Annotated in this window: 49 protein-coding genes; 32 read left to right on the forward strand and 17 right to left on the reverse strand. The window is 58.6% G+C overall.

Annotated features, from left to right (window positions below; translation table 11 throughout):
* Both AADA04_RS09655 and AADA04_RS09660 read right to left on the reverse strand, forming a co-directional pair.
* Window positions 1-588, reverse strand: a 588-nt coding sequence (locus AADA04_RS09655) for a hypothetical protein (protein WP_340693051.1), incomplete at its 3' end; no start/stop codon positions are given.
* Between the two features lie 74 nt (window positions 589-662).
* Complete coding sequence (locus AADA04_RS09660) at window positions 663-857, reverse strand: hypothetical protein (RefSeq protein WP_340693052.1); 195 nt, start codon at window positions 855-857, stop codon at window positions 663-665.
* Between the two features lie 357 nt (window positions 858-1,214).
* On the opposite strand from AADA04_RS09660, the gene AADA04_RS09665 reads away from it, so the two are divergent.
* Complete coding sequence (locus AADA04_RS09665) at window positions 1,215-1,658, forward strand: hypothetical protein (RefSeq protein ID WP_340693053.1); 444 nt, start codon at window positions 1,215-1,217, stop codon at window positions 1,656-1,658.
* Between the two features lie 322 nt (window positions 1,659-1,980).
* Here the strand turns inward: AADA04_RS09665 and AADA04_RS09670 are convergent, their stop codons facing one another.
* The 3 genes from AADA04_RS09670 to AADA04_RS09680 all read right to left on the reverse strand — a co-directional run bounded on the left by AADA04_RS09670 (window position 1,981) and on the right by AADA04_RS09680 (window position 7,142).
* On the reverse strand, window positions 1,981-2,463 hold the full coding sequence (locus AADA04_RS09670) for a MarR family transcriptional regulator (RefSeq protein WP_340693054.1): 483 nt from the start codon (window positions 2,461-2,463) through the stop codon (window positions 1,981-1,983).
* A gap of 11 nt (window positions 2,464-2,474) precedes the next feature.
* A complete protein-coding gene (locus AADA04_RS09675; protein ID WP_340693055.1) occupies window positions 2,475-4,466 on the reverse strand; it encodes a sulfotransferase in 1,992 nt (663 codons plus the stop codon).
* An 84-nt stretch (window positions 4,467-4,550) separates the two neighbouring features.
* The gene (locus tag AADA04_RS09680; protein ID WP_340693056.1) at window positions 4,551-7,142 is read right to left on the reverse strand and encodes a TonB-dependent receptor; all 2,592 of its coding nucleotides are present in this window, start codon (window positions 7,140-7,142) and stop codon (window positions 4,551-4,553) included.
* Between the two features lie 265 nt (window positions 7,143-7,407).
* On the opposite strand from AADA04_RS09680, the gene AADA04_RS09685 reads away from it, so the two are divergent.
* Complete coding sequence (locus AADA04_RS09685; protein ID WP_340693057.1) at window positions 7,408-9,039, forward strand: BCCT family transporter; 1,632 nt, start codon at window positions 7,408-7,410, stop codon at window positions 9,037-9,039.
* 12 nt (window positions 9,040-9,051) lie between these two features.
* On the opposite strand, the gene AADA04_RS09690 is transcribed toward AADA04_RS09685, so the two are convergent.
* From AADA04_RS09690 to AADA04_RS09700, 3 genes are read right to left on the reverse strand one after another with little or no spacing between them, the layout of a single operon-like run.
* Window positions 9,052-9,675, reverse strand: a complete 624-nt coding sequence (locus tag AADA04_RS09690; protein ID WP_340693058.1) for a hypothetical protein — start codon at window positions 9,673-9,675, stop codon at window positions 9,052-9,054.
* A gap of 4 nt (window positions 9,676-9,679) precedes the next feature.
* On the reverse strand, window positions 9,680-10,171 hold the full coding sequence (locus AADA04_RS09695) for a hypothetical protein (RefSeq protein WP_340693059.1): 492 nt from the start codon (window positions 10,169-10,171) through the stop codon (window positions 9,680-9,682).
* A gap of 4 nt (window positions 10,172-10,175) precedes the next feature.
* Complete coding sequence (locus tag AADA04_RS09700; protein ID WP_340693060.1) at window positions 10,176-10,700, reverse strand: flagellar basal body-associated FliL family protein; 525 nt, start codon at window positions 10,698-10,700, stop codon at window positions 10,176-10,178.
* Window positions 10,701-10,828: 128 nt separating this feature from the next.
* Here AADA04_RS09700 and fliF point away from each other — a divergent pair, with 128 nt between their 5' ends.
* Genes fliF through AADA04_RS09725 form a run of 5 tightly spaced genes read left to right on the forward strand, consistent with a single transcriptional unit; the run spans window position 10,829 to window position 15,162 of the window.
* Window positions 10,829-12,346, forward strand: a complete 1,518-nt coding sequence (fliF, locus tag AADA04_RS09705) for a flagellar basal-body MS-ring/collar protein FliF (protein WP_340693061.1) — start codon at window positions 10,829-10,831, stop codon at window positions 12,344-12,346.
* The gene (locus AADA04_RS09710; RefSeq protein ID WP_340693062.1) at window positions 12,339-12,947 is read left to right on the forward strand and encodes a hypothetical protein; all 609 of its coding nucleotides are present in this window, start codon (window positions 12,339-12,341) and stop codon (window positions 12,945-12,947) included. Before fliF ends, AADA04_RS09710 begins: the two co-directional genes overlap by 8 nt.
* Window positions 12,948-12,951: 4 nt before the next feature.
* On the forward strand, window positions 12,952-13,275 hold the full coding sequence (locus tag AADA04_RS09715; RefSeq protein ID WP_340693063.1) for a FliM/FliN family flagellar motor C-terminal domain-containing protein: 324 nt from the start codon (window positions 12,952-12,954) through the stop codon (window positions 13,273-13,275).
* Entirely contained in the window at window positions 13,262-14,041 is a 780-nt protein-coding gene (locus AADA04_RS09720) for a flagellar type III secretion system pore protein FliP (protein WP_340693064.1), read from the forward strand. The genes AADA04_RS09715 and AADA04_RS09720 overlap by 14 nt, the downstream gene beginning before the upstream one ends.
* A complete protein-coding gene (locus AADA04_RS09725) occupies window positions 14,038-15,162 on the forward strand; it encodes a FliG C-terminal domain-containing protein (protein ID WP_340693065.1) in 1,125 nt (374 codons plus the stop codon). Before AADA04_RS09720 ends, AADA04_RS09725 begins: the two co-directional genes overlap by 4 nt.
* A gap of 40 nt (window positions 15,163-15,202) precedes the next feature.
* Here the strand turns inward: AADA04_RS09725 and AADA04_RS09730 are convergent, their stop codons facing one another.
* The 5 genes from AADA04_RS09730 to AADA04_RS09750 form a co-directional block, all read right to left on the reverse strand.
* Complete coding sequence (locus AADA04_RS09730) at window positions 15,203-16,312, reverse strand: flagellar basal body P-ring protein FlgI (RefSeq protein ID WP_340693066.1); 1,110 nt, start codon at window positions 16,310-16,312, stop codon at window positions 15,203-15,205.
* A 4-nt stretch (window positions 16,313-16,316) separates the two neighbouring features.
* Window positions 16,317-17,303 carry a flagellin gene (locus tag AADA04_RS09735; RefSeq protein WP_340693067.1) on the reverse strand — a complete coding sequence of 329 codons (987 nt, stop codon included), beginning with the start codon at window positions 17,301-17,303 and terminating at the stop codon, window positions 16,317-16,319.
* Between the two features lies 1 nt (window position 17,304).
* Window positions 17,305-18,753: a flagellar hook-associated protein FlgK gene (gene flgK / locus AADA04_RS09740; protein ID WP_340693068.1), complete on the reverse strand. Its 1,449-nt coding sequence runs from the start codon at window positions 18,751-18,753 to the stop codon at window positions 17,305-17,307.
* 28 nt (window positions 18,754-18,781) lie between these two features.
* Entirely contained in the window at window positions 18,782-20,086 is a 1,305-nt protein-coding gene (locus AADA04_RS09745; protein WP_340693069.1) for a flagellar hook-basal body complex protein, read from the reverse strand.
* Window positions 20,087-20,166: 80 nt separating this feature from the next.
* Entirely contained in the window at window positions 20,167-20,991 is an 825-nt protein-coding gene (locus AADA04_RS09750) for a flagellar motor protein MotB (RefSeq protein ID WP_340693099.1), read from the reverse strand.
* Window positions 20,992-21,322: 331 nt separating this feature from the next.
* Here AADA04_RS09750 and AADA04_RS09755 point away from each other — a divergent pair, with 331 nt between their 5' ends.
* The 8 genes from AADA04_RS09755 to AADA04_RS09790 all read left to right on the forward strand — a co-directional run bounded on the left by AADA04_RS09755 (window position 21,323) and on the right by AADA04_RS09790 (window position 27,919).
* Window positions 21,323-22,042, forward strand: coding sequence for a FliM/FliN family flagellar motor C-terminal domain-containing protein (locus AADA04_RS09755; protein WP_340693070.1), 720 nt, complete (start codon window positions 21,323-21,325; stop codon window positions 22,040-22,042).
* Window positions 22,043-22,090: 48 nt separating this feature from the next.
* Window positions 22,091-22,957 carry a flagellar motor stator protein MotA gene (gene motA, locus AADA04_RS09760; RefSeq protein WP_340693071.1) on the forward strand — a complete coding sequence of 289 codons (867 nt, stop codon included), beginning with the start codon at window positions 22,091-22,093 and terminating at the stop codon, window positions 22,955-22,957.
* 215 nt (window positions 22,958-23,172) lie between these two features.
* Window positions 23,173-24,723: a hypothetical protein gene (locus AADA04_RS09765; RefSeq protein WP_340693072.1), complete on the forward strand. Its 1,551-nt coding sequence runs from the start codon at window positions 23,173-23,175 to the stop codon at window positions 24,721-24,723.
* Complete coding sequence (locus AADA04_RS09770; protein ID WP_340693073.1) at window positions 24,723-25,436, forward strand: flagellar hook-basal body complex protein; 714 nt, start codon at window positions 24,723-24,725, stop codon at window positions 25,434-25,436. The genes AADA04_RS09765 and AADA04_RS09770 overlap by 1 nt, the downstream gene beginning before the upstream one ends.
* A 28-nt stretch (window positions 25,437-25,464) precedes the next feature.
* On the forward strand, window positions 25,465-26,250 hold the full coding sequence (gene flgG / locus AADA04_RS09775) for a flagellar basal-body rod protein FlgG (RefSeq protein ID WP_340693074.1): 786 nt from the start codon (window positions 25,465-25,467) through the stop codon (window positions 26,248-26,250).
* Between the two features lie 5 nt (window positions 26,251-26,255).
* Window positions 26,256-26,663: a flagellar basal body P-ring formation chaperone FlgA gene (gene flgA / locus AADA04_RS09780; protein WP_340693075.1), complete on the forward strand. Its 408-nt coding sequence runs from the start codon at window positions 26,256-26,258 to the stop codon at window positions 26,661-26,663.
* On the forward strand, window positions 26,660-27,361 hold the full coding sequence (locus tag AADA04_RS09785) for a flagellar basal body L-ring protein FlgH (RefSeq protein WP_340693076.1): 702 nt from the start codon (window positions 26,660-26,662) through the stop codon (window positions 27,359-27,361). Before flgA ends, AADA04_RS09785 begins: the two co-directional genes overlap by 4 nt.
* Window positions 27,362-27,370: 9 nt before the next feature.
* Window positions 27,371-27,919 (forward strand): flagellar basal body-associated FliL family protein, encoded by a 549-nt coding sequence (locus AADA04_RS09790; RefSeq protein ID WP_340693077.1) that lies wholly within the window; start codon window positions 27,371-27,373, stop codon window positions 27,917-27,919.
* A gap of 80 nt (window positions 27,920-27,999) precedes the next feature.
* Here AADA04_RS09790 and AADA04_RS09795 read toward each other — a convergent pair whose 3' ends face one another.
* Together AADA04_RS09795 and AADA04_RS09800 are read right to left on the reverse strand one after the other, a co-directional pair.
* Entirely contained in the window at window positions 28,000-28,569 is a 570-nt protein-coding gene (locus AADA04_RS09795; RefSeq protein WP_340693078.1) for a flagellar hook assembly protein FlgD, read from the reverse strand.
* Window positions 28,570-28,580: 11 nt separating this feature from the next.
* On the reverse strand, window positions 28,581-30,011 hold the full coding sequence (locus tag AADA04_RS09800; protein WP_340693079.1) for a flagellar hook-length control protein FliK: 1,431 nt from the start codon (window positions 30,009-30,011) through the stop codon (window positions 28,581-28,583).
* 128 nt (window positions 30,012-30,139) lie between these two features.
* On the opposite strand from AADA04_RS09800, the gene AADA04_RS09805 reads away from it, so the two are divergent.
* From AADA04_RS09805 to AADA04_RS09830, 6 genes are all read left to right on the forward strand, one after another.
* Window positions 30,140-30,448, forward strand: a complete 309-nt coding sequence (locus AADA04_RS09805; protein WP_340693080.1) for a hypothetical protein — start codon at window positions 30,140-30,142, stop codon at window positions 30,446-30,448.
* Window positions 30,445-30,825, forward strand: coding sequence for a hypothetical protein (locus tag AADA04_RS09810; protein ID WP_340693081.1), 381 nt, complete (start codon window positions 30,445-30,447; stop codon window positions 30,823-30,825). Before AADA04_RS09805 ends, AADA04_RS09810 begins: the two co-directional genes overlap by 4 nt.
* A 144-nt stretch (window positions 30,826-30,969) precedes the next feature.
* Window positions 30,970-32,541, forward strand: a complete 1,572-nt coding sequence (locus AADA04_RS09815) for a flagellin (protein WP_340693082.1) — start codon at window positions 30,970-30,972, stop codon at window positions 32,539-32,541.
* Window positions 32,542-32,607: 66 nt separating this feature from the next.
* Window positions 32,608-32,997, forward strand: coding sequence for a flagellar biosynthesis regulator FlaF (flaF, locus tag AADA04_RS09820; RefSeq protein ID WP_340693083.1), 390 nt, complete (start codon window positions 32,608-32,610; stop codon window positions 32,995-32,997).
* Window positions 32,997-33,431 (forward strand): flagellar biosynthesis repressor FlbT, encoded by a 435-nt coding sequence (locus AADA04_RS09825; RefSeq protein ID WP_340693084.1) that lies wholly within the window; start codon window positions 32,997-32,999, stop codon window positions 33,429-33,431. The genes flaF and AADA04_RS09825 overlap by 1 nt, the downstream gene beginning before the upstream one ends.
* A gap of 3 nt (window positions 33,432-33,434) precedes the next feature.
* Window positions 33,435-34,262, forward strand: a complete 828-nt coding sequence (locus AADA04_RS09830; protein ID WP_340693085.1) for a DUF1217 domain-containing protein — start codon at window positions 33,435-33,437, stop codon at window positions 34,260-34,262.
* Here the strand turns inward: AADA04_RS09830 and AADA04_RS09835 are convergent, their stop codons facing one another.
* On the reverse strand, window positions 34,263-35,612 hold the full coding sequence (locus AADA04_RS09835; RefSeq protein ID WP_340693086.1) for a FliI/YscN family ATPase: 1,350 nt from the start codon (window positions 35,610-35,612) through the stop codon (window positions 34,263-34,265). It lies immediately after the preceding gene.
* Between the two features lie 85 nt (window positions 35,613-35,697).
* Here AADA04_RS09835 and AADA04_RS09840 point away from each other — a divergent pair, with 85 nt between their 5' ends.
* From AADA04_RS09840 to AADA04_RS09875, 8 genes are read left to right on the forward strand one after another with little or no spacing between them, the layout of a single operon-like run.
* On the forward strand, window positions 35,698-36,051 hold the full coding sequence (locus AADA04_RS09840; protein ID WP_340693087.1) for a FlgB family protein: 354 nt from the start codon (window positions 35,698-35,700) through the stop codon (window positions 36,049-36,051).
* Between the two features lie 18 nt (window positions 36,052-36,069).
* Entirely contained in the window at window positions 36,070-36,453 is a 384-nt protein-coding gene (locus AADA04_RS09845; protein ID WP_340693088.1) for a flagellar basal body rod C-terminal domain-containing protein, read from the forward strand.
* 17 nt (window positions 36,454-36,470) lie between these two features.
* On the forward strand, window positions 36,471-36,767 hold the full coding sequence (locus AADA04_RS09850; protein ID WP_340693089.1) for a flagellar hook-basal body complex protein FliE: 297 nt from the start codon (window positions 36,471-36,473) through the stop codon (window positions 36,765-36,767).
* 15 nt (window positions 36,768-36,782) lie between these two features.
* Window positions 36,783-37,046, forward strand: coding sequence for a flagellar biosynthetic protein FliQ (locus tag AADA04_RS09855; RefSeq protein WP_340693090.1), 264 nt, complete (start codon window positions 36,783-36,785; stop codon window positions 37,044-37,046).
* Between the two features lie 8 nt (window positions 37,047-37,054).
* Window positions 37,055-39,133, forward strand: coding sequence for a flagellar biosynthesis protein FlhA (locus AADA04_RS09860; RefSeq protein WP_340693091.1), 2,079 nt, complete (start codon window positions 37,055-37,057; stop codon window positions 39,131-39,133).
* Window positions 39,133-39,888, forward strand: a complete 756-nt coding sequence (locus AADA04_RS09865; protein ID WP_340693092.1) for a flagellar biosynthetic protein FliR — start codon at window positions 39,133-39,135, stop codon at window positions 39,886-39,888. Before AADA04_RS09860 ends, AADA04_RS09865 begins: the two co-directional genes overlap by 1 nt.
* A gap of 8 nt (window positions 39,889-39,896) precedes the next feature.
* Complete coding sequence (locus tag AADA04_RS09870) at window positions 39,897-40,970, forward strand: flagellar type III secretion system protein FlhB (protein WP_340693093.1); 1,074 nt, start codon at window positions 39,897-39,899, stop codon at window positions 40,968-40,970.
* Between the two features lie 7 nt (window positions 40,971-40,977).
* Window positions 40,978-41,307 (forward strand): hypothetical protein, encoded by a 330-nt coding sequence (locus AADA04_RS09875; RefSeq protein ID WP_340693094.1) that lies wholly within the window; start codon window positions 40,978-40,980, stop codon window positions 41,305-41,307.
* A 25-nt stretch (window positions 41,308-41,332) separates the two neighbouring features.
* On the opposite strand, the gene cobB is transcribed toward AADA04_RS09875, so the two are convergent.
* On the reverse strand, window positions 41,333-42,136 hold the full coding sequence (gene cobB / locus AADA04_RS09880; RefSeq protein ID WP_340693095.1) for a Sir2 family NAD+-dependent deacetylase: 804 nt from the start codon (window positions 42,134-42,136) through the stop codon (window positions 41,333-41,335).
* Between the two features lie 6 nt (window positions 42,137-42,142).
* Here cobB and AADA04_RS09885 point away from each other — a divergent pair, with 6 nt between their 5' ends.
* The 3 genes from AADA04_RS09885 to AADA04_RS09895 are packed head-to-tail and all read left to right on the forward strand — an operon-like array spanning window position 42,143 to window position 45,740.
* Complete coding sequence (locus AADA04_RS09885; protein ID WP_340693096.1) at window positions 42,143-44,461, forward strand: S8 family peptidase; 2,319 nt, start codon at window positions 42,143-42,145, stop codon at window positions 44,459-44,461.
* 2 nt (window positions 44,462-44,463) lie between these two features.
* Entirely contained in the window at window positions 44,464-45,096 is a 633-nt protein-coding gene (locus AADA04_RS09890; RefSeq protein WP_340693097.1) for a hypothetical protein, read from the forward strand.
* Between the two features lie 2 nt (window positions 45,097-45,098).
* Window positions 45,099-45,740, forward strand: coding sequence for a hypothetical protein (locus tag AADA04_RS09895; protein WP_340693098.1), 642 nt, complete (start codon window positions 45,099-45,101; stop codon window positions 45,738-45,740).
* The last annotated feature ends 126 nt before the right edge of the window (window positions 45,741-45,866 follow it).

The following is a 45,866-nucleotide window of genomic DNA, read 5'->3' on the forward strand; positions in this document are numbered from 1 at the left end:
GGTTGAAGAGTATGATGCCAAGTCGCTTGGCGAAATCGGCGCAACCGAAGGCATGATTGTGTGCTTGCCGTTGACTGGTGCCCACTTGAACTGGCTGTGACTTTTCGCGATCCACTCGTCTGTATTCAGCCGAGAAATGGCCAAGTCGATGTCGTTGGTAAAAACAGTTCTGGGCGTTTTCATTCCTACTCTTTGTGCAGCACTGATCTGATTCATCTTTAGCGATGCGGCAGTGTGTGCAGTCCATGGACTTACAACCAACGAGCACTCGGATAATCCCTCCAGGAAACCTCTATACAAACTTGCGCAGGACATTTCCGCGAACTTCAGGTCACTTGCGTGAACGGACGACTCTCTAAAAAGTTTGGGAGGGTTAGGTCGTCGCAGCCATACGGAAGCAGATTGATCAACATCAATCCCATCAATCAAAAGTCGCTGCCGTCCATTCTCCGGAATAATTCCAATGCGCGAGTTTTCAAAAAACTCATATAGATCTAGGAAGACCGAAGACTTGCCCAAGCTTTCACATGCCCAGTGTACTGCATGTGCATGAACGTCACCAAAGTGTGAAAGAACATATACTGTCATGATTTCCTCTCCAAAAACCCGCGGACCATGACACCAAAGTGACGATCCGCGGGCGAATTGACGTCGGGAACAGGCTAGAAGTCGCATCCTTCTTGGACGTCCGCTGTCAATGTAGCTACACCACCCATATCGGTACACGGGTTGTAGGTTTGGCCGCCAAAGATGTCGTCGGCTTCATCCTCCCGCATCACCTGCGAGAAGTCCCTCATGAAAACGCGCTCAGAGGTTTTGGCCTCTTGGCCAGACGAGATTCTATCTTTCTTAGTCATCGTTGTTTCCTTTCTGGAGTTGTGAGTTGAGCTGGCCAAAACTTCCGTTGCGGCCAAGACCATAGAAATAGATCGACGACTTGATTGCAACTTAAAGCAACGTAATGCCGAAAAAGTGGCGACACATAGCAACCTAAAGTTAAGGTTGATCAATGTGTTGAGCCAATTAAGCGCCCGCCCTGAGGACCTGCTCGCCTTTGATAATCAGGATTCAGCGTTGGTGGATGCCATCGTCGCCGCTGCCGTTCTGGCATTCGGATGTGTCTACATCCACCCGTTCGAGGATCGAAACGGCCGGTTTCACAGATAACTGATCCACCAGCACTCGAACGGGCTGGGTTCAACCCGCCGGGCCTGGTGTTTCCGAATTCGAACGCCATCCTGGAGCGTATTGAGGAATACCGCCGCGTACTGGAATCCCACTCTCGCCGAATACTGCTGTTCGTGGACTGGTGCGCGACGCCCGCTGGCAATGTCGACGTGCTGAGCGACACGTCCCATCTCTCTCGATATTTCGATGCGACGCCGCATGCGGAATTCCTGATGTCATGCGTGCGCCAGACAATCGAAATAGATCTTCCGTGGGAGGTTGCATTCCTGAGAAGCCATGATCGCTTCAAGGCCGGTGTGGAAGCGTTTGTCGAAATGCCCGACAAGACGATTGATCTCCTCTACCATTTCCTCAGTCAGAACGATGGGCGGCTATCCAAACGGGCCCGGGAAGGAGAGTTCGCGCTGATGACTGCGCCGGAGGTCGAGAAGGTAGAAAAAGTGTACTCGGAAGCGTTCCTTGGAGACTAGAAAAGTTGTTGCGGAATAGCGCTTGGCAACTTCGTCCGAGAGGCACTTATCTGGTTACTCTCGTGGTAACCCACCTACAGAATAGGGGCTCTGTACTATCAAGGAATTTTAGACCTCCGTGGTAACCTTGGTAACTTTTTTTGACTTGACCCAACAAAGCATATCAAAGTGAGGCAATATCGGTGCGGTTTTTATTGGAAATTTTTAAATTCCAGCAACGCGTAGCACCCCCTGTTTCCGATTCCTAATCTGTAGGTCGCGCGTTCGAATCGCGCCGGGGTCACCACTGGTTCCAGTATATCAGGCCTCGCGCGGTCTCAGCTCAGGTCGGCTTTTCGTCGAGTTCGCCGACGTCCAGGACCGGGGCGGCGTCGAGCAGGTCGGCATCGAGCAGGGTCACGACGCGTTCCAGCGCTGATACCAGCATGGATTGATGCCAGTCGGGCAGGGTGTGGAAGCCCGTGGAGAACGTCTCGTGCAGTGGATCGGGCGCCTTGGCGAGCGCGATCTTTCCGGCCGGCAGCAAATGCAGCCAGACGCGGCGCCTGTCGGTTTCGCATCTCTGCCGGGCGACGAAGCCGCGGGCTTCAAGCCTGTCGACCAGGCTGGTGATCGTGGCGTGCTTGAGCTGGGTGGCCTCTGCGACCTGACCGGCAGAGATCTCACCGCCTTCGTCCAGGATGCGCAGGACGCTGAGCTGCGACGGCGTCAGTCCTGCCGTCTGGGCGAGGCGTTTGGACGCCAGTTCGGTCATGCGCTGGATGCGCCGCAGCGCGATCAGGGCGTCCTCGGATCGTTTACTCACGTGCGGGCACCCTATTGAGGCGCGAGGTCTGGACCCAGCGCGGCTTTCAGAGGTTCAAGGTGTGCCTCATACGGGCGCCATTGTTCAAGCCCGCTTTTATTGAGCGGCTGGCGGACCTGTTCGGAACTTGCCGTACGCACGGCCCTTTCGGTCTTGTGAAAATCAATGCAGGCCGGATCAAACGGCAATCCGCAATGGTCGAGCAGGCGCCGAACCTGGCCTTCAAGATCGTCCAGAACATCCTCGTGCTGGACCCGGAGAATGCGGCCCTCGGGCAAGACCGAATTCCAGTGGTCCATCAGGTCGACATAGCCGCGGTAATAATGGCCGATATCGTCGAGGCTGTAGGTGAATTCCTGGCCCTCGGCAAAGAGCTGCTTGAAGCCCGACCAGCAGCAATCCATCGGATTGCGGCGCGCATCGATTATTTTTGCATTCGGGAGGATCAGGTGGATCAGGCCGATATGCCTGAAATTGTTCGGCATCTTGTCGGTAAAGAAGGGTGCGCCCTGCCGGTGGGTGCGCGTATTTTCGATATAATCTTCACCGAGCGCCTTCAGGTCCTCTCCAGGCATTTCGTGCAGGACTCGCGGGTAGCGTTCCCGGTCTGTCAGCTGCTTGCGCCCGCGTAACCGGTGGGCAAGCGACAGGATGTTCGGCAATTCCAGTGTGCCATCGACATCCGGGTGCGAGGCAAGGATTTGCTCGATCAGGGTCGATCCTGCCCGCGGCAGGCCGAGAATGAAGATCGGATCGGGCGCGGCACAACCCTTGCCGGCCTGTGCCGCAAACAGGTCCGGCGTACACACCGATTTCTGGGCGTCGAACTCGGCATGCATCTGCGCGGTCGTATAGCGCACGGTCTGGTGTTTCAGCTTGTTACCGAGTGCGAAGGCTTGAAACGCGCGCTCAAAGTCGCCGCGGTCCTCGTAGGCCTTGCCGAGCGCAAAGGCGATATGGATGCGCGACATCTGATCGAGATCCTGTGCCCCGGCCTGCTTTTCCAGCACGGCAAGCTCGTCATCATTGAATCGATAGGTCTTCAGGTTCGCGAGGCCGTACCAGGCATCACCCTGTCCCGGCTCCGCCTGTGTGGCAGCCCGGTAGGAGGCAATGGCATCATCACTCCGGCCGTGTGTTTTCAAAGCGTGACCGCGCGACACCAGCGTCGCCGGGTCGTCCGGCAATTTCGTGAGGATTTCGTCGAACTGCGCCAGCGCCGTTTCGAAATCGCCTGCCTGCATGCTCTCGATGGCAAAATAGGACTGGAACAGCGGGTTGTTGGGGTCGCGCGCCACAAGATCGCGCGCCTGTGCGAGGGACTCGGTGAATTTTTGCCGCTTACGGAGGACATGGATATAATCGAGCCGCAGCTGGATATTGTCGGGCTCGAGCTCAATGGCGCTTTCCAGCAGGAAATCGGCATCCTCGTGAACGCCGAGCCGGGTGCCGATGTCCGCAAGCAGGCGCATCCCTTCGACATGTGTCGGGTGGCGCTGGAGGAACGCCCGGGCGATTTCCTCAGCGCGAAAGATGCGCCCCTCGTGCACATGGTTTGTCACCGCCAGAAGTTCGCGCGGCAGCGCCGCCAGCCGTTCGGCCTGTGTGCGCGCGATCATGGCGGCATCGCTGTCGCCCAATGTCGCCAGCAAGTCGGCCTGCGCGGTCCAGCTGGCCGAGAGGGCCGGATTGTATCGCGTGGCGATCTGATAGGCCCTGAGCGCGCCAGGCACGTCTCCTAGCTTGCGTTTGAGGTGGCCTTCTTCCTGGAACGCCCGGCCAAAGTCCGGCGCGGTTGCTTTGAGGTCTGTGAGCCACTTGGCGGCATCCGCGTGGCGGCCTTCATACCGGGCACAGACAGCGGCGATATAGAGGGCGTCCTGGTGCGCAGGCTGATCTGACAGGACCTGATTCGCGATGGCGCTGGCCGCAGGGAAATCTCCGGCCTGCATGGCTTTCTGGGCATCTATCAGGGGCGCATCGGGAGCGTTCACACGTGTCATCTGGTCGATATTTTCCCTGTCTGAACGAAATGCAGCGCCCTGATCCTATCAGGGCGCTGCAATCTCAGTAAGTCGCTGTCTGTCTTAGTACGTGAACGAGACCCGTACGCCAACTGTGCGCGGACGAACAGGCGTGACCCGCTCACGGTCGAAGACGAAATTATTCGCCAGTTCCGCATATTCGTTCGTCAGGTTGCTGCCGAACAGTTCAGCCGTCCATTTGTCGGCCGTGACACCGAGCGTAGCGCCCAATGTGATCGAACTATCGATCTCTGCCTTGTTGATCTCGATGATATCGCTCACCGAGCTGTCGGAGAAGACGATCTGAGGCATGACATGGGCTGTCAGGGACGAGCCGGCAATGCGGCGTTCAAGGTCCCATTCATAGCGGGCCCGCAAATTGCCCTGGTAGGCTGGCGCAAAGGCCAGTTCCGAGCCGAGCAGGACGTCATCGGTCGGGGTGAGAACCTCGGTCACTTCCGTATCAAGGAAGGAGAAGGCACCCGCCACGGTCAGGCCGTCAATTGACGCCGGGGCCCACGTGAATTCGCCTTCCACGCCCTTGATTTCCGCATTGGCGGCATTGTCCGAGAAGAACAGGTTCGTGATGGATGGATCGAAGATCGTCGTCTGAAGGTTGTCGATCTTCACGAAGAAGGCCGACCCGTTCAGGCGCAGGGAGTTGTCGAACAGCTCCGTTTTCCAGCCGAGTTCGTAGTTTTTCACATCATCCGTATCAAGCGCGTAAGGGACAACGAATCCGTTAGGGCCGGCTGCGCCGCCGGGACGGTTCAGGAGGCCGGGACGAAAGCCTTCCGAATAGGTCGCGAAGAACAGGAGGTCGTCAGTCGGTGTCCAGTTGCCGGTCACCTTGTAGATAAACCCGTCCGTTGCGGCCTTGTCAGGTGCGCCAAATGGATTGTTCGGAGCGAACTGGGCCGAGATATTCGTACCGGCCAGTTGCAGGTCCGAGTCCTGGTAGAGGTTGAAGAAGGACGAGTTGGCGCTGCCTTCAAGGTCCACTTCAATATCATACCAACGCGCGCCGACTGTCAGGGCGAACTGGTCGCTGATGTCGAATGTCGCTTCACCAAAGATCCCCAGCTGCTTGTCGGTGCGCTTGACATCATTACGGAAGATCAGACCGGCCGGGAACGGTCCCGGTTGGCTGAAATACCCCGGCGAGGCGTTGCCGATCTCGCCGGTGACGGCGGTGTTCGTTAGCGGATAGTTGGGCGCGAAACCGATGGATCCATCCGAGTAAGCCACCTGGGTTGAGCCAGGATAGTTGAAGTCATTCAGTTCGCGCAGTTCGAGGTCGCTGTAGAAGCCGCCAAAGGTGGCGCGGATGCGATATTCGTTCGGCGTGTTGAACCGGAGCTCATGAGTCTGGATCTCGGTTTCCGTGCTCGAATTCACGTTAAGATTCGGCGCGTAGCACGTGCCTGACGGCGCGTTCGTGCCGGATGGGTAGCTCACATTATAGTCGCAGATATAGTAAGGCAGGTACTGAGCGACGAAGAGATAGTCGGAATAGTCGACCGTCTGGTCCGTGGTGCGTTCAGTAAAGGCGCCGGTATAGACGGCCTCAAGCGCGCCGAGGCGGCCTTCCAGCGTCCAGGCCGTGTTGTGATAGCTGTCTTCGAGTTCGTCATCGGTGAACCGGACGATGTCGTAATCGGCGAGATCGGGATCGGCAAAGAAGACGCCTTCGGAATCCAGGTTCTGCTGGGAGTGGGATACGCTGAGGCGCCAATCCTGATCGAACTCATAGAGGCCACTCAAACGGAAGCCCTGATAGCTCGTATCGTTGATATCGTTCTGGGCGATCGAGGCATTGTTGGCGGCGATGATGTTGACGCCCGACAGGTCGGCACCTGCCTGGAAACCGGCGCGGTTCGGCTGAACCACCGTGCCATTGTCGCGCACAGTGCCAGCAGGGCGGAAGCGACCTGACTCGGTGATGTCGAGCGTGCCGCCGACATTGTCGATATAGCCACCCTGGTTGTCGGAATAGACAACGCCGCGCAGTGCGAAATTGTCGGTAACCGGCAGGTTGATGACAGCTTCAACGCTGTTGCTCATCTCACCGCCTTCAGTGAACGAGGTCGATGCTTTCACTTTGGCTTCAAATGCGCCGAGGCGCGGCTTGTTGGTGATCAGGCGGACCGTGCCGGCCTGCGAGCTCGCACCGAACAGCGTGCCCTGAGGACCGGACAGGACCTCCACGCGCTCAAGGTCTGCTGCATAGACGTCGAGGTTGCGGCCAGGCTGCGACACCGGCTGCTCGTCAAGGTACAGGGCAACGTTCGGCGCGAGGCCGGCCACGCCAGCCGTGGTGAGGTTCGGCGTCGTCGAGGCGAGGCCGCGAATGTAGATCGTGCCCTGACCGGGGCCGGACCCACCGGCGGTCACGCCGGGCAGCTGGACGAGGTAGTCTGTGAAATTCTTGACGCCGAGATCATCAAGCTCGCTCTCTCCGAGAGCAACCACGGAGACGGGAATGCTCTGAGCCGTTTCCGTCCGCTTGGTGGCGGTCACGGTGACGGCCTTCAGGCGCCGGGTCTTGGCTTCCGGCGCAGCTGTGCCGTCCGGCGCCGGAGCCTGTGCCTGAGCCATCGGGGCAACAAGGCTCGCGATCGCAATAAGCGAAGCACCATACATCAAATTCTTCATAGAAATTCCCTTTTGGGTCGCGTTCCAACCGGATCGGCGTGCGCACGCGTGGTGCGACGTTCAAAGTTACGGTTGCTGGTTAGGCGCCGGGCTAGCGAATTATTACGATGATAGAAAGGTTTTTGCTGGCATTCGTGTACCGGAATACCTGAAGTGTTGCTCTGGTGCCTCTATCGCTGCCATTTTTGGCCTATTTCTGTCGAATAGACCGGTAACGCGAGAATCATAATTTTGATTAGCGACACAATTCCTGCAATAGGCGTGCATGACCAGTAATGTACCGACTGCCCCGACGACCCCCGACTCTGCTGAGCCCGCCCTGAATACCGAATACGATACCGATTATGAAATCGGGCAGGACAATATCGAAGTCCTCGGCCTGGACATCCACAACCCCGTCTTTTTCATGAGTGCGGGCCTCGTCATCTTCTTTTCCGTGGTGTCGCTGGTCTTTCCCGAGGCGACCAACCTGGCCCTTGCTGACGCGAAGACATGGACCCTTCAAAGCGCGGACTGGCTGTTCGCGATCACGCCTGTGATCGTGCTCCTGTTCTGCCTGTCACTGGCGGTCAGTCCATTGGGGCGGATCCGGCTTGGCGGGGCAGATGCGACGCCCGATTTCAAGATTCATTCCTGGATTGCGATGCTGTTTGCCGCCGGCGTCGGCATCGGTTTCATGTTCTACGGCTCTGCCGAGCCGCTGGCCTATTATACTGACTGGTTCGGAACCCCTCTGTCCGTCGCCCCCGGCACCCCTGCCGCCGAGCGGCTCGCCTTCAGCGCGACCATCTTCCATTGGGGGCTGGCGCCGTGGGCGATCTACGCGATTGTCGGCCTGGCGCTGGGCTTCTTTGCGCACAATAAAGGCCTGCCGCTGAGTATTCGCTCAGCCTTCTATCCCGTGTTGGGGGACCGCATCTTCGGGTGGCCGGGACATATCATCGACCTGTTTGCGGTTGTGTCGACGGTCTTCGGCCTGGCAACGACAATTGGTATCGGTGCGACCCAGGCGACGAGCGGGTTGGCCTACCTGTTCGGGTTCGAGCAAACGCGCCTTATCCAGATCCTGCTCATCCTGGCGATGACGGGCCTGGCGGTCCTGTCGGTGGTTCGCGGCATGGACGGCGGCGTCAAGCTGCTCAGCAACATCAATATGGGCGTTGCCTTTGCCCTGCTCATGTTCGTGGTGATCGCGGGGCCGACAGTCCTGATCTTCACAGGCATGGGGGAGAACCTTCTCAACTATGTCAGAGACACGCCCGCCCTGACCAATTGGGTCGGCCGGAAGGACATTATCTGGTTCCATGACTGGACGATTTTCTACTGGGCCTGGTGGATATCCTGGTCGCCCTTTGTCGGCATGTTCATCGCCCGCATTTCGCGGGGCCGCACGGTCCGGGAATATTTCGCAGTTGTTCTTCTGGCGCCCTTCACGATCTGCGTGGTCTGGTTTTCCGCATTTGGCGAAACGGCGATCGCGCAGCACAAATCGGGCGTCGGCGAGCTTGCCGGCGATATGACGAACGCCTCGATCACCCTGTTTGAAATGCTGCACGACATGCCGTTTCCAGAGGTGACGTCCGGTATCGCCATCCTGCTCCTGATCGTGTTCATCGTGACGTCAGCCGACTCAGGTGCACTCGTAATCGACACGATCACCAGCGGCGGAAAAGCAGACGTGCCGGTTGTCCAGCGCGTGTTCTGGGCCTGTATGCTGGGGGTCACGGCGTCTGCGCTGCTCTATGGCGGCGGAACGGACGTGCTCAGGTCCTTGCAGGCGGGCACGATTACGGCGGCGCTTCCGTTTACGGTGATCCTGCTTGTATGTTGTCTCAGTCTCTATATCGGCATGCGGGATGAGCACGAAAAGCTGAAAGAAAACGATGAGGCAGGCTGAGATGCTGCCGGTTCAGTTCGAGGCATCAGTCTGGCGAATATCTTCGTTCAATTCCGCCAGTTTCAGGCTCACTTCATAGGCCTTGCGCGTTTCCATGCTGGCCAGGATCAGGCCGGCTTGCTCGCTGCGCATGAGGCGCAGGAAACTGCCTGCGAAATCAGGGTCCATCTGGTTGAAAATCGCTGCAGCCTGGTCCGGCTTCATCGTGCCGTACATCCGGGCGAGATGTATCAGGTCTTCACCCGAAGCGGTCTGCATTTCCTTCCAGCGCGCCGCGAGTGTTTGCTGGAGCGCGTCCAGATCAGCGGCCCGGCGATCCAGTTCCTGCTGACGCGCCTGGAGCGACAATTCCTGATTCGTCAGTTCTCCGAACTGGGCTTCCATCGCTTTCTGGTCGCCCGCCAGCGCAGCCGCCGTATCTTCGGTAAAGCAGACTTGGTTGATCGGTTCGACTTTCACCGCCGCAGTCGATGCGTCGGTGGCAGGGTCAGCGCCTTCCGTCCCGGATTGTTCACCGGGGAGGGTCTCGCTCGCGATCGCAAAGCTGCTGGGCAGGAACCGGACGGCGGCGCCGATCGCGAACAGGAATCCGAGGGACAGGAGAACGTAGGATCCGCGCTTATCAAGTGTTTTCATGGCACTAGCCCACCCGATGCGGAACGGCTTTTTGCGTGACCCGAACAGGCGCCGCGGTATCTGGCACGTGACCTGCGGCCTCGGTCAAATCCCGCAGCCGTTGCATCAGCGTCGTCATTTCCATGATCCGGGTCTTCGATTGATCGAGGATGATCCGCATCATGATGCCAAGTTCTGTTTGTGTCGCGGTCACCTGGTCGACGGCATTTTGCTGCGTGGCTTCCAGCGATGTCTGCAGGGTCTCAAGTCGCTCACAGGTCTGGTTGGCGTCTTGCAGCAGGCTCGACAGCCGAACGGCCATTTCCCCGACATGCGACCGCGTCTCCTGTGTCGAGTTCGACATCGCCGCGATGGATTTCGACATGGCCATGATGGTTGCGCCAAGTCCGTCCTTCGTGTTCTGCAGCGCCTTCAGGCGCCGATTGAGCACGAAGCAATATACGCAGGCAGCGAACGACACCAGGACGATGGCAATATCTGTGGGTTCAAAATTCATCGGCTCACCTCAACAGGAATTCGGTGATCAAGACACCATCGGACACGTTGCCGCCCAGGACGAGCTGTGAACGGCGGTCCAACTGGTCCCGCATGTGGGAATAGAAACCGGGATTTTCGAAATCGCTGAGTTCAACAGAGCGAAGATAATTTGTGAAGGCATCGATCAACACAGGTTCCGCGTCGTTCACTGTCGTCACGTCTCCACTGTCAGCGATGATCGCGACTTTCATCTTGAGATAACGCGTCGCGGGGGCGCTTCCGATCGTAATGAGTATATCTCGCAATTCGACGTAAGACTGGTTGGGCTTGATGGCTGATTCAGTATGCGTAACTGATTCGTCCGCTTCGCACACCGCGACTTCGGCCGCGGGAGCAGGCGAGAGAAAATAGACCGTTGCAAACGAAGTGGCGATAGCGCCAACAGCAAGCAGCGCGAGACCCAGAATTCCGCCGCCTGCTTTCGCTGCGGCCGGCGCCGACTCTGGTGCTGCGTCATCGGCAGCTTTTGCGCCCTTGCCCTTCGCCATGTGAACCCGATTCAGACTTAAAACCCCACAACGCTGTTAATCAAATGTTGGGGTAAAGGAACCGTTAACAATTACCCGCTTAATTTTAACCATTGCAGTAATGCTGCCATAAACAGAATTGCCGGGTCATGAGTTTCATCGCTACCTTGAGAACGCTGCCATTGCAGCGGCAACTGATGTTGGCGTTTGCCATACTGGGGGTCACGCTTGCCATGACGTTCCTCGTACGGGGCGCCATGCAACAACCGATGACACTGCTCTATTCGGGTCTAGAGCCAGCCAGCACAGGCGAAATCATCGACGAACTCGAAAAGCGGGGCACCCAGTACGAAATACGGGGCGATGCCATTTTCGTCGGGCAGAAGGACCGCGATTCCGTCCGGTTCTCGCTCGCGCAAGCGGGCTTGCCGCAGCAATCCGTTCAGGGCTACGAACTGCTTGACGAGGTTAACGGCTTCTCCGTGACGTCCGAAATGTACAATGCCGCCTACTGGCGCGCCAAAGAGGGCGAACTAACGCGTACTATCCTGGCGATTCCGGGGGTTCAGTCTGTCCGCGTTCATATCGGCGCCAGCCTTCGGTCCGGATTTGCGCGATCGGAACCCAAACAGACGGCGTCTGTGACGATCGCCGCTGCCCGCGACCTGTCCGGCGCACAGGCGCAAGCCATCCAGTATCTTGTCGCGCTGGCTGTTTCGGGACTGAGCCCGGACGAAGTTGCCGTGATCGACTCGAAAAAGGGCATTCTTGCCGGACCAGGCGCCGACTCCGCTGATAAGCCGGGCCTCAAGGCGGAAACACAGGAAGGCATGCTCGAACAGAAAATCCGACGCCTGTTGGAAGCGCGCGTCGGACCGAACAATGCGCGTGTTTCGGTGTCCGTCGATGTCAGCCACAAGCGCCAGGTGACGTCAGCCGTCATGTTCGATCCGGATTCGCGGGTCGTTCGTAGTCGCTCGAGCGGCGATGTCAGCGAATCCAGCGGCGGGACGTCAGCGGGCATTACGGCAGCGAGCAATCTTCCGCAGGAGAGTGGACAATCGGGCGGATCATCCAACAGCACGGCTAGGAACTCGTCCGAAAATGTATCTTACGAGATCAACGAGACACGGACTGAAACCGAGACAATGCCCGGCGCCGTTGAGAGAATTTCAATCGCGGTTCTCCTCAATGACCAGGTTCTGGGTATCGATCCGGCGGCTGCTGATGCGGCGGCGGTGACCGAACAGATGATTGCAGATTTCAAGCAGCTGATCATTTCGGGCGCCGGTCTGGATACGAGTCGGGGAGACGATCTGACGGTGGAGATCATGCCGTTCCAGCTGCCCGAAGTCGCAGAAATGGTGGAAGCACCCAGCCTGGTCCAGCAATTGACCGAGCGCTATCTATGGTCCGGCGTGAAGATTCTCGTCCTGGGTCTTGTCGTCATCGTCCTGGCGTTCGGTGTGATCCGGCCCCTGCTCAGCCAGAACGGAAACGCACAGTCCGGAGCTGCGGGCGATGATTTCTTCGCCGCTGGCGGAGGCGTCGGAGGGCCCGATCCCTTCGTTTCCCTCAAGGACTACACGATGGGGCGCCAGGATGACGCCGCCGCGATCCTTCAGGAATGGCTGAACGAAGACCGGAAGGCCGCCGTCAATGAGTGAGGCATTCCTCTCCAACTTGCCCCGCTTCGATAGCGCCGCCCCGCCGCCGACTTCCAGTTCTCGCCGGTTGTTGTTGGGCCAGATGCCCGTCGAAGAGGCGGCGAAGGACCCGGCTCAGGAACCCGTCGTCCCTGCCTCGGCGAAAGAGGCTGACACTGCCCAATCCGCATCGGGTCGCGTTCCGGAATTCGCCGAGATCGAGATAATGCTTACTGCGCTGTCCGAGACAATCGAGCGGCTGGAGCGGGAATCGCGTGATCGGACGGTCAGCGTGACGCAAACAATCGCGTCGAGACTGTTCCCGGAACTGTCCAGACTGTTTCTTGCGGAAGAGATTGGACGGCATCTGCCGGGCATGATTCCGACTGCGGCTCCGGCCGTTGAAATCCGCGCGCAGCCGGCGCTACTGGAGAAGCTTCGGGACGTTGTCGAAAAAACAACGTCCCTGTCAGAGCGCTGTTCTGTCGTTCCAGCGGAAACACCTGACGATGATCAGGTCCGTGTTTCCTGGGAAACTGGGGGCCTGACATTTGATTTTGACGGCCTGCTGAATGCATGCCTCGCCCAGTTGGAACCATCCTCAGCCATGATTGAAGAGTAGAAGCATGTCCAATCCCGAAAAGACCCCTCAGGCGCAGGCCGATGCAGACCGCCGGGACGATTCCGATGCGAACAAATATCGCCGCTCGATTTTCGATGTGCAGGTCATGCTGACCGTATCGATCGGACAGGCGAGACTGAGCGTCTCAGATATCCTGGAGCTGCGACCGGAATCGGTCGTGCCGTTGACCTCACGCATCGATGATCCGGTGGAACTGGCAATCGACAACAAGATCATCGCCCGCGGCGAGCTTGTCGAAACAGAGGATGGATCGCTCGGGGTAAAGATCACCGAGTTGGAAGAGCAGGCCAGCGATGCCCTTGGCTAGGATTGGCGGCGCAACCCGTTTTCTCATTATTCTCCTTGCTGCGTCGGTGTGCCTTGTGTCGGCCGCTTACGCGCAGGGCGTACCGGCAGAGCCGATTGCTGCCGGGCTGAACGACGTGCTCAACGGGGCGGGTGGCGGGCTCAGCCGTTCGACCATACAGCTATTCCTGCTTGTATCGGTTTTGAGCCTGGTGCCGGCGATCGCCATGATGGTGACCTGCCTGCCATTCATGGTCATTGTCTTTTCGTTCATGCGCCAGGCGATTGGTGTGCCACAGGCCCCGCCGAACATGATGATTATGGCTCTGGCCATGTTCCTGACCTTCTTCATCATGGAGCCGGTCTTCATGGCCGCGTGGGAGTCGGGCATTTCCCCCTACATGGATGGCGTCCTGACGGAAGAACAAGCATGGGTTCAGACAACCGACCCGTTCCGTGAATTCATGATGCGCCGCGTCGAGCCGACGACGATTGATGTCCTGGGCGACGCGGTGAACCGCCCGGTCGCGGAAGGCGAAGCGCCATCCTTCTCGCTGCTGGCGACGGCATTCATGTTGTCTGAGATCAAACATGCTTTCCAGATCGGCTTTGTCATCTTCCTGCCCTTCATGGTGATCGATCTGGTCGTGGCATCGGTTCTGATGGCCGTGGGCATGATGATGGTGCCCCCGACGGTTGTTTCCTTGCCCTTTAAGCTTGGATTCTTCATTTTGGCAGATGGTTGGCTCAAGGTCACCGAAGCGGTGTTAAGAGGATATTCGGGATGAGTACGCAACCCAAACCCACCGCGGCCTCAGGGCTTACGCTGCGGGGTGCCGAAACCGCGCGCCCGGCCGTAAGCAAGTCGAATATTACGCCATCGCAGCGCGCTGCGGTAATCATCACCATGCTGGGTGACGGCGCCGCCAAGCCGATCGTCGAAAAGCTGGATGACACCGCAATGGTGAAGATCGCGGAAGCGTTGCAGGACCTGTCCTTTGTCACGCGCGACGAGATGATCATGATCGCTATCGACTTTCTTTCGCACCTTCGGCACTCGAATGGTGCATTGCGGGGCGGCAGGGAAAAGGCCCGCGAGGTGCTCACCGGTGTTCTCGACGCCGAGCGCCTGAGTTCGATCCTTGGAGATGCACCGACTGAAATTGCGACACCCACGACAAAAGCGGCGAATGAGACTCCCTGGACGCGGCTCGCAAAGAGCGATCCGAAGAAAATTGCCAGCTACCTGGAGGGACTGACCCCGAACATCATCGCGCTGATCCTGCGCAAACTCGACGTTTCGATTGCGTCCGACGTGCTCAATCACATGGAAGGCGACAAGCTCGGGCCTGCAATGGGCTTCATGGTCGAAAGCCAGGCCGACGATCCCGGTATCGACCAGGTGCTCGCACGAATGATCGAGCTGGAATTCCTGAACGCGACGCAAGAGGAACTCGGTGGAAACGATGAACATCTGGCCGATATTGGAGAGCTGCTCAGCCTGATCCCTGCCCAGAAACGCGACGACCTCGTCAAGTTCCTGGAGGGCAAGTATGAGGACAAGTACAAGCAGATCCAGCAGTCAATGTTCACGATTGAGGGGCTTCCGGACATGCTGCCGTCCACGGCGGTGCCGACCATATTCCGCGAACTGGATGAAGAAGCGACGCTGAAGCTGATGGGCAGCCTGAGGGGGGGCAATGACGCGGTGTCAGAATTCCTGTTCAAGAGCATTTCGCCACGTCTGGCCGAAAAGCTTCGCGATCAGCTGACGGAGTTCAAGGACCTGTCGCAGACACAGATCGACATCGTTCACCGGGATTTCCTGGCCCTGCTGATGAAGTTGAAGCGTGGCGGCCAGATTGAACTGGTCAAGATCGAGACCGAGGACGCAACTGCGGCCGCCTAGCGCCAATCGGGAATTCGCTGGTTTTTCGGCGCCGGATCGTTCAGCGGACAACCAGTTCAGCGTGAATGGCGCCGGCCGTTTTCATCGCGCGAATGATGTCCGCCATCTCCTGGGGCGATACGCCCAGAGCGTTCAGGCCCGCAATCAATTGCGACAGCGATACATTCGGCTCCATCAGTGCGATATTGCCGCTGCCGGTCTGACCGATGGTGATCTGCGAACGAGGCAGGGTGACTGTCTCTCCATCAGAGAACGCGTTGGGCTGGGATGCGACCGGGGATTCGACGATCTTGATCGAGATGTTGCCCTGCGCAATCGCCACTTTCGATATTGTGACGTCCTCGCCTAGCACGATCGTGCCAGACTTTTCGTCGATCACGATGCGTGCCGGGGTCGAGACCGTGACGAGCAGGTTTTCGATACTTGCCAGCACGCGGGCAGGGGAGTCGGAAATGGTCTGCAAGTCCAGGTCGACGGTGCCAGAATCGCGCATGGACGCGATTTTCGCGCCGACTGCATTATTGATGGTATCCGAGATGCGCGCTGCTGTCGTGAAGTCTGGACTGCGCAGGGCCAGTGTCACCGATTCGCGCTGGTTGAACGCGTAGTTTATCTCCCGCTCGATCCGCGCCCCATTGGGAACGCCGCCCGTCGTGGGAGATCCGCGCGAAACGCTGGCGCCGGCAGCCTGCACGTCGATACCACTCACAACGATGCTGCCCTGTGCGACAGCGTAAACCTCGTTGTCTGCGCCTTTCATTGGCGTCAGGATCAGCGTGCCGCCTTTGAGGTTTTTTGCGTCGCCAATCGACGCGACGGTCACATCAATTGTCGATCCGTTCCGGGCAAAGGATGGAAGTGTCGCTGTCACAAGTACGGCGGCCACGTTCTTTGGCTTGATGTCTTCGCCCTGCACGTTCACGCCAAGTCTCTCGAGCATGTAGGACAGCGAGTCCTCGGTGAACGGTGAATTCTTGACCGAGTCGCCTGTGCCGTTCAGGCCGACGACAATACCGTAACCCACAAGGTCGTTCTCCCGCACGCCTTCGACATCAACAATATCGCGGATGCGCGGCTGCGCCAGGCTTGGTGCGGGGAGGGTGACGAGAACTGCCGAAAGAAGGGCAATGAACCGTGTGGACCACTTCATGGCGTTACCTTAAATAATTCAGCAGGCTGAGATTGGCCAAGCGTGACGTGAGAAGATAAGATGCTTCGAGATTTCCTTCCAGCTCACGCAATTCCGACGCGGCTTCGTATTGGTCGCGCGCAGTCGTCTCGTTGAACGCTGCTGTCAGCACTGTTTCTTCAACGTCCAGAGATTCCTTGTGCCGTGCAACCTTGGCCTGGGAAATGCCGACTTCTGCGCGCGCATTGGTCAGTGCAGTTTGTCCGTACGCCAAGGTTTCAGCTGCCGTGTACAAGGATTGGCTGCTGCCCGCGAGCACGGGAAGCGCTTCATCGGGACCCGCCAGGGCCATAACAGCCAGCCCGGACACAATTTGAATGATGTGGGGATCGGTGCCTGTTACGGCCTCCGGATCGGAGGAGGTGTCGGTGCCGCTATAAATATTCTGGCGCCAGCCGCCACCGGGCGTATTAAAATAAGTGTCCAGCGATGCGGCAAAATCGTCAGCATCGACCGCTGTAGAAGCAATCAGGCGTATGTCTGCAAGCAGGTCTTCGACAGGCGCCAGGGGCGGTGTGGATGTATTGTCGCCTGAAAACAGGAAGCGTTCGCCATAGCGCGTATTGAGCACGGAAAAGGTCTCTTCAAGCGCCGCTCTGGAATCGCGTGCTGCTGCTGTCTTGGAGGCATAATCATCGGAACTCGCTGCGGCTTGCATGCGCGCTGCCAGTCCGCTGGTCCGATCCTGGACGACCCCCAGGCTGCTTTGTGTGATGTCGAGCCGACCTGCGCGGAGTGTCAATTGGGAGCGCTCAAGCGAAATGTCGTCCAGCGCCTTCTTGCCCAGCATGGCGTGGCTGATACGGCCTGATAAATGGGCTGTGAGATCGGAATATCGTCCCGTGACAGCTTCCTTGGAGGTCGTCGTGAGCCGGTCACGCAGTGAGACGATATCCTGGCTCAGGCCGGATTTCGGGATGTTGGTGTTCGTAAAAGACGGAATGCGCAACATGTCAGATCTCCATCAGCCGGTTGATCATCTGGCCAGCGATCTCGATGACGCGGGCGTTAGCGGCGTAAGCCTGCTCGATCAGGATCAGGTCTTGCATTTCCGAATCAATGTCGACTCCGGTTTCGGATTGCTCAGCCGTTTTCAGCATCGTGTGCTGCGCAGTCGTTGATGAAAGGATGCCTTCGTTCTGCAGCCGCTTTTGTCCCGCCAGTGACGCAAACTGGGCTGCCATCTCGGTCGACGAGAAAGAGCCTTGAATACCGTTCGAACTGATCGGGGAGACCAATTTAATCGCCCCAAGCATGTTGTTGAGAATTGTCGAATCGCCTGTCGGACCTTGCGCGACAGCGCCAATTCCGTCTCGCAGGCGCCAAGTGGCGCCGCCCTGCGCGGGGTCGATAGCGGCATTGATGGCAATCCGCGCAGCCAACCCCGGATCGCCGGTTCCCGTTGAGTCTACGAATAGGCCCGGATCTCCGGGTGTCTTGGTCGGATCGATCGCATCATTGGATAGCCTGGAGATAAAGTCACCTGCCAATGTGTCCAATTGTGCGCTGAACGTCGGCAGGTCCTGGTCTCTCAATGTGAAGAGAGCACCGAACAAGCCACTTGATACGGCGCCGTACGATGACGAGCCGGGCGTGAGGGATATCCCGTCAACGGACAGTCCGGAAAGTGCCCCATTTTCGACCGTTTGATCCGGGCCGAATGACGATGATGTATTGAATTCGACTTGCCTGGCTGTTCCGGCCAGCAGAAACACGCCTTCCGGTGTGACCACGTCGATCATGCCGTAGTTCCGGGGCACAGCCTGGACTGGAAGATATTCGGAAATTGTGTCGAGGACGCGGTTGCGCTCATCGATCAGGGCGGCCGCCGCGCCTGTGGTTCTGTCCATGCCGGAAAGTTGGCCGTTCAATGTCTCGATCGTTTTCAGCGCGGAATTCACGATGTCCCGACCCTGGCCGATTTCCCTGTCAGCTTCCGTGCGGAGACTGACGGCCATTTGGGACAGGTTGTGGAATTCGTTGACGATCGCATTGGCCGAGCTCAGCACCGCTGACGCGTCTGCACCAGACTCGGGCGATAGCGCGAGATTCGACAGGGCGGATTCGAAATCGCCAAATGATTTGAAAAGGCCGGTACCTTCGGCGGTGTCGCCGACCATGGATGAAATCGTCCGCCAGGTCGACGAGAGCACGTCTGCCTGAGCCAGATCGCTGGTCAGGTTCCGTCGTTCTGTTGTGAGAGCCTCGTTCTGGGAACGGCCAATGCCGTCGGACCGGACGCCGGCCGTGCTTCCGGCAAGGACGTTTTCCGATACTTGAACAGATCGCCGGACATAGCCGGGCGTCGAGGCATTCGCGACATTGGTCGCAACCATGTCGGCCCTCAGACTGGTGATCTGAAGGCCGGAACGGGCCGAGTTTATTGCACTGGATAGGGACACTTAGCCGACCGCCTTCTGGCGCTGGAAATTAGCGCTTGAGATTTGTGGTTTCCTGCAACATTTCGTCCACCGTCTGGACGATCTTGGCATTGGACGAGTACGCCCGCTGGGTTTCGATCAGATCGGTGAGTTCTGCTGCGATGTCAGTCGTCGACTCCATCAGGGAGAAGCCCGAAATCCCGCCAACGGGACCAGCGCCCGCATTCCACAAGTAGAGACTGCCGCTCGATGCTGAGATTGCAAACGCCTGCGCATCAAGGGCATTCAGGCCATTCATGTTTGGCACATCGCCAACCGGGATCTGGTACAATGTGCGGCGCAGACCCGTATCGTAGACCGCCTGAAGGTATCCATTGTTGTCGATTTCAACCGAACTGAGGTCGCCAATCGGACCGCCATCCTTCGTCACGGCGGTTGGAGAGAACGGCGCCGCCAGCTGGGTAACGCCCGCGCTGTCATTGATGCGTCCGACATAAACTTCGACCGGGCCGTGGGGAAGGGTCAGCGCAAGATTGCCGGTCGCTGGGTCATAGGTCGCGCCGCCGCCAGCCGTAGCTGTCAGGATGCGCCCGCCGGATGCAGCCGTATCGCTAAATTCGAGAGCCAGGGTTCCGATGGAAACAGCCGGATCGCCAGCGCTGTCAAAAATGTTCACGTTCCACTGGTTGCTGGCGCCGCTCGCTGGAACGGTTGGGGTGAATTGGAATGTCAGGGAGTTCGCGCGGCCAAGGTTGTCGAAATATTCGACCGGAAGATTATAGTCACCCGTCGTCGCGCCAGAGATCGTGGCATCGGCCGGCAGGTTGATTCCAAGGTCAATCGTGCTGGTGGGGGTGGCAGTGAACTGCGATGTCGCGATGTTGACCGGCGAGAGATTGATGCCGCTGTTGCGGCTCACATTGCCGATATCGCCCGTGGAATCGGCCGGCCAGCCAAGCAGGAACAGGCCGCTTTGCGTCCGCAAGTTGCCGTTCTGGTCGGCGTAGAACGAGCCGGTCGGCAATAGCTGCAGTTCCCGCGACGATGGCGAGGCATTCAAGCCGGATTCGTTGGTTACCGGGAACAGTCCCCGGCCTGCGACCGCGATGTCAGTGGCGCTGCCTGTCGAGACCAGCGAACCAGTTGTCGCGATGTCCTTGAATGTATCAACCCGAACGCCGCCTGCAGAGTAAGATGACGAGCGTTGCTGAAGCACCATGCTCGAAAAGTCGACCTGACTGCGCTTGTAGCCTGCTGTCGAAGAGTTCGCGATATTGTCTGAAATGGTCGAAAGGCGAGCGGCGTTGACGTTCAACCCCATGACGCCTGCATTCAGGGACGATGAGATACTCATTTTGGTTGCTCCTGCAAAGTAGTGCTACCAAAATTAGGTTCAGATAGTTAATGAGCGGATAACTCTTTGCCCACGCGCTGTTAACGGGTTAGTATCGTAATCGATATACGGCGATTTTGAGCTGCAGACGGACTGTCTTCGACCAGAGGGTCAGTATCTGCCTTTCCGGAAACTTCAAGAATCCGGCCTGGGTCGAGGTGAGATTCCAACAGCAGTTTGCGCGCGGCATTTGCCCGGTCAGAAGACAGGTTCCAGTTGTCATACGTCGCGCCGTTTCGATAACTCAGGCTGTCAGTATGTCCAACAATCTTGATGTTGTTTTCGAATGTGGCGAAGGAATTGGCGACGAGATCAAGCATGTCACTCAAAAGGGTTGATGGCACGCTTTGCCCGACAGGGAACAGGGGCGCGTCCTCTGAATCGGTTATCTCCAGGACAATGCCTTCCGGGGACATCTTGATAAGCATGTGCTCCGACAGGCGGCTGCCTTCCTCGGTCAGCGATTGCTTCAAAGTCTCGAGTTCCTTGGAGATCGCTGCTTCCTTGGCGGCGTCAGCTTCCTTCTTCCCTTCGAATGCAGAGGAGCTGGGGTGGCGCTCCGATGCGCCGGTGCCGTTCTTGGCGTAGGTTTCCTCGGTCATGATGGAGGAGCCGTTCAGGCCGTCAGAGCCGCCGCCCGAAATTCTGGAAATGGGAATCGTGGGACTGAAATAGTCAGCCAGGCCTTTGCGCTGCTCTTCCGTCGTCGCGTTCAGCAGCCACATGAGCAGGAAGAACGCCATCATGGCCGTCACGAAGTCGGCGTATGCAACTTTCCACGCACCACCATGATGCCCGTCAGCTTTTACGACTCGGCGTCGCTTGATGATGATCGGCTGAACGATTGCAGCTTGTTGGATTTCCATAAGTCCCACCAGGTTATTCGATGGGGCATGACTACCAAAAAGCCATGAAGGATCATTGCTTATCCAAACCTTAAGTTTGGGTAGTTGCGTTAATGCTTTTTCAATGGATCGGACACCATCTGGAAGGGATTAACAATACTTCAACGATAGGTGATTCGTGTCTGCGGTTCTGCGAAAAAAGATAGATTCAGGGGCCGGTGTGCCCCCGTCGATTCTGCAGATGCAGGAGTTTTGGACGCAATTGGTGTCCAGGACTGAAGACTGGGCGACGGACGCATTTGACCTCGAAAGTCAGCCGAGCCTATCCAGTCGCCGGGTCGTGAGCGGACGCGTGGCGGCCGGCATCGCGGACAATCCGTTTACCATGTTTTTTGCCTCAGACGTATCGCCAGGGCTTTGCGCTGTCGCCTTCGATGCTGCCTGTGCGGTCCGGTGCGCTGCAATCCGTCTGCGCCAGGATCCGTCGAGTCTCGAAGACGCTTCCCCACTGTTTCTCAAGCTACTTAGCGAGCAGCCAACGATCGCGCTCTGGCAGCGATTGGCAGAAGGGTTGACCGGACATGACGCGCGTTCACGCGATGACCCACAATCCGATGCCGCAGCAATTGCGGGTGGGTTCGCCGATGCAAGCCGGTATCTGAAGGTCGAGCTCACGCTCACGCTCGACGGCCAGCCCGCAGTGGTCACATGCCTGTTCGAAGTCGACTATTTGCAAACCTATGCGCGAAATGATGTGCGCCGGAGCGCCGACCTCAAGGCCCAGGCATGCTCGCAGAGCCCGAAATCCTTGAGCGACAGCGTCAAGGCGTCCGCCATTTCCCTTGATGCTGTCCTGGACAGAATGATGCTTACGATCGGTCAATGTTCACGGCTGGAAATCGGAGACGTGCTGCCGTTGGCCAGTGCCGATGCGGGGCGTTTGTCGCTTTGCGCAGAGACCATTCACGGAAGTGTAGATATTGGAACCGGAGAACTCGGAGTCTGGAAGCGGCAGCGTGCGGTAAAACTTCACACACCGGTATCCGAGAGTTTTGCCAGGGCAATAAGATAGGCTTTGAGATCGCCACCAACAGTATGTTGGGGTTAAGGGAGTTTTTTGGTGAACGCAATTTTGGGCTTGATCATCACGGTCGTGATGGTCTTTGGCGGCTACCTGCTTGCCGGCGGCAAGATGGGGATCATCACCCATTCCCTTCCTTTTGAGGGAATGATGATCGGTGGCGCAGCCTTGGGTGCGTTCCTGGTTGGCAACGACATGAATACGGTCAAGCACACTGGCGGCGACGTGGTGTCGGTCTTCAAGGGCGCCAAATGGAAGAAGACGGATTATCAGGACCTGCTGTGCCTGATGCACGAACTGCTTAACCTGATGAAGCAGAACCCCGTCGAACTGGAAGCGCATATCGAAGCGCCCGGGGAATCGAGCATATTCACCAAATATCCAAAAATCCTCAAGGATCATTCCGCGATCGAGCTGATCTGCGATACAATCCGTTCAATGATCATGAACTTCGACAATGTTCATCAGGTCGAAGAGTTGCTGCAGAAGCAACTGGACCAACTCGCCGAAGATAAACTTCACGGATCGCACGCCCTTCAAAACATGGCAGACGCCCTTCCGGCGCTGGGTATCGTCGCTGCGGTTCTCGGCGTCATCAAGACGATGGCGTCGATCGACAAGCCGCCGGAAATTCTCGGCGGTATGATTGGCGGCGCCTTGGTCGGCACGTTTCTCGGTGTCTTTCTCGCTTACGGCCTTGTCGGTCCGTTCGCCAAAAAGGTGAAAGATATCAGGACTGAGGAGCATGCATTCTACTCGATGATCGGCGAGATACTCGTATCGAACCTGTACCTGAATCCGGTGAGCATCTGCGTGGAAGTTGCGCGGCGGCATGCGCCGTCCCGCGTGAGGCCGTCGTTTGATGAAGTGGAACAGGCATTGAGAGAGGCGAAAAAGGCGGCATGAAACGCTATCCCGCAATCCTTGTTCTCAGCCTTTGCCTGGTTCCCCAGGCGATGGCGGCTGGGCCGGATTCAGCGGCGACGGAAAAATCGACACGCAAGTCAAATCTCTCGTCTGATCTTGATTCCTTCGTGCGCGGAGCGATCAACGAAGGCCTGCTGACGCCCGCTGGCGAAGGCCATCCAGAGCCTGCCGGACCGTCCGGGCGCGACGGCGCTGTGTCGTTGCCGGGACCCGACCCGATCAAGGTTCAGGCCCCCGTTGCAGAAGAGCGGTACAGTGCCTGCGACAGGCCCTACGCGCTGGACTTTACGGACGTTCAGACGATCGGACGTTACCAGGAAATATATCCGGTCCGCGAGAAGGTCGGTGCTACCACGGATAAATCGGCGCTGCCTGATGCGCTCAGCGAGATGGCCAAGGCGTATATTGCCCTCGGACTCTACCCTGAAGCCATAATGAGCCTGAAGCGCACCCCGGGCCCGGATATTGCGCCATACCGAAAACTGGCAATGCTGATGGAAAACCGCACTAAGCCAGATGTTCGATTTTTCCAGGAGATGGCGTCCTGCCAGAAAGATTCGGGACTTTGGCTGGCCCTTGCTCAACTTGTTGCCGGACAGGCCGAGGGCGCGCAGACTCTGCAGGACTCGCTTTCCGGGTTCCGCAAGCTGCCTCTCCAGCTTCGGATTGACTATGCGGCTCTCAGCATCCCGGAGCTGGAACGTATTGGCGAAAAGGCGCTGGCGAGAAAACTGATGGCGGACTTTGACGAGGCGCAGGTGGCGAACTCTTCGGAACTGCGCTTCGTGAGCGCGCTGGTCAGGCTGGATAGTGGGGATTCTGCCGCAGAGCGGACGGTCGTCGAATTTCTCGACCATCCGCAATTTCAGGAACCGGCACTGGCAGCCATGCTGCGTCGAAATCAGACCATGGATCCCGCCTACCAAGAAATTTTGCTCGGTGATCTGATGCAGAAATTCGGCCAGGATTCGAATAACGACAAGGACCTCGCGGCAAGCCTTCAGTTTGCGCTTGGAGAGTTGAGTGCCCGCTCCCGCTATCAACCGATCATGGATCTTGCAGAAATGCCTGCACTCCAGAACCCGGAAGCGCAGGCAGAAGTACGGCGGCAACTCGTGTCGAGTCTCGACCGCGATCTGGGCGGAGATGATCCATTGCGCAATCTTGCAGCGATCAGCGCCCTCGCCGCTGAATCCGGATTGCTTGACAAGGAACCGAGCAGGGACCGTCTTTTCAAGACGGCGACCGAGCGCGCCATCCATTTCGGGTTTGGCGCTATGGCCAGCAATCTCTCTGCCAAAACCGCGACGGATGAGACGATGAGCCTGCAGATCGCTACGCTCGCGTTCCGGCGTCAGGACTATAGTGAAGTCTACGCGCTCGCCGACAGCCATCCTCGCGATAGCGGCATCAATGTTCTGGCCGCCAAGAGTGCAATCAAGCAACAAAACCCGGCAATGCTCAGCAAGATCGAGAGCCGTTTGTCCCTGCAGCCAGACGCTATCCTGGCACTGATCGAGCAGGATGCTGTATCGGGTCACTGGATCGTGTCGGAGCGGGTATATGCGGCTGCCGATCAGCTTACGGGCGATGATCACGAGCAACGTGTTGCACGTGTGGCAAGTTTGAAGCGGGCGGCTCAAGGCGACGAAATGCCAGCCGGGCCGATGTCGATCGCGCGTGTGACCGAATTGCTCAGTTCCACGCCGCCCGCGTCAGCGCCATCCTCAAGGGGGAGCAACTAATGTCCAATGCGATCTACGCCACACTCGCGCGTCAGCAGGGCCTCATGCAGGAAATGCAGGTTGTCTCCAACAACCTCGCGAATTCGAGTACGACAGGGTACAAGACAGACAAAGCCATCTTTGCCGAGTATCTCGTCGCCTCGGGGCCGGGGGAGCTGTCGCTCTCCATGGGCGCACTGGCCGGACATTCTTTCGAAATGGAGCAGGGTGGCTTGAACGTCACCGGCGGCCAGTTCGATCTTGCGGTCCAGGGGGACGGTTTCTTCTCAGTCGAGACACCGCAGGGAACGCGCCTTACGCGCGCGGGACATTTCCAGCTCTCATCCGAAGGCACGCTGATCGATACGATTGGCAACAATGTGCTCGGTGCCGGAGGCGGTCCGATCAACATTCCTCCCGAGGCGAGGCAGGTCTCCATATCCGGTGACGGTACGATCTCGGTCGATGGGGAGCAGCTTGAGCAGATTGGTATCGTGACGGCTGACGGCACGCTCATGCGCGACTCAAACACTTATTTTTCGGCCCCAGGCGGCTTCCGGAATGCGACGGACTTCAGCGTGGTTCAGGGTGCTCTGGAGCAGTCCAATGTATCGCCGGTCCTAGAAGTCGCCCGGATGATTGAAGTCCAGCGAGCCTATGAGGCCGGACAAACGCTTCTTGAGCGCGAAGACCAGCGCATAGGACAACTCATATCGACTGTTCGCGAACGATAGTCGCGAAAACTGAACGAAGGAGACGAACATGAAATCACTACAGATCGCCGCGACGGGAATGGCCGCGCAGCAGTTGCGTGTCGACGTCATCTCAAACAACATCGCCAACATGAGCACAGCCGCATATCGACCGCGTGTCGCTGAGTTTTCTGACCTGATGTACCAGCAATACCTGACCCCGGGCACGATTACGTCCCAGGTCGGAACGGTCGTGCCGGCAGGCATTCAGATCGGTACGGGTGTCAGGCCATCAACGGTCTCCATGCAGATCATCCAGGGCTCCCTGAAGGAAACCGGATCGGACCTCGATCTCGGGATCGATGGCGCCGGGTTCCTGGAAGTCACTTTGCCATCAGGCGAGTCGGCCTATACGCGTGACGGCAAGCTCAATCGTAGCGCGGAAGGCGAGATGGTCACGATGGACGGCTATCCACTGGCCGACGGCATCACGATACCGACCGACGCAAAAAGTATCTCAATCAGCCGGGATGGCGAAGTTGTTGCGTATTTCGACGACCAGCCAGCTGGGCAGGCCATCGGTTCGATACAACTCGTCCGCTTCGTCAACGAAAAGGGCCTCGAGGCCATGGGCGATAACCTGTTTCGGGAAACTGCTGCGTCAGGTACGCCCACGCAGGTGGTCGCGGGCACCGAGGGCTCAGGCTTTATTCGGCAGGGCTATCTCGAAGAATCTGGCGTTGATGTGGTCAAGGAGATTTCAGACCTCATCGAGGCGCAACGCGGCTATGAGCTGAATTCGAAAGTGATTACCGCTTCCGATGAAATGCTCGCCGCCACAACGCGGTTGAGGTAGCAGACATGATCATTCTGATCGCACTTGGATTTGGTGCCATCGCGACAGTCACCGACGCGTCGTCGCTCGTTGCTGCCGAAGTCATTCGTGCCGGCGATCGGGTCTCGGCGGCCAATGCGGTCACAGATGCCGGATCGGTAGCCGATGCCGAAGAGTCGCTCCTTGGCCGGGAAGTGCGCCGCACGATCTATGCCGGCCAGTCGATTACGGCCGATAATACGCGTCCGCCCATGCTCGTGAAGCGGAATCAGATTGTAACGCTGAAGTATATCAACGGCGCCCTTGAAATCACGACGACCGGCCGGGCCTTGGGCGAAGCGGGTCTCAGCGAAACCGTGAGTGTCCTCAATCCCGACTCGCGGCAAATGGTCCAAGGGATCGTTCAGGAAGGCGGATGGGTGCTGGCACAATGAAGATGTTATTCTCGACGACAATGCTCGCGACAGTTCTCACGGCGTGCGCAAGCGGATCGCATTCCGGAACTGAAGTTGAACACGCGGTCTATTCCGAGTGGGCAACACCGGTCGCCGAACTGGATTCAAGCAGGGACCCCAATCCATCCTTATGGGCGACCTCGCCGAATGCCCTGCTCAGCATGCGGCGTGCCAAGGAAGTCGGGGACCTGTTGACCGTGGTTGTGGAAATGAACGATCAGGCCAGCCTCAAGAGTTCTCTCTCCCGAAGCCGGGATTCCAGTGAGGACTTCAGCGTCGATGCGCTGTTCGGACTGCCCGACGTAGTCAATCGGGCACTGCCGGGTTCAGCCAGCGTTTCGCCTGCCGTGGACTTCAACCGAAATTCCAGTCTCAACGGCAGCGGTGCCGTCAACCGCGCCGAGAAGATCGCGTTCACGCTTGCAGCGCGCGTTGTCGGTCTTGAGCCGAATGGCAACCTCGTCATTCAGGGCTACCAGCAAACGCGTGTCGGCAAAGAAGTTCGCTATCTGAGTGTCGCTGGCGTCATTCGCGCTCAGGACATCACCAGAACGAACACTGTTTCCTATGAGAAGATCGCCGATGCGCGCCTTTCCTATGTCAACGAGGGCGACACAACAGGGGCAGGTGGGCGCAAATTGGTTCCCAGGCTCCTCGACAAAGTCCTGCCTTTCTAGGGTTTCCACATGAAGAACATCATCGCTGCCGTCGTCGTCGTCGTTTGTATCGTTATTGGCGGTATTGGTGGAAGTTTCCTCAAAAGCAGTTCTGTCGTGTCGTCTGGCAAGGCGGAGGATGCGAAAGAAAAGTCACATGGGGCGAAGGAAGAAAAAGGTGGGCACGGAGCAGAGGCATCAGCCAAGGACAGTCACGGCAAGAAGGACTCGCATGGCGCCGTGGTGTCATCATCAGGGGTCGAGTATTTCAAGTTCACCCGCGAATTCGTTGTTCCAATCATGCGTGAGAGCAGGGTTGAAAGCCTGGTAATCCTGAATATCAATCTGGAAGTCGATGCCAGTGAGATTCAGAGATTGTTTTCGATGGAACCGAAGATCCGGGACAACATCATGACGACCCTGATCGAGCTCAGCAATGATGGGGCGACGCTTGATTCGATCGCGACGCTCGAGAACTACGAATCGATCCGGTCGACCGTGCTTTTGAACCTGCAAAAGATCTTGCCGGACGGAATCCGGAACGTGCTGATTGTGGATATGGCAAAGCAGGATCTCTAGGGCAGCAGATTCGCTGGCCCAAACGGCATCTCCTCAAGTCGCCGCGAGACCGGCGTGCTTATTCAACTGTGCGAGAGGCTTCAGCTGCCAGCGAGTTGAGGCGCGACCGTTCCATAATATTCATCGCTGCGATAAAGTTCGATCCCGAACTGGTACTGCCCCGCAGCTGAGGTAGCGCCCGTGGCCTGGTTACGCCCATCCCAGCTGAAACTTTCCGCTTTCGAATCAAGCGTTTCGGTCCACACAACGTCTCCTGCGGTATTCTTGACGGAGAGAATGGCACGATCAGCCTCCTCAGGAATATCAACAGCGAAGTCGAGAGCCTGGCTGGAGAACGGGACCCATGATGTCTCGACTGAGACCGTTTGCCCGATCCATTGGCTGGCGGCGATGGCATAGAGATCGCTCATCTTGGCGGCGATGACATCGAGGCTGCTATTGGATTTAACGTCTTGCTCGAGGGAGGAGAACGTTGCCAGCTGTTCGACAAACTGGGTCGAATCGAGAGGCGCCAGCGGATCCTGATTACGCAGCTGCGCCGTCAACAGCTTGAGGAAGCTGTTATATTCCTCCCCGATCTGGGGCTGCTCGGTTGGCGCCGTCGCAACGGGGGATGTGGTGGTGCTTGTTGTCGGGGCTATGGTGGTCATGGGTGGTACCCTTATAGTTTGATATTGAGGCTGCCGGCCGCCGTGGAGCGGGGCTGCGAATTGCTGGCTGCGGCAATGGCCGTCGCGGCCAGGTCGGCATCCGCGACGATGTCGCCACCCGTCCGTCCCGAACGCGTTGCCTGCTGGCCGGAGTCCTGCTGGGTCTGTTGCTGTTGAAACGACATGTTCTGGCTCGACAGGCCTTGGCGCTCGAGCGCATTGACCAGTTCAAAATGCATGGCGCGCAACTGGCGAAGCGCTTCCGGCGTTTCGCCGGTAACAGTCACATGCTGAAGCCCGTTTGCATCGAACTTGAAATCGATTGAGACGCGGCCGAGCTCTGGCGGATCCAGCTGGATATGGATGCGATCCTTCCGGTCTTCCGGCGCAGAGATGGAATCGGAAATAATCTCGACGACTTGGGCCGGTGTTGCGGAAATCAGGCTGTGTGTTGGCGTCATCCCGCCAGGTATCGGCGTGCCCGGTGCCTGCGTGGTTGGCGCTTGTGGCAGCCCCGACTGGGTCGAAATGGCCATATCCAGCGGGTTCACCGCTTTTGTGCCTGTCGCAGTATCAGCAACCGCATCAGGATTTCGCACCTGGGCGGTGGATTCCATCGTATCACCATCACCTGTCAGGAAATCGTCATGGGCGATTGTCTTGGTCGGTTTGTCACCTTTCGCCGGTACGCCATCACCTGTCAGCGGGGATGTCGTCGACGCTGCGGACGCGGACGCAATAGCGCCCAGCTTGTCCGTATTCTTGGTTGTTGGCGTGCCATTTGCCGCCACCGGAGTGACGGAGCTGGCGAGCGTCGATTGCAGAGCCGGGTCAACGCTACCCGGCAGGGCGGCAATATCCGCCTCTGGAGGGCGATCTGCGTCCACTTGCAGGCGCGCAGGCGCGTCAACGTCACCAGGCTCTGGCGCCGAAGGCGTCAGCTTTGCGGCATCGGCAGCGACGTCATCTGCGTCTTGTCCAACGAGGTCGACGGTCGCATCGGCAGGTGTCGCAGCCAGTTGCTCAACGGGGGCGTCAGGCACCCCCATCTTCTCGGGAGCCATCTCCGCGAGCGTGCCAACAGGTATATCGGTCGTATCAGTCGCCAGCGTCGTGTCAGGTGTTTCCAGCAACGCGTCCGACGGATTAGCTTGGGGAGTTTCGGAGGAAGGTGCGGCGCCCCCGTCGACGGTGAGCGTGTGGGCGAGCGGGCCGCCTTCTTCCAGGGGACCGTTGATGAGAATGGCAGACGCAGCGACCTGGCCGGTATCGGCCCGGGCCAGCATGTCGGACTCGTCTTGATCACGCTTGTCGGTCTCGAACTTGGAATGGATCTTCGCGAATTCGGCGCCTTTGCCGCTCGGCGTGAGTGGCCGGTTGCCGGATTCCGACGACTCGCGGGCTGGCCGACTGGACAAAATCGTATCGAGAGTGAATGCCATTTTTTGCCTGATGCGTTAAGCGTTAACTGAATAAAAACCACGCCGCGTAAAAAGTACGTTAATATTCGAAGCGATTTCGTTCACTTTCTAAATTTTGTTTGACTGCGGAGTGTTAAATGACAGGACCAGTGTCTTTCCCCGCCATCAGCGCGCCGGCTTTGGCGCCCGAGAACCGGCCAGTTGCCAATCTCACGAACACCGAGGCTGCCGACATCGGCCAAAGGTTCGAACAGATGCTTTGGGCCGAAATGCTGACCCATGCCGGTTTGGAGAAAGCCTTCTCCCAAGGCGGGGGAGAAGCGGCCTCTGCGTTTTCCAGGTATGTGGTCGAGGCGGTCGCGAAAGATATTGCCGCGTCGCATCCGCTTGGTCTCGCCGACGCTGTCAAATTTGATGCTGGCCGCGCACCTCAACCGCGAGTGGACAAAATATCATGAATAATCCGGAGCTTAGGGCCCAGACGGCGCGGCTGAGAGATATCCTGCTCAGCGAAAAAGACCTGCTGCTTACCGGGCGAGCCCGGGAGGCTGCCGAACTTATGCCGGTCAAGATGGAAGCGATGCAGGATATCGAAGCCTTCCTCGAGAGCCGGGAACCCAATTCCCTTCCCGTCGAACACCGCGCGGACATGGAGCAGATTGTAGGTCTCTCCAAAGAGAACTCCGCGCATTTCGAAGCGATACGAAATGGCCTGCGTCATGCCATCGACAGACTCGAGTCCATGCATGGCAGTGCGTACGTCGGATCTTACGCCCAGAACGGAAGTAAAATTCCTTTCACGGAGGTTACCGGTCAGTTCCGCAGAAAGGCCTGACCGGTTAACGTTATCTACACAATGGGCTCCTAAGGGTTACCTTAACAACCAAGATGGGTTGGCGGTTTTTCCGCTGTCAGGATGACGCGTGTTTGATCAAGTCCATGACCATGTCGTGGCGAAAAAATTCAGAGGTACCAAACTGTGTCCAGTATTCTTACCAACAACAGCGCCATGGTTGCGCTCGACACCCTGCGCAACATCAACAAGAACCTTGCGACTGTTCAGAACGAGATCTCGACAGGCAAGAAGATCGGTTCCGCCAAGGACAACGCTGCGATCTGGGCTATCTCGACGGTCATGTCGACCGACGTTGAGAGCTTCAAGCAGATTTCCGACTCGCTGAACCTCGGCAACTCGACTGTTGGCGTCGCCCGTTCGGCTTCCGAAACCGTCACCGGCCTTCTGCAGGATATGAAGGAACTGATCGTTTCGGCCCAGGAAAGCAACGTCGACCGTACGAAGATCCAGACTGACGTCGCCGCCCTGAAAACGTCGATCGACAATATCGTCAACGCTGCTCAGTTCAACGGCCAGAACCTGCTCAAGGGCACGGACAGTGTCTCGATCCTTGCTTCGCTGGACCGCGCGTCCGACAGCACGGTTTCGGCCACCAAGATCTCCGTCAACCGCGTCGACCTCTCGACGGGCGCTGCTGTGGATGCCGCTGACAAAGCCGTCTCCGACGCTGGTTACACATCGACGGTTGATACGCTGACGACGAGCGATGTTGCTAAGGCCGGCGGGGCTGCAGGTACACTGACCACGGTTCAGTCTGGCACCATCTCGGATGGCGCCGACGCTGACGTTGTCATCAAGGCGGGCGCCCTGGCGACAGGCGATGCCTTCACGGTGAACGTGGGTGGCGCAGACTACACATACACCGCGACGGCTGGTCAAACGATCAATGACGTTGCCGATGGCTTGAAAGTCCTGATCGATGCGGGTTCCGTTGCTAACCTGACGGTCACCGTCAGCCCCGGCGCCGATCCGCTGGCCAATGATGCGACCATCAATCTGGCCGCTGCTGGCGGTACTGTTGCGTTCGATGAGGCGGGCCTGGATGCGACTGAAGTGCAATCTGCGATCGCGGATGGTGACGATGTTGCCGTGACGCTCAAAGGTGGCACGCTTACGGCCGGTGATACATTCACCGTCAATGTTGGTGGAGCTGACTATGTCTATACGGCTGTCGACGGCGACACGAACAACACTGTCGCTGCTGGCCTCAAGACGCTGATCGATGCCGGTAGCGTGACCAACCTCACTGTCACCGTGACAGATGCGACTGATCCTGCGACCGATGCTGCCACGCTCACACTTACCGCCGGTGGCGGTGACGTCGATGCCAATCTGGCGTCCCTCGTATCGCAGAGTGCAGCAGTCGCTGAAGGCGGCCTCGGCGCTCTGGCTACGCTTGACGTTTCGACGGCAGAAGGTGCGACAGCCGCCCTGACGTCCATCGAGACACTGTTGAGCAAGTCGATCTCGGCAGCCACGTCCTTCGGTTCTGCTCAGAAGCAGATCGAAAACCAGAACGACTTCGTCTTGAAGCTGATCGACTCGATGACATCGGGTATCGGTAGCTTGACGGACGCCGACATGGAAGCGGCGTCAGCGAAACTGCAGGCCCTGCAGGTTCAGCAACAGCTCGGCGTCCAGGCGCTGTCGATTGCGAACCAGGGACCACAGACACTGCTGGCACTGTTCCGCTAGTACTAATTGGTGGCCCGGGTGCATGATGCGCCCGGGCCATTTTTTCTTTGTCGCCAGGAGGGCGCTTTGCATAATTTGGCATACAAGGCATACGGACAGGTCCAACAGCGCACAGGCAGCGATAAGGGTATCGAGCATGCGCTCTTTGTTCAGATCACCGAAGCGCTTGAAGATATCGCTCGCTCAGAGTCTCCGACACCCGCTGCCAAGGCTGATGCCATCTACCGCAACCAGCAATTATGGACGCTGCTTGCAGCCGACCTGATGAGCCCGGCCAATGCGCTGCCGGATGATCTCAAGGTCCGCCTCCTCCAACTTTCGAAATTCGTTCAGAAATCCAGCATGCAGATTCTCTCAGGTGAAGGCGATATCGCCGACCTGATCGAGATCAACAAGCCCATCATTGCGGGACTCGCCGGCTCGGCCAAACCCGAATTGCAAGGTGAGGCTGCCTGATGTCCGGACTCGTACTGAAAATAGCTCCCGGTGAACGTTTCATCGTGAATGGCGCCGTTCTGGAGAATGGCGACAAGCCAGCCCGGATCCGCATAACCGACAGCGATGTCAGGGTGCTCCGATGCCGCGATGCCCTCCGGCCAGAGGACGTCAATACGCCGTGCAAGCAGATCTATTACGCCGTCCAGTTGCTGATTACCGGCGATCTCGAAGAGTTCGGCACATTGCCAGCTATTGACGAAGAATGTGCCAAGCTGCTCGACATCTTCAAGTCGATCGACCCGGAGCTGATACCGACGCTGCGGTCGATGATCAGTCGGAGTAACTATTATTCCGCACTTTGCCATCTCAGGCAGATACTGGTGATCGAAGAACAGCTGCTGGCCCGGGCCAGCAAGTCTGATGCGCCCGCGATAGAAGCGAAAGTGGCCTGACGGATGTTTCAGCCCGTCATTCCCCTGACCGGCAATAGCGGATGGAAATTCCTGGAGGCGACGTATGATCGCCAGTTGGAAAGCTATTCCAAGTCTCCGCAAATCCGTCTCGACAGTGAGTATCTGGCAGAGAAGCTTTCCGAACCCATTTCCGTCGAGAGCTTTCTGGATGACCGGCGCTTGCTTCGCGTTGCGCTTACGGCATTCGATCTCGGTGGCGAAGAGTGGAAGCGCGGCTTCATCGACAAGGTGCTGGAGGAAGCGGCGGATCCGGAAAGCACATTCCTCACGCGCCTCAACAATTCGCAATACACGGCTTTCGCCAAGGCCATGAATCCCGTGGACGGAAAGATTTCCCTTTCCCCCGCAGCGGTGTCAAAAATGGCAGAGAAATTTGAAGCCAATTCGTTCGAGACGGCCGTTGGCGAAGTCGATGACAACATGCGGATCAGCCTCAACTACAAATCTGGAATCGCCGAAATTGCGGGGACCGGATCGAGCGACACGACAATCCTGTATCGGATACTGGGTGATGTCCCCATTCGGACGCTACTCGAAGGCGCGACCAACTTACCATCAGACATCACCAATCTGTCGCTTGAGCGCCAATCAGTCATTCTGAAGGAGCGACTGCAAAGCGTTTTGGGCATTCGCGACATGTCCGAGCTGACGTCGCCCGAGAATGTCGAAAAAATCATCCAGAGATTTCACGCCATGTCGGCCATCTCGCAAAATGCATCAAGCTATTCGCCGGCATCGGCAGCGCTCACACTCCTGAGCAACGGCCTTGGCAGCCAGGGCAGCGAAAACCTGTTCCTCAGCCTGCTGTAATTACGGGTCTATTGGCGTCGCTGGCAAGGCCTGCGCAGCCAGGCTCCTTTCAGTGCGAAGTATTTCGCGAAGCTGGTCGAATGCCGCCTCGATGCCTTGGCTGTTTGGCGTTCCCGCATAACGATCCAGCAGGGAATGGAGTGCGATCGCCCTGTCGGCTTCCGCATCCTTGCCGAATTCGTAGAGATTAGCCCGCAACATGGGGGCAATCTCTTCGTACAGGGCAAACATCCGGCGGCATTCTCGAATGAGCGCGTTCTCGTCTTCGGTCGCGGCGTGCGGCAGGCTGCGCGAAACGCTCCGCAGTATATCGATGGCTGGATAGCGGCCGCGTTCGGCGATTTCGCGGGCCAGGATGATGTGACCATCCAGGATGCCGCGGATCATGTCAGCGACAGGCTCTTCCATATCCGATCCGGCCACTAGTACGGAATAGATTGCCGTAATGTCGCCCTTGCCATCCGTGCCTGGCCCGGTCCGCTCTGCCAACTCCGAGACGACCCGGACGGTTGATGGCGGGAAGGCATTGAGAGCCGGCGTTTCTCCCGCGAGAAGGGCGGTTTCACGATGCGCCTCGGCAAACCGGGTGATCGAATCGAACAGGAACAGAACGTTCAGGCCCTGGTCCCGGAAATGCTCTGCGGCCGCCATGGCGCAATAGGCCGCGCGTTTCTTGGCGCCTGGCGGTTCGCTGGCGGTTGCGGCCACGACGACCGTCTTTGACATGATCGATTCGGGCAGAACGTTGCGCACAAACTCGTTCACCTCCCGGCTGCGTTCGCCGATCAGGGCGATGACCACTCGGTCGGCGTCCATTCCGGCTGCCAGTGATCCGAGGAATGTGGATTTCCCCACGCCCGATCCTGCAAACAGACCCAGTCGCTGCCCGCGGCAAATGGGCAGAACCGTGTCGGTCACCATCCACCCGGACGCGAGGCGCGGTCCGATCCCCCGACGGTCGTGCGCGGGCAGGGGCGCTGCCAGCAGTCGGCGTGGTGTCGTGCGCGTCATCGGCGCCGCGCTGTCCCCGCTTGCGACGTCGCCGCGGTAGTTAACGATCTGTCCGAGCCAATGGTCGCCGGGTTCAATCCTGGCTTCCTGTTCAATTTGCACGGGATCGCCGATCCGAAGCATGTCACAGGGTGAAAACAGGAGCGCGGTCACACTGTCACCTGACACGGTCAGGATTTCGCCAAGAACGGTAGTGCCTTGCTTTTCGATGATTATTTCATTTCCGACGCCAGCAAGTTCGCTGATTCCAGCGATCTTGATTACGCCTGGTGCCACATCAATGACGGTGCCCCAGAGCTTGAACAGCTTCAATGATGAGGTCGCCGCCTTCATCTGCATGGACACAGTCCTTCACACCTAATTAACCCTTTCTTTAACATATATTACCAAACCTTGTGATGCGGTTAACCAAAGTGAATCGGCCATGATATCCGAACTACCAATGTTTCAGATTCTCGGCGCCATGGCGCGCCACGCGGCAGAAAGCCAAAAGGTAAGTGCGACCAACATCGCGCATGCCGATGAGCCCGGTTACAAGGCCGCCAAACTTGAGTCTTTCGAAAGCTACATGGCGCGCGCGACGTCAGGGTCCTCCCTCGATGCGATGTCGACACCGTTTCGAACCGTTGAGACGGATTCGATTGGCTCGCCGAATGGCAACACCGTCAGTCTGGAAGCGGAAATGCTCAATTCGGCCGATGCCATGAGCCAGCACCAGCTCGCACTGACTGTCTATACGAAATCAATCAACCTGTTGCGCACCGCGATGGGCAAGTGAAGCTAAGGGAAGAAGACGATGAATCCTCTCAAGGCAATTATGCAGCAGGCCGTCTCCGGGATGCAGCTCGAGTCGCAACGGATTACCGTTGCCGCCGAGAACATCTCCAATGTCGATACGCCTGGCTACAGGAAAAAAATGCTCGTCGTCGATCCGCAGGGCACCTCGGCCGATCAATTCGCGGCGATGAAGCAGATACTCGACGAGACTCCGGGGCAGCGCGACTATAATCCGTCGCACCCTATGGCCGACCAGGATGGCTATGTGACGATGTCGAATGTGTCTTTGATCATGGAAATGGCCGACCTTCGGGGCGCCAATCGCACCTATGAAGCCAACCTCAACGCGTTCCAGCAGGCGCGTTCGATGTACACGTCTCTGCTTGATATTCTGCGTCGCTAGAGAGGCAATGTGAAGTCATGTCTACAGTAAGTTTCAATGCCTACACGGCTCTGAATACCACGCGGCCAGCGGATACCGCCAAGGGTGTGGGAAAGGCAGACGCTGACAAGAACGTCGTTGCCGAAGGCGTCTCGGATTTTCGGGCGGCCCTGCAGCAGGCGGAAACGACCACAATGCAAACGGCCGTTTCGGGCGCGGATCCCCATGCCATGGTGGCAGCGCTGGCAAACGCGGAACTGATGCTTGATGCCGCTGTCACCATCCGGGACAAGGTTGTCGAAGCCTATCAGGAACTGCTGAGAATGCCTGTTTAAGGGCAAGGGGTCGTTATGTCCGAAGCCGAAATCTTCGAGGTATTGCGGGCCCATATATGGGGCGCGGCGATGATGGCGATGCCAATTCTGGCAGTCACGCTGGTCGTCGGTTTTGCCATCGGCCTGCTGCAGGCCTTGACGTCTATCCAGGAAGTTACCCTGACCTTCATCCCAAAGATCCTGGCGGTCATAATCGTATTTTTTCTTTCGCTCGGATACATGACCAGGATCTGCGTAGACCTGTTCAATAATTCGGTATTGCCGTTCATTTCCCGATAGGTCGCCCCGTGGAGACATCCAACAATTTTGGCCTGGCCCGGCCGACGTCGCTCCTGGCCATCGGCTTGATGCTGGTCATCCTCGTGATGATCCTTCCGATCCCCGCATGGGTGATGGATGTCGGCCTGACCATGTCCTTCGCCTTCGCGATCCTGATCTTTGCCACCTCGGTATTCATCGAGCGCCCGCTGGACTTCTCGTCCTTTCCGAGTGTGCTCCTCGCGTCCCTGATCCTGCGCCTGGCGCTGAACGTTTCGTCGACGAAGCTGATCATCGGTGAGGGCCATACGGGAACCCAGGCCGCGGGCGGTGTCATCGAAGGCTTCGCCATGTTCATCATGGGCGGCAATCTTTTTGTCGGCCTCGTCGTGTTCAGCGTTCTCGTGATCGTCAACTTCATGGTGATCACCAAGGGCGCCGGGCGTATGGCCGAAGTGGGTGCGCGGTTTGCGCTCGATGCCATGCCCGGCAAACAGCTGGCGATCGACTCCGACCTTGCCGTGGGTGCCATTACGCACGAAGAGGCGAAGAAGCGGCGTCAGAAGGAACAGGAAGAAGCTGCTTTCCTCGGCTCCCTCGATGGCGCATCGAAATTCGTCAAGGGTGACGCGATCGCCGGCCTGATGATCACGGCGCTGAACCTTGTCGCGGGAATCGCGATTGGCCTCTCGGTCCACCACCTCAGTTTCTCCGAGGCCCTGAGCAATTATTCAATTCTCACGGTCGGCGACGGTCTTGTGTCGCAGGTCCCTGCAGTCATCGTGTCCGTCGCATCCGCCCTGCTCCTGTCCAAGGGACGTGAGGAAGGCGCCATCGACCTCGCGCTTGTGGCTCAGCTCGGCAGCAATGTGGCGGCGCTGATGATCGTCGCCGGTATCCTGTTTGTGTTTGCGCTGTTTCCGGGGCTTCCGTTCGTGCCATTCATGCTCGCGTCGGCAGGCTTTGCGACGGCGTCGGTCCTGGTGCGCCGGAAAGGTCGCGAGGCAGAAGCAGAAGCGGAAAAAGTGCCGGAACTGGTGGTCGACGAGCCTGTAAAATTCGGCGATTCCATCCATTCCGACGAAATCCACCTCGAAGTGGCCCCGGACCTGGTCAACCTCGTCCTGCTCGGCGACAACGGTTTCGAAAGCCGGATTCACAAGATCCGTCGCTATATCGCGGAAGAGTATGGCTTCGTCCTGCCGGCGATCCGCATGACAGACAATCCGACACTGAAGCGGAACGAATACCGGATCCGTATCCAGGGCGTTCGGCTTGATTCCGGCATGCTGCGTCCGGGCTCCATCCTCGCCCTCATGGAAGACGACCAGTCGCCGCAGCTGCAAGGCGAGAAGGTCAAGGAGCCGGTCTACAAGGCGGCCGCCCGCTGGTTGCCCAACAGCAAGAAGCAGGAGCTGGCCGCAGCCGGCATCCCGGTCGTCGAGCCAATCGAAGTCCTCGCCACGCACATGCTCGAAGTGATCCAGTCCAACTTCGCGCTGGTCTTTACACGAATGGTCATGCTCGACACGCTCGATGCGTTGACGACCGTCAGCGATAGCGACCGTGCCGCCGCCAACCGACGCTTCCTTGATGAATATATCCCGGCAAAGGTCACGCCCGAAATGCTGCTGTCGGTCGTCCGCTTGCTCCTCGAGGAGCGCGTTTCGATCCGCAACCTGTTTCTCATCATCGAGGCCATTGCTGAAGTCAAAGCCTCGTCGCCGGGCCTGCCACGCATTGTCGAGCTTGTGCGCCAGCGGCTGGCCTTCCAGATCGTGGATCGGCTTCAGGACGACCAGGGCCGCCTGCCACTGGTCCAGTTGTCTACCGCCTGGGAGCAGAAGTTCACCCAGTATGAGGTCAACAATGAGAATGGCAGCAGCGACATCGCGCTGCCGCCCGAAATGTTCGGCGAGCTGACCAATGAAGTGCAGTCGAAATTGAACGATGCGGCGAAGAAGGGCGTGATCGCCTCCGTGGCGACGTCGTCGCGGCGTCGGCGCTTCCTGCAGACGGTGCTTGCGAGCAAAGGCATTCGCAATTCGGTTCTGGCCTACGAAGAAATCACAGCAAAGACCAAGCCGTATATAATCGGCGTTGTCTGATGGCCGACCTGGCGTCACTGGCAGGTCAGCTGGCGCCCCTGCTGGCGATGTTCCTTTTGGTCGTGGCGCGGCTGTCCTTCGTGATTTTTTTCATGCCGGGAATCGGCGAACAGATCATCCCGATGCAATTGCGCCTCATGGTCCTGCTCGCCATCGCGATGGCGCTGGCCAGCACAGGTGTTGTTGCCGTCCCATCCCTGGAGTCCTTGTCCGGCTACGGCGCGCTTTTGTTGAGCGAACTTACGATCGGATTCTGCCTCGGGGCCATCTTGCGTGTATCCGTGTGGATGCTCAGCATTGCCGGTACGATCATTTCGCAATCGATCGGCCTGTCACAGCTTCTGGGCGTTGCCCTCGAGCGCGAAGCCCAGAGCCTCACGGCGAGCCTGTTATCAATGGCGGGCACCGCAATCCTGTTGACGGCGGACTTTCACCTCAACGCCATTGCATCACTGATACGCCTCTATACTGACATACCCGTTGGCGCGCTCTCGGCCCTCGACTGGGACATGCTGATTCAACGAAGTTTCTCGGCTGTAGGCTTTGCGGTCCTGCTGGCCTGGCCATTTGTCGCCGTCAATCTGCTGTACAATATCTGCCTCGGCTTCATCAACAAGGCCCTGCCACAGCTGATGGTCGCCTTTGTCGGTGCGCCGCTCATGATCGGTGGCGGGACGATCCTGCTGGCCTTGTCAGTTGGCGGGCTCCTGGTTGTATGGAAAGACCGGGTGATCCAGATCGTGGGATGGATGTAGGGTAGCGCATGGCCGATCAGGAATCCGACAGCGGCGAAAAGGAATTCGATGCCACCGACACGAAACGCCAGCAGGCGCGTGACGAGGGCAATGTTCCGCAGTCAAAGGAGGCGAATGCGTTCGCCCTGATCGCTGGCATCCTGGGTGCGGGCGTCGTGCTGCAAGGCGTTGTCGGTAATACTGTATTCGACGATTTTTCCGGGTTTTTCTATCATATTGACGCCTACGCAAACGATGTGTTCACCGGAGGTGGCGGCCAGACCAGGAGCTGGATCAACAGCCTGCTCGTGCAGTTTGGCCTGCTCTTCCTGATCCTCGCGGCGGTTGTCCTCGCAGCGCTCGTCATCCAGCGGTCCATCTCGTTTTCCTTCAAGAAAATCCAGATGGATATGAAGAAGCTCTCTCCGGTCGAAAACCTGAAGAAGCGCTACGGAATGAAAGGCCTGACAGACTTTCTCAAGGACACAGTCAAACTGGGGTTCGCCGGCATCATTGCGGTCGTGTTCCTGTTCCAGCTGGCGACGGACTATTATGCCAGTAGCGCCATCGAGTTTGGTCACTTCGCATCGTTCACGTTCGGCCAGGCGCTCAAGCTGATCATGTGGTTTCTTCTGTTCCAGCTCGTGCTGGCCGTCCTTGACCTGCCGCTGCAGCGGCGCATTCACGAGAACAAGCTGAAAATGTCTCGCGAAGAGATGAAGAAGGAGATGAAGCAGAGCGAAGGCGATCCGCAGTTGAAACAACAGCGGCGCCAGGCGGGTGCGCGGATAACGCAGGGGCAGCAGCTGCAGAATGTCAAAGAGGCGACCGTCGTGATGGTCAACCCTCAGCATTATGCCGTGGCGCTCCGGTGGAACCCTGACGACAATCTCGCACCGGTTTGCGTCGCAAAGGGCATGGATCACCTTGCCGCGAAGATCCGGGAAATCGCCATCGCCAACAATGTCCCGATATATCGGGATCCGCCATCGACGCGGTCAATCTACAAGCTCGTGGATGTGGACGCCGAAATTCATCCGGAACATTTCGCCGCCGTCGCCGCAGCCATCAACTTTGTGGAAAGTGTGCGCAAGCATATGTGAGAACATCATGGCCAAACGTAAACCGGACTTGCAGAAAATCGTGTCGCTCAAGCGCCAGAAAGCCGAGCAGGATTTCCACCTTGCGAAACAGGACCGTGATCGGGTCGATGCGGAAGCTAGGCGTCTCGAACAGTCGCTTCGAATATTGGATAGCCAGCATGGCGAGCCAGAAACCTTCCTGCTCTCGCTGAAGAACGGTCACGCCTCCAAACTGATTCAGGATATCGAAACGGTGCGCGCCACGGTGACCGAAAAAGAATCAAATCTTCGCAGCGCCCATGACGTCCTGAAGCGCGCATTCGATTCCGAGGACCGTCTGAAGAATATGAAGATATAGCATCTGCGCTGTCAGTCAGGCCCGGCTACAGAAGGGCCATCAACGCGTTCGTCCAGTGCGGCACCAGGTCGCTCGCCTTGCCATAGCGCGCCTCATTGAAAAAGCTCGCCCCATCTGATGGCTCGAGATTGAGTTCCAGCGTCCGTGCGCCCGCCCGCCGCGCCATCTGGACGAAGCCTGCGGCGGGGTAGACATTGCCGCTGGTGCCGATCGACACGAACAGGTCTGCTCGCGCCAGGTCCGCTTCGATCTCGTCCATGTGGAGTGGCATTTCGCCGAACCACACAACATGGGGGCGCATCAGGCCGACAGCCTCACAGATAGGGCAGGCGGTCTCCACGCCGATATCGCCCGGCCATCTTACGACCGACCCGCAGGCCTCGCACTGAACCTTCAACAGCTCGCCATGCATGTGCAGCACGTTCTGGCTGCCGGCCTTCTCGTGCAAATTATCGACATTCTGCGTCACGAGGGTGAACCGGCGCCCGGATGCCTGCATGGCCGCTTCAAGGCGCGAAAGGGCCAGGTGGGCTGCATTCGGTTCGGACGTCTTCAGCTGCGCCCGTCGGGCATTGTAGAACCCGTGCACAAAGGCCGGATTGCGGGCAAACCCTTCCGGCGTGGCAAGGTCTTCAAGCGGGTATTTCGTCCAGATGCCATCCACATCGCGGAACGTGCCGAGGCCGCTTTCGGCGGATATCCCCGCACCGGTAAGCACAACGACACCGCGCTGCGCGTAAGCATTGGACATGTGGGAGGCCTCGTCATAATCTAAACACACGGTTAATTTAGGGGACCGGGGGCTACGTTGGCAATTGTAAGGGGACATTCTGACATGCTGCCGAACCTGACCATGAAAACCACGAAACTCGCCATTGGCGCCACTCTGGCCAGTCTACTCGTGCTAGCGGCCTGTGACCAGCAGGGCACACGGCTCGAACGCGCCCGTGAACTCGCCGACGCAACACTCGATCAGATTAGCGGTCGCGCCGTCGTCGAACCCGGCGCCGATCAAACACTGCTCGCCGCCTCCGTCATGGACCGCGCCATTGCCGGCACGCTGGTCAATGACATCGCTTTTCAGGCCGAAAGCGAAAGGGCCAAGTTTGCCATTGGCTCGATTATCGCCAAGCCAAAGGATATCCAGACCGTCGCCTTCGATGAAGTAGACGCGCTGATGATGGAAGAAGACGAGCTGTTCGAGGAAGTCGAACCCGAGATGGCGATGGTCGAGGAAGCGCCTGCAGCGGCAGGCGGTGACGCTGACGCGCCGGTTGCCGCGCCTGCACCAGTCGAATCCAGGAGCCTGGTACGGCCAGCGCGCCTGATGCCGACGGTCAAGCTTGACCCGGCTGCGCCCGAGGAATCGCAGAACCAGATCGCCAACGCGACCCGGGAACTTGAACGCACGGCAGCCAAAGAGCCTGTCCCGCAGGCGCGCACGCGCAGCCTCGCCCCTCGCTCGATGGAAGCTGTCCCGGAGACACGGCGCGTAGCGGCCAAAAAGCTGGCCCGCCGGTCGGTGATCTCGGGTGACGCTATCCGCAAGCAGCAGGACGCCAATTCCGTCATGCTCGACACCCTCACAAAATACGGCATGGACGGTCAGGTCGCCCTCTCGCGCGAAGGCCAGATGGTTATCCAGATCGGTTCGGATGGCGCAGACCCGACGCGTTTCAGCCCGGAAGATGCCGCCGCCCGGCTGCAGGCAAGCTATCTTGCGGTCGATTCCGGCGCAGGCTGCCCTGACACGGCTGATCTTGTCACCATCCAGTCAAATGCCGCCATGGCGACAGAATGTATCGTGAAAGACCTGCGCGCATCCGGCCAGTTTGAATATGTCGAGAAGGATTTCATTTTTGAGAACCAGTTCGTCAGGCGTCCACGTCCTACCGATCCCGGAACCACGCCCGGCACGACACCGACCACGGGAACGGTCCCGGGCGACACGCCGGCAACGCCTGTCACGCTGACCGACGTCACGCCCAATGACCCGCTCTGGAGCCTGCAATGGAATTTCCAGAACAACGGCACAGGCGAAGGCAAGTCGGCTGGTGGTGCGGGTTTCCAGGATTTCTGGACCCATCAGGCCAATGAAGGCTCGGACCAGGTCGTTGTCGCCGTGGTTGATACCGGCCTGCAGATGCAGCACCCGGACATCAAGGATTCGCCGAACGTGGCCGCAGGCTGGGACATGGTTTCCGATCCGCGCATGGGCAATGATGGCGATGGACGCGACAATGACGCGAACGATCCGGGCGACATGTGTGATCCGTCACAGCCCTTTGCCGCAGATACGTTCCACGGCACGCACGTTGCCGGCACGATCGGTGCGGCGGCGTCGAACAATGCAACCGGCGTCGCTGGCGGTGCCTGGAACGTGAAGATCGTTCCGGTGCGGGCGCTCGGCAAATGCGGTGGTCGCCTGTCGGATATCAATGATGCCATCCGCTGGGCGGGCGGCCTGATTCCCGGCGAAGATGCGCTTGGCAACGAGGTCTGGAACGACAATCCGGCGGACATCATCAACCTGTCCATCGGCCTGTTCGAATTCTGCCCGGCCTCGCTGCAGGATGCGATCGACTCCGTCGTCGATCGCGGCGTGATCGTCGTCTCTGCGGCGGGTAATGCCCGTGTCTCGACACAGTATTATGCCCCCGGCGGCTGCCAGAATGTCATCTCGGTGGCGGCAGGCGATGCCCGTGGCCAGATCGCGCCCTATTCGAACTTCGGTCCGAACGTCACGGTGATCGCACCGGGCGGCGACCTGACCCGCGACGACAATGGCGATGGCCGTCCGGACGGTGTTCTGTCGACCAAGGCGGCGACCAATTGCTATGACCCGGTCACCGGTGAAGGCGTGGACACCTGCTTCTACGCCTATGAGCAGGGCACCAGCATGGCCGCCCCGCACGTCTCTGCAGCCCTCGCGCTGCTCAAGGCGCGTCAGCCGGATGCAACCCCGTCAGAGCTGAAGGCCACGCTGATTGCGGCGCTCGACAAACGTGAGCCGCTACAGTGTGCGGGCGCTTGTTCAGCCTATCCCGGCACGACGCCGATCCCCGGCAGTCCGGACATGTGCGCGCGTCCGTGCGGCGGCTTGCTGAATCTCGCAAACGTGCCGCCGCTGAGCACCGGCGGAGGTGCTCAATAGGCATGGTTGGCATTCGCTCCCCGTTTCATTTTGGCGGCCCGCTCGGTCTGGCGGGCCTCGCATTGCTTGCGGGGGCGACGGGCCTGTTCGTTCTGGCGGGCTCACCTGAAAACGATGACCAGCCGAGTGTGACCTTGTCTGGCGTATCGGATGCGGTGCCGGCTTCACTGCCCGACACCCGCGTCGACCGGGATGCCGGTTCGCCGACTGACGCGCTTCAGGATGTGCCTGCGCCACTGGATACTGAAGAGGCCCCGCTGTCTGGCGAGACCATCATCCAGCCTGCGCAGGTTCCGAAAAGCGTGATCACAGCGCAGGCGACTGGGGTCGAAGTCACCTTCATCGTACGCATCAAGGGGTCGCCGGAAATTGATTCGGTGGGACGCCTCTACAAAAAGGATCCGGCAGCCGCCGAGCAGGCCTTTGCCGATTATGTCCAGCGCACGCCGGCCTTGAGAGACTTCGTCCTCGTCGGGGCCAGTTATTCCGGCGAAATCAGGCTTGCCTATCAAATGCCCCCCGGCGTGGAACCGACCCGCGCGGCGATCCGTTCGGTGCAGGAGAGAATCATGGCTGTGGACGGGGTCGCCTATGCCGATCCCGACTATATCGCCCAACCCGGGAAGGAAGACTGACAATGAACACGTCCAGCATGCTCGCTCTTGCGGCCGTATTGGCTTTGGCCCTGACGGGCTGTGACCGTCTCAAGGGGCCGGATCCCACGCCTGATGCCACGGTTGCGGCAGCTCCGGCGACAACGGCGGATAGCTCATCTGCCGACATCGAAGCGCGGGTGCGACCAGAGGCTGTTGCCAGCACGGCCATGATCGATTGGGAGGCCGCCCGACGCGACATGGCTTCCGTGCCAAGTGACGATCGCGGCGCAGGCGCTTTCCAGGTCCAGTCCGGCGCAGAAGCCGCGCCCGTGCCCGTCCTGCTGCCCACCGGCATCGTCGTGCCGCAATCGGCGGAAGGCGGCGTCAAATTCCAGCCGATGAGCGACGGCTATTTCGCGGCCTATCCCGGAATTGATTATGACATCATCGTCAACGGCACGAACGAAATCGTCGGTGCCCGCGAGTCGAGCGCCGCGTCGACCGACACTGAGCCGACGTTCGAGGCCACCGCGTCCGGCGCCCAGGTCGCTTTCTCGCGCTATGGCGCTGACTATCTCATCGAGTTTGAATGCAAGAACAGTTCGGGCGAGGCCCCGACCTGTATCGGAGAGGACGAGGCGCTTGAAATCGCCCGTAAACTGGTCATCGCGGGGACACGCTGATGCTGAAAAAGGCTTCGTTCATTCTGGCGGCTGTCGCCCTGTCCGGACTGGCCGGATGTGACTTCATCCGCTTTCCGGGGGACGGCGGTCCGACACCGGCCACCCCCGAACCGGGCCCTGCAATCC

The organism is Hyphomonas sp., from assembly GCF_037969335.1.
Taxonomy (GTDB): Bacteria; Pseudomonadota; Alphaproteobacteria; order Caulobacterales; family Hyphomonadaceae; genus Hyphomonas.

What these genes read in the sequence shown, in the direction of transcription:
- AADA04_RS09660 (WP_340693052.1), bottom strand. Translation starts at nt 857, where the DNA reads ATGACTAAGAAAGATAGAATCTCGTCTGGCCAAGAGGCCAAAACCTCT.
- AADA04_RS09675 (WP_340693055.1), bottom strand. Translation starts at nt 4,466, where the DNA reads ATGACACGTGTGAACGCTCCCGATGCGCCCCTGATAGATGCCCAGAAA.
- AADA04_RS09680 (WP_340693056.1), bottom strand. Translation starts at nt 7,142, where the DNA reads ATGAAGAATTTGATGTATGGTGCTTCGCTTATTGCGATCGCGAGCCTT.
- AADA04_RS09685 (WP_340693057.1), top strand. Translation starts at nt 7,408, where the DNA reads ATGACCAGTAATGTACCGACTGCCCCGACGACCCCCGACTCTGCTGAG.
- AADA04_RS09690 (WP_340693058.1), bottom strand. Translation starts at nt 9,675, where the DNA reads ATGAAAACACTTGATAAGCGCGGATCCTACGTTCTCCTGTCCCTCGGA.
- AADA04_RS09695 (WP_340693059.1), bottom strand. Translation starts at nt 10,171, where the DNA reads ATGAATTTTGAACCCACAGATATTGCCATCGTCCTGGTGTCGTTCGCT.
- AADA04_RS09700 (WP_340693060.1), bottom strand. Translation starts at nt 10,700, where the DNA reads ATGGCGAAGGGCAAGGGCGCAAAAGCTGCCGATGACGCAGCACCAGAG.
- fliF (WP_340693061.1), top strand. Translation starts at nt 10,829, where the DNA reads ATGAGTTTCATCGCTACCTTGAGAACGCTGCCATTGCAGCGGCAACTG.
- AADA04_RS09710 (WP_340693062.1), top strand. Translation starts at nt 12,339, where the DNA reads ATGAGTGAGGCATTCCTCTCCAACTTGCCCCGCTTCGATAGCGCCGCC.
- AADA04_RS09715 (WP_340693063.1), top strand. Translation starts at nt 12,952, where the DNA reads ATGTCCAATCCCGAAAAGACCCCTCAGGCGCAGGCCGATGCAGACCGC.
- AADA04_RS09720 (WP_340693064.1), top strand. Translation starts at nt 13,262, where the DNA reads ATGCCCTTGGCTAGGATTGGCGGCGCAACCCGTTTTCTCATTATTCTC.
- AADA04_RS09725 (WP_340693065.1), top strand. Translation starts at nt 14,038, where the DNA reads ATGAGTACGCAACCCAAACCCACCGCGGCCTCAGGGCTTACGCTGCGG.
- AADA04_RS09730 (WP_340693066.1), bottom strand. Translation starts at nt 16,312, where the DNA reads ATGAAGTGGTCCACACGGTTCATTGCCCTTCTTTCGGCAGTTCTCGTC.
- AADA04_RS09735 (WP_340693067.1), bottom strand. Translation starts at nt 17,303, where the DNA reads ATGTTGCGCATTCCGTCTTTTACGAACACCAACATCCCGAAATCCGGC.
- AADA04_RS09745 (WP_340693069.1), bottom strand. Translation starts at nt 20,086, where the DNA reads ATGAGTATCTCATCGTCCCTGAATGCAGGCGTCATGGGGTTGAACGTC.
- AADA04_RS09750 (WP_340693099.1), bottom strand. Translation starts at nt 20,991, where the DNA reads ATGGAAATCCAACAAGCTGCAATCGTTCAGCCGATCATCATCAAGCGA.
- AADA04_RS09770 (WP_340693073.1), top strand. Translation starts at nt 24,723, where the DNA reads ATGTCCAATGCGATCTACGCCACACTCGCGCGTCAGCAGGGCCTCATG.
- flgG (WP_340693074.1), top strand. Translation starts at nt 25,465, where the DNA reads ATGAAATCACTACAGATCGCCGCGACGGGAATGGCCGCGCAGCAGTTG.
- flgA (WP_340693075.1), top strand. Translation starts at nt 26,256, where the DNA reads ATGATCATTCTGATCGCACTTGGATTTGGTGCCATCGCGACAGTCACC.
- AADA04_RS09785 (WP_340693076.1), top strand. Translation starts at nt 26,660, where the DNA reads ATGAAGATGTTATTCTCGACGACAATGCTCGCGACAGTTCTCACGGCG.
- AADA04_RS09790 (WP_340693077.1), top strand. Translation starts at nt 27,371, where the DNA reads ATGAAGAACATCATCGCTGCCGTCGTCGTCGTCGTTTGTATCGTTATT.
- AADA04_RS09795 (WP_340693078.1), bottom strand. Translation starts at nt 28,569, where the DNA reads ATGACCACCATAGCCCCGACAACAAGCACCACCACATCCCCCGTTGCG.
- AADA04_RS09800 (WP_340693079.1), bottom strand. Translation starts at nt 30,011, where the DNA reads ATGGCATTCACTCTCGATACGATTTTGTCCAGTCGGCCAGCCCGCGAG.
- AADA04_RS09810 (WP_340693081.1), top strand. Translation starts at nt 30,445, where the DNA reads ATGAATAATCCGGAGCTTAGGGCCCAGACGGCGCGGCTGAGAGATATC.
- AADA04_RS09825 (WP_340693084.1), top strand. Translation starts at nt 32,997, where the DNA reads ATGTCCGGACTCGTACTGAAAATAGCTCCCGGTGAACGTTTCATCGTG.
- AADA04_RS09830 (WP_340693085.1), top strand. Translation starts at nt 33,435, where the DNA reads ATGTTTCAGCCCGTCATTCCCCTGACCGGCAATAGCGGATGGAAATTC.
- AADA04_RS09835 (WP_340693086.1), bottom strand. Translation starts at nt 35,612, where the DNA reads ATGCAGATGAAGGCGGCGACCTCATCATTGAAGCTGTTCAAGCTCTGG.
- AADA04_RS09840 (WP_340693087.1), top strand. Translation starts at nt 35,698, where the DNA reads ATGATATCCGAACTACCAATGTTTCAGATTCTCGGCGCCATGGCGCGC.
- AADA04_RS09845 (WP_340693088.1), top strand. Translation starts at nt 36,070, where the DNA reads ATGAATCCTCTCAAGGCAATTATGCAGCAGGCCGTCTCCGGGATGCAG.
- AADA04_RS09850 (WP_340693089.1), top strand. Translation starts at nt 36,471, where the DNA reads ATGTCTACAGTAAGTTTCAATGCCTACACGGCTCTGAATACCACGCGG.
- AADA04_RS09855 (WP_340693090.1), top strand. Translation starts at nt 36,783, where the DNA reads ATGTCCGAAGCCGAAATCTTCGAGGTATTGCGGGCCCATATATGGGGC.
- AADA04_RS09865 (WP_340693092.1), top strand. Translation starts at nt 39,133, where the DNA reads ATGGCCGACCTGGCGTCACTGGCAGGTCAGCTGGCGCCCCTGCTGGCG.
- AADA04_RS09870 (WP_340693093.1), top strand. Translation starts at nt 39,897, where the DNA reads ATGGCCGATCAGGAATCCGACAGCGGCGAAAAGGAATTCGATGCCACC.
- AADA04_RS09875 (WP_340693094.1), top strand. Translation starts at nt 40,978, where the DNA reads ATGGCCAAACGTAAACCGGACTTGCAGAAAATCGTGTCGCTCAAGCGC.
- cobB (WP_340693095.1), bottom strand. Translation starts at nt 42,136, where the DNA reads ATGTCCCCTTACAATTGCCAACGTAGCCCCCGGTCCCCTAAATTAACC.
- AADA04_RS09885 (WP_340693096.1), top strand. Translation starts at nt 42,143, where the DNA reads ATGCTGCCGAACCTGACCATGAAAACCACGAAACTCGCCATTGGCGCC.
- AADA04_RS09890 (WP_340693097.1), top strand. Translation starts at nt 44,464, where the DNA reads ATGGTTGGCATTCGCTCCCCGTTTCATTTTGGCGGCCCGCTCGGTCTG.
- AADA04_RS09895 (WP_340693098.1), top strand. Translation starts at nt 45,099, where the DNA reads ATGAACACGTCCAGCATGCTCGCTCTTGCGGCCGTATTGGCTTTGGCC.